Source organism: Ureibacillus thermophilus, assembly GCF_004331915.1.
Lineage (GTDB): Bacteria > Bacillota > Bacilli > Bacillales_A > Planococcaceae > Ureibacillus > Ureibacillus thermophilus.
Genome location: NZ_CP036528.1, coordinates 754238 through 811535 on the forward strand (window position 1 = coordinate 754238; position 57298 = coordinate 811535).

Sequence of the window (57298 nt, forward strand, 5' to 3'; positions counted from 1 at the left end):
AAACCGTATTCAAAAAAGGATACAAGCTTGAGGTGAATGAATGAAAAGGGATCATCCAAAGAGAAAAATCTATTTACGTATCTTTAGTTTGTTACTAGCTATCTATCTAATATTAATGTTGGCGTTTAGCACATTTTTTTTATCCAAGCAAAAGAAAATCGCCATGATGGACCTTCAAACGGACGGTTTATATTTAAGCACCAGTATAGAAAGAATCATTAAAGACTATGTTAGTAACAATCAAATTATAGATATAACCAAAGTAAGAAAAGAATTGGTTAATACATTATATTTGGAACCAGATACAGAATTGGCTTTTTTTACGGGAGATTACGAACTAGTATATAATACCAACCCTTATTGGACTGCCAGCTATACTTCACAAGTGGTTGGAAATAATTATTACACCGATTACGCTTATATTAATCCTGAAGACTGGTTTAGTGATGAAGAAAGTCAAGAGATTGAAGATTATTTATATGCTGCACCAAAGGCTGAAAAAGTTGGGGACTTATCAGGATATGCGGTTTATGTAGAGGGTTTTTGGTTGGATAATGAAATGATGATTCCTAAAACAATCTACGTACATAGAATGTATGCAGATGAGTTTAACAAAAATGGAGAGTTAAGTAGAAGTAGTGGTGTTCCTGGCGACGTAATTGTGTATGAAACGAATTATGAAAATAAAAAAGGTTTACCCTATTATGACCAAACTGCAGAGATCATTCCAAATAATTTAGGTAATCCGAATAACGAGGAACAGAATGCATTGCGGAAAGCAGTCATAAATCCAGCCAATTTAAATCAATTGATTCCCCCATTATTCATGAAACTGGAGAAATCAGAAGTATACTCGGAAAAAGTCAACCTTTTCAATTATCGCTTTTATTGGATTGAGCCTTATCAAAGGACCCTAGAAGATGGTAGCTACAGCCCTTTTTGGACTGTCGTAGGCCGCAATGTGAACTTATGGGAACAAACTGTGCCGACATTAAAGTTTATCTGGGCTACCGGTTTCATCATCATAATCTTTGCGTTCATTCTTTCTAGTCAAACATATAAAACGATTCAAAAACGAAAAATACTTGAAAAACAGCGCAGGGAAATGGTCAATGCTTTGGCTCACGACTTAAAAACGCCTTTAAGTATCATTTCTGGTTATGCTCAAAACTTACAGGAAAATGTGCTGGCGGAAAAAAGGGAACATTATATTGCTCAAATTCAGGAAAATGTAGGAAGAATGGATAATATCATAAGAGAAATGCTGGAATTATCGAAGGTAGAATCGGATACTTTTCAAATGAATGTGGAGGAAGTATCCCTTCGCGGCTTATGCCAAGAAGTGCTTCAACGGTATAAACCGATTTGCGATGAAAAAGGAATTAATTTGCAGCTGGAAGGGGAGGCCGTTGTAAAAGCGGACGCTTCTTTATTGGCAAGGGTAATGGATAATTTTGTGATTAATGCCATTGAGAATACCCCTGAAGATGGCAACATACGAATCAGCATTCATGACCATCTGCTTGAAGTGTATAACAGTGGAAGCCGAATACCGGAAGATCAAATAGAGGATGTTTGGCTTCCTTTTAAGAAGGGGGAAGCGTCCCGCGGAAAAACAAAAGGGACAGGGTTAGGACTAGCCATTGCCCGCTCCATTTTAGAATTGCATCATTTTTCTTACGGAGCAAAAAATCTTGATGATGGTGTTGTCTTTTGGTTTAAGTTTCAGTAAGTTTGTTGCTTTTTGCAAATAATCCGTTGAAAATGCCGATGCTCCAGAAGCTTTTTAAATAATAATTTAAATCTCATATTCGGGAAGGGGAATTCTTAATAATCATTGGATATTTCTTACAGAAAGATGGAAAAACTTTTTGAAGGCTGCTAGGAGATAAAATGGAACCAAATGGCATAATAATGGAAAGGCTATCCGAACAGTCAATGAAGATTGAATATCGGATAAGCCTTTCAATAATGATTGTTGCTTGCGTTCTTTATTCTGCTCTGCAATTTGTTTGAGTAAAGCGATGATTTCTTTATTTTGTTTGACTTGAATTTCACTATTGATGCGAATGATTCGGATTCCTCTAAACACTAAAGCAATTAATAATATAGGTATAAGCCAAAATATTAATAAAATGATTTGAGCCCAATTCTATTCCTACACCTTTTTTATACTTAAATTTACTATAATGGTATAAAAATTTTAAATGAATAGGGAATGGGCTTGTCTAAAAAGTCCATAAAAACAGAGCGAATGGAGAAAACAATGAGTTTTTCCATTCGCTCTGTTTCCTTATTTTTGAAATTGGTTTGGGAATGAAGGCAATATCATTTTCTTGTAATTTTATTTCTAAATCTAGAGGCAAAACTAATTGATTCATGTTATAATATTTGAACATAAGGACCCTTCTTTCTGTTAGGTTTTGTGTGCTAACTTAATTTTAACAGAAGAGGTCCTTATTTTTTATTGAAAAAATGAAAAACAGCCCATGAAATTTCATTCCAAAATTTCATGGGCTGTTTCCATTTTAGAGGGGGTTTTGTCCCAGCCTCTTTTTTAGATTTGTCCCAACCTCTATTTAGGTTTCTTTATTTACCCGATCTTTAGGCAAGAAAAAGGCTACTAAAAGAATACTTGGCAAAAGGGATATGATTTTCATCGTTAAATCGATTCCAATGGTATCAAGAAGCCAGCCAATCGCTACCGAACCAATTGCGCCCATCCCAAAGGCAAATCCTGTTGTCAGTCCTGCCATAGTTCCAATTTTCGAAGGGACCAATTCTTGCGCATAAACGACTGTAACGGAGAAGCTAATCATAATTAGTGTTCCGATCATGATAAGAAACACGGGTACAAGCCAAAGGGGCAAGTATGGCAGCAATAGGCATAAAGGAATCGGCACTACAACCGAAAGAAGAATTACGTTTTTGCGCCCGATGCGGTCAGATAATGAACCTCCAAAAAATGTTCCAATAACGCCAAATGCCATAAAAATAAAAATGAAAATTTGGCCGATGCGGGTTGTTAAGTCATAATGGTCAATTAAATAGAATACATAGTAATTTTGAATGTTTGTCGTATAAAATGAACGGGCAAAGATGATGGTAAACAGCAATAGCAGGGCAATCCCCACTTGTTTTTTTGTTAATGGCGGGAGAGAAGAGATTAGTATCTTTTTTTTGTTTTGATCCAACTTTTCTAAGCGCAACTGGCGGGCATACCACTTAGAGATATATGACAACAATATAATGCCGATTGCAACAAGTAAAAGAAGAACGGCTGCTCCCCGCTGTCCTAGAGCATCTAAAATAAAAGCGCCGATTAATGGAGCGATGGCTTGTCCAGAATTTCCGCCAACTTGATAGATGGATTGGGAAAGTCCACGTTTATTTCCTGCAGACATAAAAGAAACGCGGGAACCTTCGGGATGGAAAATGGCAGAACCAAACCCGAGGAAAATGGCTGCAATTAAAATCATGTAATATTGGTTGGCAAAAGCGAACATGCTTAACCCAATGAAGACGCTTGTCATCCCAATGGGCAATGCATAAGGGAACGGTTTTTTATCACTGATGAATCCAATAATTGGCTGAAGGGTGGATGAAACCATATTTAGAATAAAGGTAATAAGCCCCAGCTGTGTGAAAGTAAAGCCTAAATCCCTCGAAAGATAAGGGAACATGGCAGGCGCAATATTTTGAACTGTATCATTAATTAAATGTCCTGCTGCAATGGCTATCATGATTGGATAAATAGGTACTTGATTATTTTTCTCTACCAATGTAGCGTCACACCTTCTGCATAAATTAGAAAAATCCGTTATTTTCCATTTTAAACAATTCATCATAGAAATGAAAAGAAGGATTTTGCTATTTCGCGATTTTGTGCTGTTTTGAAGAAAATTATACAATCATCATATAGAAAAAATTTTTTATTTAAACAAAGGGGTTTTTACTTGTGATGGCAGACCAGCATTTCAATTGGAAACTTAATATTAGCATTTTTCTTGCAAGCCAAACCATATCGCTTTTCGGTTCTTCCATTGTCCAATATGCCATCATGTGGTACATCACTCTAACAACTCAATCGGGCATTATGATGACAATCGGGATTCTTTGCGGGTTTGTTCCTACCTTTTTATTATCTCCTTTTGGAGGGGTATGGGCGGACCGGTATAACAGGAAAATGTTAATCATGTTATCAGATTCAGCTATTGCTTTTGCTACACTGATTTTAGCCATTGTTTTCTTAAGCGGTTATAAGTCCCTTTGGATGCTCTTTCTAATCTATATCATTCGTTCGATTGGGGCAGGTATTCAAATGCCGGCAGTAAGTGCAATCTTGCCGCAAATGGTGCCTGAAGAAAAGTTAACAAAAGTGAATGGTATCAATGGAAGCATTCAAGCCTTTGTCATGTTGATATCACCGATAATTAGTGCGGCATTGCTTTCTATCATCACATTGGAAATGATGTTTTTTATTGATGTAGTGACAGCTGCTATTGCAGTTTCTACATTATTGTTCTTTTTGAAAATTCCACCTCATCAAAAGGCTTCTGAGAAACAACAAACCAGCTATTTGGAAGATTTTAAAGAAGGCGTTTCTTATATTCACAATCATGTTTTCTTAAAAATGCTGTTTACTTTTTTTGCGATTTTTTTCGTACTGGCAGCACCTGTGTCCTTCCTGACGCCATTGCAAGTTACCCGAGCATTTGGAGGGGATGTATGGAAGCTTTCAGCCATTGAAATGGCCTTTTCCATTGGCATGATTTTTGGAGGTGCTGTTATCGCTGTATGGGGCGGATTTAGGAATCGAATGTATACCATGGCATTATCCGGCTGTCTTTTTGCTGTATGTACATTGCTTTTAGGAATTGTGCCAGATTTCTGGGTGTATTGCGGGATTATGGCGGCAGCGGGCGTAACGATGCCTTTATTTAATACGCCGACTACAGTATTGTTGCAGGAAAAAGTGGAGGGAGATTATTTAGGAAGGGTCTTTGGCGTGTTTAATATGATTTCCACCTCCATGATGCCATTGGGAATGCTCATCTTTGGCCCAATCAGCGATTTTGTGAAAATAGAGTGGCTGTTAATTGGCACAGGTATTGCTATGATTTTGCTCAATTTTATATTATTAGCAAGCAAAGTGATGGTGGAGGCAGGAAAGCCGGTGGAGAAAACATAAAAAAAGCGCGGCATTTTCGCCGCGCTTTTTTTATGTGCGCCCGGCATGTACATCAACGATAGGGTGTAAGTCCCGAACCCCGAAGACAGAAGTAGAGGTTAGCTCAACGCAAGGGTGTCCGTGGTGACGCGGAATGTGAAGGAAGCTGGAGGCAAACTTCCTGTCCGAGGAACACGAACCTCATATAAGGCTAGGGATGATTGAGTGAGTTTGCAAAACAAAACAAAGCTCTTTCTGTCGAAGGTCATATCGAGTAAATGAGGCGGATAGATGGTGTGAAAGTGCATGTACTTACCCGGGGAGGTCTGGCGGATAGGTGAAGTACGCTTCATAACCTACTTAGTGATAAGTAGCTGAACCGTCAGAAGTCAGCAGAGGCATAGTATTAGTTGGTCTAGAACAACTAAGAAGGACCGAACAATGAAGAGAGAATAGCCCTTGGCATTCAGTGAGTCATGATGAACACAGAAAACGCAGTACCTCACTTGAGGAAGGAAGCGGTGAATCCCGTGGGAGACCTCTTGGTGGGTGGAGTGACCACTGGCATAAGAAGACAAGCTAATCACGGAAGGAGAATAACGATGCGTTCGATATGCGGATGAGTGTAACATTTACGTGAAAAGTAAACGAGCAGGACTTCGCACAATGGCAAGCGTATGAATGGGGAAATACTCGGAAGAGTTATTGGCGTATTTCAAATAGTCCAATATTACACAGAACCCTTGGTAACTCCTATTGGAGAAACCAAGGGCTGAAAAGTCTTGAAGCTCGTTATGAAAACTTGCGTCAATGATCTTAATTGAACCGCCATATACGGAACCGTATGTACGGTGGTGTGAGAGGACGGGAGTTAATCGCTCCCTCCTACTCGATTAATATGCTAAACCATATAATGCTTTGATATGTGATAAATAGCGCACATGACTGGCTTCTTTCATTAAAGAAGCAGGCAAGCCTTTTAGAAGGATATTGTTTTGGCCGACTGTTGCGACGCCATCTTTGCGTCCAAGGCTTGCAAGGGTACCAGAGTTCACTGGGCTGAATTCTTTTAGTTTTTGACCTCTAATTGTTGCATATAGGTTATAACCTGCGCATTCGCCCATTTGCCATGCGTTTTGAGCAGTTGGTGCATATAATGGACGGCCTCCGCCTTCAGGAAGGGCAACAGAGGCATCCCCAACAACAAATACATCCGGATGGGATTTAGAACGTAAATATTCATCAATGATGGCTTTGCCGCGGTCGCATTCAAGGCCGGATTCTTGTACGATTGGCAGAGCTGCAACGCCGCCTGTCCATACAAACGTATTAGCTGTAATTGTTGATCCGTCTTTTAATGAAATCACATTGCCTTCAACGCCTGTTACAGGTAGGCCAGTCAAGAATTCAACACCACGAGCTTCTAAAGATTTTGTTGCACGTTCAATTAATTCATCAGGCAATACTGGTAAAATTTTCGGACCAGCTTCAATTAATTTGATTTTTAATTCTTTAGGGTCTACAGCATATTTCGCGCAAATATTTGGTGCGTTATCCACGATTTCGCCGACAAGTTCCACACCTGTTAAACCGCCGCCGCCGATAACGATTGTTGCATCCGCTTCGTCTTTTGTTTTTGCATAAGAGGCAATTTTGCTTTCAATATGATTGTAAATTCTTTTTGCGTCATCCACAGATTTCAATACCATTGAATTTTCTTCCAAGCCTGGAATGCCGAAGAAACCAGTTTGGCTGCCAAGGGCCACAACTAAGTAATCATAAGAGATGACTGAGCCGTTTGCTAAAAATACTTCTTTATTTTTCACGTTGAATGATTTTACTTCTTGGATTACTGTTTCAATATCTTTCCCTTTAAATAATTTTTTTAATGGGAAGGAGATTGCTTTTTCAGAAATTGTTCCACCGGCAAGGCGATGCAATTCTGTGATTAATTGGTGGTCGGGATATTTATTTACAACTGTAATTTTGGCTTCATCTTTATTTGCATATTTCCGCAATGTTAAGGCAGTTAAGACACCACCATAGCCAGCACCTAAGATGACGATGTGTTTTGACATAGTATTCCTCCGTCCTTACATTATTAAATAACAAACCATTCAATTATTGATTTTTGCGTTCAGCTGATACTTCTAAAAAGGCGTTTGCAAAGCGTAAAAGTTTTTGTACTTCAGGATTTTTTAACAATTTCAATACGCCGAATAAACCGATTGCTTCCGTAGATTCTTCAGCGCGATCTTTCGCTTCAATAGCAGTTTGCGCCAAGCCTTTTACAGTGCTAATTACAGGTTCGGAAACTTCTTTAATTGCGTTCACTGTATCGCTTTTTAATACCTCATCTGTTGCTACCTGCTGTGCTAAATCGTATGCTTTTGTAAGAAGTCCAACAACTTCAGCAAGTTTTGGGAGTTGTTCAACTAAATATGTCAAGGACTCTTGCACTTCAGGTTTTAATAATTGATCCAGCAAATCTTGCTGCTCTTTGCTAACAGAGGACTGAACTTGATTCACTAATTCTTCTGACATACCCATTCTCCTTTACTTATCTTTGTTCCCACAACATGGGAAGAAAAAAACTCAACAACTATGTGAAACATTTAACAAAGTTAACTATAGTTTAAATATAATACAAATATCCTTTAAATCAAAGTACTGTTTTTATTGTCAAACATATGATTATAAATCCATCAAATTGAAAGCGTTTTCCATTTTTTATCATTTATTTATTAAATGGGGAAATTACCGCTTTTTGAATTGCTCTAAAATTTTGACAAAACTATTACGAAATTGTTGAGTTTTTTTGAATTCTTTTTCCAATAATTGAATTATACGCTTTCTCTAATTTATTTTCTAATATTATTTTGCTTTTTGTTATTATAAATTGATAAAAAAATAATATTTTTTATTATTATGTTGTTGAAAATGGAAAAGGGGCTGTCCAGAAAGTCGAACACTTTCGGAAACAGCCTTACTTCTTATAGTAATATGCTCTTAAAAACTTTCCCTGCGGTGGTTACAAAACGCGCCTCCTCGTCGCAATTTATCTGCGGCAAAAACTCTAGCTACAGCCGCAAAGGGGGTGTCTCAAAATGACTTTTCAGACGCCCTCTTTTTATGAAATGTATATTCTCCATTGGTCGCTTCTGTTAATGCTTTTTCTTCAAGTGGAATACGTATGGACAATATGATAAAATTTAAAGCTGTGAAAAAAAGGGCTGTGATATAAGCTTGAAACATCATAGGCAGTAGAACAATTTCGCAGCATACGACAATATAATTTGGATGTTTAAAGAAAGCATAGGGACCTGTCTTTACGATTTTTGCTCCTGGGAGGACGATAATTTTTGTATTCCAAAACATTCCTAATGAAATTAGACACCAAATTCTTAAAGCTTGGACTAATAAAAAAATGAAAAATAAATAGATGAAATATGGAGATAGGGAACGCTGAAATAACATGAATTCAGCAATAAGACTAATGAAAAAACTAACATGGAGCAAAATCATGAATGGGTAATGAAAAGCCCCCACCTCATAAGCGCCAAGTTGTTTCATATGTCTTTCGTTGCGTTTGGCAATGATTAATTCGATGATTCTTTGCATGATGACAAAAGATATAATGAAAATAAAAATTTTCAATTTACTCCCTCCATTGCAGCAATACCGATTCCCCGCTAAATCCTGGCCCAAGGGCTACCAATAAACCGTAAGAACCCCCTTTCTTGATTCTTTTCATATATTCATCCAACACATACAGTACCGTCGGCGAAGACATATTGCCGTTTTCTTGAAGAACTTTTCGGGAAAGCTTGATATGTTGGTCGCTTAGATTCAACGCTTCTTTGTAGGCTAACAACACTTTTTTGCCGCCGGGATGGGCAATAAAATGTTCCAAATCCTTTATTGATAGCCCAACTTCCTCGAAAAATGATTCAATAAATGGGCCTAGCCATTTGGAAATAATGGTAGGGATGCTTTTTGAAAAAATGACATGAAGACCATCATTTTTGATATCCCAGCCCATGACGTCCTCAGAGTCGGGCATCCATTTAGAAGCCGTTCTTATAATAGAAGGAACCATTTTTTGATTTTCCACATTGGCTTCATCGCCGCATACAAGGGCGCAAGCAACGCCATCTGCAAATAGGGAAGCCCCCACTAAATTGCTTTTGGAAAAATCGTTCCGTTGAAAAGTCAGACTGCATAATTCAACGCACACAACGAGCACTTTTTCTTTCGGATGGGCAAGGCAATAATCATAGGCTCTGCTAATGCCTGATGCTCCACCGACGCATCCAAGCCCCCAGATGGGCAACCGTTTGATTCGGTCGGAAAATGTAAGTTGATTCATAATTCGTGCATCAATGCTTGGTGTGGAGATGCCGGTGCTGGATACAAAGAAAATGGCATCAATTTCTTCTGTAGAAATCGGCCTTTTTAAATACATTTCATTTTGGAGGCATTTTTGGATAGCTTTTACGCTATAATCCACAGCTAATTGAATGTATAATTGATTGCGTTCTTCAAAGGTATGCTCTTCTTTATGCCATTCAAGGGGCACACAAAAATGCCGCTTCTCAATCTCCCCATTCTCAAACACTTTTAATAGCCGATTTAATTGAGGAATATTGTTTTGAAATATTGTTTTAGTAAATTGCTCAATTTCTTGTTGATGCAGTGTATAAGGTGGTTGATACTTGCTAACAGAAACAATTTTAGGCATTGCTGCTCTTCCTTTTTTCTATTAGCATCCCCCACAGATTTTTAAGTATGCATAAAATGTCACTTCCAATTTCCGCTCTGTTTATCATTTAAAGAGAAAGTTTTTTGCAATAATTCCAAATAAAGGATAAAGTATTCAATGCAATCTTTTACCAGTTCGGTGAAAGTAGAGAATTCCGGCCCCTTTTGATAATGCAAATAGTCGTTCTTTAATACTTCCAACAATTTTTTGGAGAATAAATGAATGTTAGTAGAATGGAATTTTTCTAAACATTGAATGAGACTGCTGAATAGCACGGTATCCTCTGAATCAGGATGTTCGATAATGGCTATATCTTTTACAAGCACTTCAAGGGATTTAATATAACCGAAAAAGGCAAGATCATCATGGCCATGCAAATCGGCTTGAACCGATTGAGTATATAGATTTTGAAATTTTTTTGATGTGTTTTGAATTAACGTTTCGTTGCGGAAAGTATATTCTGGAATCGTTAATATATATTGATTTTGGGCATTGCTTAATTTTTCAGAATGGTTGATGACAAAATAGTCCTTTCTGCAAGATGGGCAAACAAAAGATAATGCATGAATGTGAAAATTTTTATTTTCAAAGTGATGAGTATTTTCAAGGGTTGGGTGTATATCTAGATTGCAATGAGGACATTTATTCAAAATTATGTATTCACGGTTGTCATACAGATATTTAATTTTTGTCAGTTTTTTCTCCTTTTTTTTTATCATTCGACAAATCTCCTTTATGCGATTAATAGGCATAAATTTCTTTAGATATAATTTCCATTTTAATAAGAAATTATTCAAAATTTGTATAAAGTGGAAAAGCCACCCGAATTGTTCGAGCGGCTTTTCGAATGTTTAATTATTGTTTAAATAATGGACGACGGCATCTCTTAAAAATTCTGCTGCCCCTTCGCCTTTTTTGTCGTAATATGCTCTAAAGCGTTCATCTGCTACATACATTTCCACAAGTCCTTGATGAGCCTCTTTTGAATAAGAAGACCAAGTGTAAGTGAGCCATTGTTTATGTTTTGCGGCCAGTTCCCGGGCAAGAGGGGAAGCAGGGTCACCCGTTCTCTTAGCCTTATCCAACAGATTAAGAATTTCTTCTGCCAGTTGTTTGAATGCCTCAAAATCTTCTTTTGACATATTGCGGAATTTATTATTGGACCCGTTGACTGCATCGTCGCCGTACTTTTGACGGATTTCTCCGCCGTATTTTTGTTCATTTTCTTCTATTAACCGCTCTTTGAAAGCTTCAAATTTTTCTTCATTATTCATTGTCATCTCTCCTTTTTCATGGGCGATTGTTTTTTTCACAGAATCAATCAATTTGTCCAGTCGGAATCTCTTTTTCATCAGCTGTGCCAAATGGCTTTCCAAAGCTTTGATTGAATCAAAGTTTGGGTCATTCATAATGGAAAGAATTGTTTCAATGCTGACGCCCAATTCCCGGAAGAATAAAATTTGTTGCAACCGGTCGACTTCTTCTTGGCCATAAATCCGGTAGCCGGAGCTGTTGATTCTTTTTGGTTTCAATAAATTGATTTCATCGTAGTATCGCAACGTTCTTGTGCTGATTCCTGCTAATTTCGCTAATTGGCTGATTGTGTATTCCATTGAAAGCCCTCCTGATAATCTCATCATAAAGGTTAACGTAACGTGAAGGTCAATAGAAAAATCAAAATAATGAAGAAAAAGTGGCTACAAAATTCAGCATGGATTATATTTAAATTTGAAGTGAAGGAATGAAAGGTTGTCGAAAATGGAAAATAAAGATTTAAAAATTGTGAAGCAGCCAAAATATCAAAAGATTGCCGCCGATATCGCCTCCAAAATTGTAGAAGGCAAATATACCATTGGTGAAAAAATTTACGCCAGATCTTCCCTTGCAAGCCAGTACGGGGTTTCAGCGGAGACGGCAAGAAGAGCAATCGCTGTTCTTCAGGATTTGGAGATTGTGGAAGCGACAAAGGGCAGCGGTGTTGTCATCAAGTCTTACGAAAAAGCGGCAAATTTTATTAAACAATTTTTGGATGTCGAATCCATTCATCAAATTCAGTTGGAGATGTTTGAAAGCATTGATCGGCAAAAAGAAGAGCTGGAAAAGTTGAAAGAGATTACCGAAAGATTGGTCAGCCGTACGGAACGATTTCGTTCAATCAATCCTTTTGTTCCTTTCCATATTGAAATAAAAGGGGATTCTCCGTACTTGTCCAAGACCATTGGGGAAATCAATTTTTGGCACCACACAATGGCAACCATTGTCGGTATTCGAAGAGGAGAAGAATTGATCATTTCACCGGGACCCTATGCAACCATTGAAATGGATGATGTAATCTACTTTATTGGTAATGACGAATCCTTGGAAAGGGTTCAAAAATTTCTATTTCCTAATTAATCAGGGCTTACAAAAGCAAATTTGAGCTTTTGTGAGCCTTTTCTATTAATTTTTAGCAGATTTTGAGAGTGGTAATTTGACTAAAGTAACAACTTATTGTTATTATAGAGTTGTTACTTTTTCCCGTAGCTGGTTTGCTGAGAGGTGATGAACATGGAAAAAATTAAAGTGGAACATGTGACGAAAATATTTGGGAAACATGTGAATGCTGCCTTAAAACTTGTAAAACAAAAAAAGCGCAAGACGGAAATATTGAACGAAACCGGTGCGACAATCGGGGTATACGATGCAAATTTCACGGTGAATGAAGGTGAAATTTTTGTCATTATGGGACTATCCGGAAGCGGTAAGTCGACATTGATCCGTATGTTAAACCGGTTGATTGAACCTACAAGTGGAAACATCTACATCGATGGTCAAAATATATCGAAGTTGAATAAAAGGGAATTAAGAAACATCCGGAGAGACAAAATGAGCATGGTATTCCAGAACTTTGGTTTATTTCCTCATCGAACGATTTTGCAAAATACGGAATATGGCCTCGAAGTGAAGGGAGTACCAAAAGAGGAAAGACGATTGAAAGCAGAAAAGGCTTTAGACAATGCCGGTTTATTGGCTTATAAGGACCAGTATCCAAGTCAATTGTCAGGCGGTATGCAACAGAGAGTCGGTCTTGCAAGAGCCCTTGCAAATGATCCAGACATATTATTGATGGATGAAGCTTTTTCTGCTCTCGATCCACTCATTCGGAAAGAAATGCAGGATGAATTGTTAGAACTGCAACAAAAAATGAAAAAGACGATTGTCTTTATTACCCACGACTTAAATGAAGCTCTTAGAATAGGGGATCGCATTGCATTGATGAAGGATGGACAAATCATCCAAATTGGAACAGGAGAAGAAATATTGACAAATCCGGCAAACGATTATGTTCGAAGCTTCACGGAAGATGTGGATCGTTCAAAAGTGTTGACGGTGGAAAACGCCATGATACGGCCTGTGTCCATCAATATTGAAGCGGACGGTCCAAAAGTCGCTTTACAGCTGATGAGGGAGGAAAAAGTGAGCGTCATTTTGGCTGTTGATAAGCAAAGAAATTTCAAAGGTTATATTACAGCCAGTGATGCTCACGAAGCTTCAAAACGGGGTGAAAAGCATCTTCATGGAATATTGAGGCAAGATATGTTGACCGTTTCACCAGATACGTTGATCCAAGATGTATTAAGCCCGATTTCCGATTCGTCGACACCGATTGCTGTTGTAAAGGACGAGAAACTTATGGGCGTATTGATAAGAGGAGTCGTTATTGAAGCGTTATCTGCATCGAACAGAAGTGGAGGTGTTGACGATGAATAAAATGTTGGATTCGATTCCTTCACTCCCGATTGCCGATTGGATTGAAACGTTGATGGATTGGCTGACGGAAAATTTTGCATCCATGTTCAGTTTCATTCAAAAAACGGGCAAGAATTCAATGGAATCCTTTACTGATTTATTGTTATATATTCCACCCATTGTATTTATCTTGATTGTTGCAATCATCGCATTTTTTGCGACGAAAAAAAAATTTGGTTTAGCTGTATTTTCGGTTGTAGGGTTGTTGTTTATTTATAATCAGGGACTTTGGAAAGAATTGATGAACACCGTCACTTTGGTGGTATTTTCAAGTATTTTCGCCATCCTGATAGGCATTCCCATTGGTATTTTAATGTCAAAAAGCAGAGTGGCGGAAAACATCATTAAGCCAATTTTGGATTTCATGCAAACCATGCCGGGGTTTGTATATTTAATCCCGGCTGTCGCCTTTTTCGGCATTGGTGTTGTTCCAGGGGTATTTGCATCGGTTATATTCGCATTGCCGCCTACCGTAAGATTTACGAATTTAGGAATTCGCCAAGTACCGAAAGAACTGGAAGAAGCGGCGGATTCCTATGGAAGTACGGGATGGCAGAAGCTATTTAAATTAGAGCTTCCATTAGCAAAATCGACCATTATGGCAGGAATCAATCAAACGGTGCTCTTATCATTATCAATGGTTGTGATTGCATCAATGATTGGCGCACCTGGATTGGGACGCGATGTGCTGTCCGCATTGCAAAGGGCACAAGTTGGAAACGGATTTGTTGCGGGAATTAGTCTGGTGATTTTTGCTATTATCATTGACCGTTTAACGCAAAGCTTGAATAAAAAGAAATATTAACTAGGGAGGAAGATTTTCATGAAAATAAGGAAGTTTATGATATTTGTTTTCGCAATAGGCTTAAGTGCCCTATTGGCCGCATGTGGGGGAAATGAGGAAGAAGGGACTGCCAAGAAGGGAGAGAAAGCAATCAATTTAGCCTATGTTGAGTGGGATTCGGAAATCGCATCCACCCATGTCATCGGGAAAGTATTGGAGGATTTAGGTTATGAAGTTACACTGACACCATTAGACAACGCCATTATGTGGGAAGCGGTTGCCAATGGAGAAGCCGATGCATCAGTAGCAGCTTGGCTTCCGGTAACCCATGGTGCTCAATACGAAGAATATAAAGAAGATATTGTCGACTTGGGTGAAAATTTGGAGGGTGCCAAAATCGGATTGGTGGTTCCAGCATATATGGAAGATGTCAATTCGATTGAAGATTTATCAAATCATGCGAATATGCAAATCACAGGAATCGAATCGGGTGCCGGTGTGATGCAGGCAACGGAAAGAGCCATTCAAGAATATGCTAATTTAAAGGACTGGGAATTGGTTCCATCTTCATCAGGAGCGATGGCGGTCGCTTTGGGAGAAGCGATTAAAAAGAATGAAGAGATTGTTGTGACTGGATGGACGCCTCACTGGAAATTTGCAAAATACGAATTGAAATATTTAGATGATCCAAAAGGAGTATTTGGAGGTGAGGAATCTATTCATACCTTTGTGAGAAAAGGGTTAGAGGAAGAAATGCCGGAAGTCTATCAAGTATTGGATAATTTCCACTGGACAACCGAAGACATGGAGGAGGTCATGCTTGATATATTTGATGGCATGAGTCCGAAAGAAGCGGCTGAAAAATGGGTGAAAGAAAACGCAGATAAAGTGGCTGAATGGACTGCAGAAAAGGAATAAAGGTAAGAATTCCAAAAAGGAAGGCTACCTGGAAAGTGAACCTTTCCAGGCAGCCTGTTTTCATTTTCCGTTTTCATCATATCCAACTACGGTCCAAACGCCTGATTCATCTTTCCGAATGAGCCGTTTTAAATAAACGGTATGAATGTTTGTATCTGAATCATTTACTTCTACAATTGCCAATTCATTATCGCTATGAAGAAATTTTAAATTCTCCAGTTCGATTGGATCATTTCCTTCAATGCCGCTTGGCGAAAGCTGCAGGCTGACGAACACTTGCGTTGTTGCAACAGGATCGAGCCTCCAAGGGGAATGGCCTTGATCGACGCTTTTTTGAGTGTTTTTTTCCACTTCTAAATTATATTGAACTTCCACTTGAGGTGAAATTTCCTTAGCTGAAACCGGAAACATGATGTTTTCATATATTCCAACACTTTCCAATTCAAAGGTCAGCTCCGTTGATTCTAGGTAGGCCGGAATTGCATTGTAATCCATGATTTCCACAGTGAAAACCTCCGTCCTTATCTTGGATGATTTCAAATTTCAGAGAAAATTGAAACATTGAAAAAACATTTTTACATTGATTCTTAATGTTAGTTTTATTATTTACAAATTTAGAAAAAAAATTAATTAAATTTGTCAAGTATTGTATGAATTTCTTTGTTCAGTTTTTCAATGTTTGCATATTCAACTGATGAATGAGTTAGCTGATATTTTTCCTTCAATCGGAGAATGCTCGGAAATTTCGCCGCGTTTGACGGCTGAAATGAGTTGGTTAAGAACTGAAGAAATTTTTTCTTCATGATGGGCAATCAAAACAATATCACTGCCGGCTTTGAGTGAGAATATAGCGGCTTTTTCCAGTGAGTATTGGTTCGTAATTGCTTTCATTGTCAGATCGTCCGTGATGACAACCCCATTATAGCCGAGTTTTTTTCTCAATAGATTGGTGATAACCGTTTTTGACATGGATGCAGGATAATGCTGATCGATTTGAGGCAGTAAAATATGGACAATCATTACCGCATCTGTGCCATTTTCAATATCTTGCAAATGAATAGCGGATAATCGTTCATCATAGGATCGAATATCAAAAACTAGTGGTCCATCAAATCCAAGAGACAAATGATGGGCAGGATAGTCGGCATATTCTCCAACAGGCGATTTTTCGATTTTTTCAGGAGAACCCAACATTTTTTCAGCCTCTTCTCGTGTCGTATTTCCTGCAATGACCGGGATATGAAATACTTTCCCTTCTTCAGCATTTTTCATTATTTGCCGAATGAGTTCTTCCGCCGTCAGTTCCTCGTTTTGTGATGGCGGGTTTTTAGGAAAATCTCCATCATTTGAGGGTTTATGACTTCGATTTAAAAGTCAATATAATGCCTAAAGCAGCAGTCATTATGAGAATTAGAATTGCAATAATCAATTTCTTCATTTACAATTTTCTCCTTTTATCTTTTTGTTAAAATAGTTGTATGGACAAAAGAAAAGTAACAATAGACATGGAAAGAGTATAAAGAGATTCAATCGACAATATTTCCAAGGAAATATCAATTATTTTCGACAAGTATTAAATGTTTCAGGCATAACATATCTAATATATGGGGTATTTGGTAGAATAATGATTAAAATAAAGAAGGGAGGAATATGGCAATTTTGTTTCTTACTATTTTCATCGTGATAGGAATCTTATTCGCCTTTCGTGTTTATACATATGAAAATAGCGAATTTAGGAAAATCACTGGGTATTCTTTATTTACTGTTTTGACAAATCTACACATAAAAAATACATATTTATTAGTGCAATCATTAAAATATTTACAAGGAGAATATAAATTATTATTAAACTTAGCCTTTCCAACAATGGATGGAAAAAGAATACTGGATGCAATGGTCATCCATGAATCGGGCATTTATGTCTTCAATATTCAACATAAAAACGGTTGGATTTATGGCCGGGAACAGGATGACCAATGGGTACAGGCGACTGATAAAAAAATAAACTGCTGCCATTTACTAATCCGATTATTAAGACGAAAAAATTAATCTTTGATTTAAAAGATAAAATTGCCAATGAGAAAAGTGATTTGTTCCATTTTTTAATTCTTTTTTCAGACAATTGTTCCTTTAAGAAAATCGTTGTAAAATCAAACAATGTCTCAGTCATAAAGGCAAATGAAATGAAGTGTTTTTGGAAAGCCGGAACGGAACAAAAGATTTCTACAGTAGAAATCAATTCGATCTATAATACTTTCAAACAATCAATATGCCGAGGACCCAACCGCTTTATTTCAGAAAAATATGAATCATGCTACAAACCAATAGAATCAACACCTTTGAAAGGAAATGGCAATGGAGAAACGCTCAAAACGGCAAAACAGCATTAATTATATGAAAGAAAATAATAGGCTTTTTTGTTGTCCGATTTGCAAGGGGGGAATGGACGTACTGGCTGAAGGGGAGGTTGTTTGCGGCAATCGCCATAGCTTTACCATTGCAAAACAAGGATATGTTAATTTTTTGACGAGGGCGGTTCGTTCCATGTATACGAAAAATTTGTTTGAATCGAGAAAAATGGTGATCGATGCCGGTTTGTACAATACTTTGCATAATGAAATAGCCAAAATAATTGGGAATTCTGCCACAGCGATTTTAGATACTGGCTGTGGCGAAGGTTCTCATTTAGTGAATGTCTGCGAGCTATTAAATGATGAAGTAGTTGGAGTAGGAATGGACATTGCAAAAGAAGGAATTCTTACGGCAGCGAAGTATTATGAAAAGAAAATTTGGTGTGTTGGGGATTTAGCCTGCAGCCCATTTAGAGAACAGTCCTTTGATTACATCTTAAATATTTTGTCACCAGCTAATTATGGTGAGTTTAATCGTTTGTTAAAAAATGGAGGAAAAGTAATAAAAGTCGTTCCCCAATCAGGATATTTGCAGGAATTGCGTAACAAGTTTTTGCTCATTCCGAGAAAGAGGATTATTCTAATGAACAGACCGTCAAAAGATTTTATGAGCAATTTCTGGATGCAAAAAGACATCGGATTACGTACAAAATGCCAATTGAGAAAGAACTTGTTCCAAAATTGATGGAAATGACGCCATTGGGATGGCATGCGGAAACAGGAGCGATTGATTTAAATGAAGTGACCATCGATTTGGAATTGTTGGTGGGGAGCTGTAAACGGTAATTCCATTGAAAGAAGAAGACGTTTTTTTTAAAATAGATTAATAAAAATAGATTAAGGGTAGGAATCTGCTGTGTTATATGATATTGGAGCAAAAGTAGTCGGACTGTTTTTATCATTAAACGGCTCAAGGGCAAAGGAATATGGCAAAGAAAATTTGCCAAAGGATGAAGGGTATGTTTTAGCCTGCACCCACAATGGGTATGTGGATATTTTAAATTTAGGTCTTTCCATTTATCCTAGACAAATACACTTTATGGCAAAAAAACAATTGTTTGATATAAAAGGTCTAGGGTGGCTGATTACGAAGTTGAATGCTTTTCCTGTTGACCGTGAAAATCCTGGACCAAGTGTGATAAAAATTCCGCTTCAATTATTAAAAAAGGGCGAAATTGTTGGGATTTTTCCAAGCGGTACGAGAACAACGAATAATTCGGAGCTAAAGCAAGGCGCTATCACCATTGCGCAACTGGCAAAAGTCAAAGTTGTTCCGGCCGCTTATATTGGTCCAAAAAATTTGAAGGAAGTGTTTCAGCGGAAAAAAGCGTATTTGATTTTTGGCGAACCTTTTACAGTCCCTGCAGGAAAAGAAGCAAGGGAAGAATATACAGCTTTTTTAGAAAAAGAGTTTAAAAGGTTAACAGATGAATTAAAGCAAAAAATGGAGAAGAAGTAGCACTTTCCGTCATCGGAAGGTGCTTTTTCAAAAGGGAGGATTTGCAATGAAACGCGTATTATTTGTCTGTTTAGGGAATATTTGCCGCTCGCCAATGGCTGAAGCGGTATTTAGAGATATGCTGAAAAAAAGAGGATTGGAAGACAAAATTGAAGTGGATTCAGCTGGTACAAGCTCCTGGCATGTCGGTGAACCGCCGCATTATGGGACTGTTAATAAATTGAAAGAATATAATATTTCCACTGAGGGGATCATTGCACGGCAATTAATAAAGGAAGATTTTGATAAATTCGATTATATTGTTGGAATGGATGAAAGCAATGTCAAAAACATCCGCAATCTATTGCAGCAGCCGGACCATCCAAAAATCTTCCGCTTTTTGGATTTAACAGAATATAAAAAGGATGTTCCGGATCCGTATTATACAAAAGACTTCCAAGAAACTTATGATTTAGTGAAGGCTGGATGCGAGGCGTTGTTAAACAAAATTTTAGAAGATATGGAAGAAGAGGGGCAAATATTATAAGGGTATCTCTAAAGAAAATCAAGAGGCGATTATTTTCATTCAACAAATCATGTTGTATAATGTTACAGTCATATAAATTTGAATGAAATTTTAACTGATATTTTAAACTTAGGAAAGAGAGTGAATCCAATGGGTCGTAAATGGAACAATATTAAAGATAAAAAGGCGGAAAAAGATAAAAATACCAGTCGAATTTATGCGAAATTTGGTAAAGAAATCTATGTAGCGGCGAAAAAAGGAGATCCGGACCCAGAGTTAAACCAAGCGTTGAAAGCCGTATTAGAAAGAGCGAAAACTTATAATGTTCCTAAACATATTATTGACCGCGCTATTGAAAAAGCAAAAGGTGCGGGCGGAGAAGATTACGATGAAATGCGCTACGAAGGATTTGGCGTTGGCGGTACAATGGTCATTGTAGATGCGTTAACAAATAATGTAAATCGTACGGTTTCAGAAGTTCGTGCTGCTTTCGGGAAAAATGGCGGAAACATGGGTGTAGCGGGCTCCGTTTCTTATATGTTCGACCCTACTGCCGTATTTGGAATTGAAGGAAAGTCAGCGGATGAATTGTTGGAAATCTTATTAGAAGCAGATATTGATGCACGGGATGTATTTGAGGAAGATGGAATGACTATCGTTTACGCAGAACCAAATCAATTCCATGCAGCGCAAGAAGCGTTCAAATCTGCAGGAATTGAAGAATTTGCAATAGCTGAACTGACAATGATTCCTCAAACAGAAGTGAAATTAACTGGCGAAGATAAAGCAAAGTTTGAAAAAATGATTGACGCATTAGAAGATTTAGAAGACGTGCAACGGGTATATCACAATGCAGATTTAGGCGATGAATAATTAACAGGGATTGCTAAGAAGACCTTTAATAAAAGAGCGAATGGAGAAAACGCAATGTTTTCCTGTTCGCTCTTTTCATTTCTCAAGCGTTTCATGGAAGAGGAAATCTTTTGGAACTTTTTTGTCATTTAAATCGTAAGTAAATAGAAAAATGGTGATGCGGTATGAGAAAATGGATTATAACAATCATAGCAGCAATCATGGCAATCGGTGTGGCATTTATTGTTTGGTCCAATTACATGATTAATCAAGGAGCAAATCCTATTGCGGACGGTTCGAATGAATATGCAATTCTACTTGGCGCAAAAGTAGAGAAAAATGGAGAACCAAGTTTGACTTTGCTGTATCGTTTACAAGAAGCGGAAAGGTATTTAAAAGAAAATCCTCATGTCACCATCGTTGTTTCCGGGGGACGGGGAGGAAGTGAACCAATTAGCGAAGCAGAAGCCATGTACAACTATTTAGTAGAGGCAGGGATAGAAGAAGATCGGATTATTCAAGAGGACAAGGCAACATCTACTTATGAAAATCTTCTTTATTCCATAAAATTATTGCCTGATGATACAAAGAGTGTGACGATCATTACCAGCGATTTTCATTGTGCAAGGGCAAAGATGCTTGCCAAAAAACTAGATTTAGAAGCGGATTTTGTGGAAGCGAAAACGCCAAAAATAGTAGAACAAAAGCTGCGTTTTCGTGAAAGATTGGCATTGGTTAAATCTGTAGTTTTTGACAATTAATATTTGTTGTTTATATACAAATTTTGTATGATGGTTTTAAAAAGCGATACGGAGGGTGTATAGGAATTGTGAATAAGTGGTAGACTTGAGTTGGGAGTGAGAATGGATGACAAAGAAACTATGGTTTCAAGTGGGAATTGGTTTATTAATTGGACTATTAATCATCAAATATGTCATAGAGATTCATTGGATTTTTAAGCCGGTTGTGATCATTATTAAAACAATTTTTATCCCGGTCTTAATAAGCGGAGTTCTTTTTTACATATCTGAACCTCTTCAACGTTGGCTGGAAAAAAAGGGGCTGCCGAGATGGGGAAGCATTTCTACGATTGTGCTTGTATTAGCCGGGGTAGTTACTGGACTGTTGTTCATTATCGGAAATCCGATTACAGAGCAGGTAAACCGATTAGTGCAAAACGCTCCAAGCATTGGGGATAAAATTATGGATGCAACGGATTTTGTTTTAGAAAACAAAGATAATTTGCCGCCGCAAGTTGAGAATTTCATAGATTCAGTGACCAATTCCATTCAGGATATTGTTGTTGTCGGAAGCAAAAGCATTGTCAACTTTGTAAGCGGTACGGTTTCAACAATCTTCACTTTAATTTTAGTACCGTTCTTTTATATTTTTATGTTAAAGGACCATGAGAAATTTGCTCCGAATATTTATAAAGTCTTTACAGGCGAACGCCGTACATGGGTGAAAAAGACGCTGGAAGAAATCAATGAAGTGTTGAAAAACTACGTGCAAGGCCAAGTGCTTGTGAGCTTAATACTTGCTACGATGATGTTGATAGGGTATTTAATTATTAGACTTGATTATGCACTGTTACTGGCTATCGTTTCTTTCTTTATGAATATGATTCCTTTTATCGGACCATGGATTTCTCTTGCTCCAGCCATCCTTGTTGCCATCATACAAGATCCAATTTTAGTGGTTTGGGTGTGTGTAATTACTTTAGTGGCCCAGCAGTTGGAAAGCAATTTGATAACGCCAAATATCATGGGAAAATCTTTGGATATTCATCCCTTAACGGTCATTACCGTGGTATTGGCGGCGGGGAATATCGGCGGATTTGTTGCAATCATGATTGGTATTCCTACTTATGCAGTGTTAAAAGTTATTGTGAAAAATATTTATGAAGAGAGAAAGAAAATTAAGGAAACAGCGACGAAAACGCTATAAAAAATTTTCCTCTATTGTATACTGGGAGGGGAATTTGAACGATAAAATAGAAAAAGGGGATTTCTATGAGCGGAAAAAAAGCGGCATTAATTCTTATTGGGATTATTATTTTAGTAAGTATATTGGTTATTATTGTGTTATCGATATTTTTTGCCGTTTATGAGCCATCTATCAACCAAACAATTCAGACATTCGATTGGATTTCATCTGAGAAAATAATATAAACACGAGCAATGGTACTCGTGTTTTTTTGGCTCTATAATATTTGGTGTTGGTGGATACAACCAGCACCAATTTTTTTTGAACAAAAAATGAGACAGTGACAAAACTCTGGTAAAATGTAATCGACCAAAACCACATTTACAAGGAGTGATGTCACATGTCTTACCATCATTCTATACGAAACCTACTCAATATAAAAGACAAAAATATCACATTTGATGAAAATTTTTGTTCTATCGAAACGATTAAAAAAGCTATTATCAACCAAATGTTCACTACCTTCCAAAGCATTTGTGTTTTGATGAATTTAAATCAGTGAAATCTGCAGCTGGAGCGATGTCCTTTATTTTCTGCGACTCTGAAACGGGGGAGATGGTGGATATCGTGGAGGACCGAAGATTACCTATCCTCAAAGAGTATTTCTTACGGGATTCCAAGAAGGCGAGAGATGCGGTAAAAACGATTGTCATCGATATGTACAGCCCTTATATTTCCAAGAAGTTTTCCCTAAAGCGGAAATCATACTCGACAAATTCCATATCCTCCAACTATTTAGCAGAACTTTAAACAAAACGCGCATCAACGTCATGAATCGGGATAAAAAGAATTACAATAAATTGAAAAAATACTGGAAGCTCCTTCTGAAAGATCAAACAAAACTTGATTATAAGAACTATACATATCATCGTTGCTTTAAAAAGCATATGTGTGAGGTGGAGATTCTCCACTATCTCATTGATTTAGATTCTGAATTAAAAGCGTCCTATGAGTTATATCAATACGTGCAACATTGCATCAAAACCAAAGACTTTGAGCTCTTGAAGAAAACCTTGGCAAATAAACAGAACAGCGTTTCCAGCTATATGAAAACCGCCATCAAGACAATCAACAAATACATCCATTACGTCGAGAATACGCTAAAGTACGATTATAATAACGGCATTTTAGAGGGGATTAATAACAAAATCAAGGTGATGAAACGCATTTCTTTCGGTTATCGATCCTTCTATCACTTTAGAAACCGAATATTCATTACCCAAAACTTAGCGAAAATAAAAACAGCTTAGGGGAACCTCGAATTTCCCCTAAGCCATCTGATTACATATTATCAAATAATGTCACTGAAATTTATTCACCAACACCATTTGACAAAGAACCGTTTTTTTTAGAAGAATAAATTTAATATATAGTAAATGCAGCCAGCAATCACTGCTGAAATTGGCATTGTGATAATCCAAGTCAATACAATTTTGCGGGCAACTCCCCAATTTACTCCCTTTGCACGTTGGGCAGAACCAACGCCCATAATGGATGAAGAAATTACATGGGTAGTCGATACAGGCAAGTGTATCAATGTTGCACCAAAGATGACCGTTGCAGATGCCAAGTCTGCAGCAGCACCGTTGACTGGACGAATTTTCATAATCTTTGTCCCAACGGTTTTAATGATTTTGTAACCTCCGACGGAAGTACCTAATCCCATCGCAAGGGCGCAGGCAATTCGCACCCAATCTTGTACAGTATTATCATGTTGCATACCTGCTGCAATTAAAGCCATTGTAATAATCCCCATGGCTTTTTGGGCATCGTTTGTACCGTGCGTAAATGCCTGTAATGAGGCAGTGAAAATTTGCATTGTACGGAAACCTTTATTGGTGCGATAAAGATTCAAATTCTTAAACATCAGTTTAAACAAAGTCATAAATAAAAAGCCGACAGCAAAAGCGATGAAAGGCGAAAAGATTAAAGCTTTTAAAATTCCAAGAAATCCGGAGTAGTTTAGAATATCAAATCCTGCTGCAGCAATGGCGGCTCCTGCAATGGAACCGATTAACGTATGGGATGAGCTTGATGGAATCCCAAAATACCAAGTAATTAAATTCCATAATATTGCAGAAAGCAATGCTGCTAAAATTACGACTGAACCGGTTGTATCATCCGGTGTTTGATTCAACGAAAATGGGTCTACGATGTCGCTGGCAATGGCTTTAGCCACACCTACGAATGAAATCGCACCAAGGAAGTTCATAATAGCAGCAAGCATTACAGCTGTGCGCGGTGGTAGTGCACGAGTTGAAACAGACGTAGCAATGGAGTTTGCTGTATCATGAAATCCGTTAATAAAGTCGAATGCTAATGCACAAATCACGATTAATATTGTTATGATAAAAATGGTATCCATATCCTATTTCTCCACTCCGTTTTTACGCATTACGCATGATGATTGTTTCTAGGGTGTTTGCTACGTCTTGACAATAATCTGCAATGTCTTCTAATTGATTGTAAATATCTTTGTATTTAATTAAACGGATTGGATCTTTTTCATTTAAAAATAATTGTTTGATGGAAGAACGGGATATTTCATCACACTCACGTTCATAGTCCTTAATTAAAATAATATGGTTTCTCATGGAAGGTAAATCTTTCTTATTTAATAAGTCGATTGCGGCTACAATTTCATCTGCACTTCTTGTTATGTATTTTAGAAATGCGCGCATGTTGTCATCCAATTCAGGAATTGAGAACATTTCCAAGTGTGCAAAACATTGTTCTATACCATCTAATACATCGTCCATCTTGATTGCTAATGCTAATATATCTTCCCTTTCGATAGGCGTCATGAATGATTTGTTTAACATCACAATCAGTTCATGAATCAAATTGTCCCCATCTGTTTCAAACTGTTTTACTTTGATACTTAATTCCTTTAAATCAGCCATAGAGTCAACATTAAAGTCATTGGCAAAATGAACTGCATCTCGCATGTTTTCTGCAATCTTGTGTAATGACGAAAAAAATGGATCTGATTTTCTTGGATTAAACATGAATGTAATGCCCCCTGATATGAGTTAGTTTATTCAAACATTTTTATGATAGCAAAAAATAATTCAAAACCATAGAATAGAGGTGCCGAAAATTACAAAATTTACATTCCTGTAATATTAGTTGTAACAATTTTTTCAGACAAAAAAGCCACTATTAAATTGGAATAGCCACATCAATATTATGGATTTCCTTTATGATAAGTATTCTTTCAGTTCCTTTTCTAAAAAAGGTTTTGCTGATAAGAATTCAACAAAGGCTCTGTAACGTTCCAATTCTTTTTTGTTCGCTTTTCTTCCCGTTTTATAGGCGCGGATTAAGATATTTTTTGGCGTATGTTCCAAATCAATAAATTCCATTAATTGCACTTCATAGCCGACTAATTTTAATAATTCAGCGCGAATGGAATCTGTTGCAAGGGCAGCGAAACGTTCTTTAATTAACCCATGCTGCGTCATAATTTCTAATTGAGGGGCATTTAATTGACGATTCAATTCATGCTGGCAGCACGGCACGCTTAAAATGACTTTTGCTCCCCATTTCACTGCGCGGGCCAAAGCCATATCCGTTGCCACGTCACAGGCATGCAATGTAACGACCATATCCACAGAAGTTTCATCATGATAGTCATTAATGTCTCCTACAAGAAATTCCAAATGATCATAATGCAAATCTTCCGCAATCTTGTTGCATTCCTCAATGACTTCTTTTTTCAAGTCTAAGCCTGTCACTTTAATATCCAAGCCCTTTTCAATTTTTAGATAGTGGTATAGAGCAAAGGTTAAATACGATTTTCCTGAACCAAAATCGAGTATCCGGATTTGCCGATCTTTCGGCAAGTAATCCAACGAATCATCAATAAATTCAAGAAAACGGTTAATTTGACGGAATTTATCGTACTTCTGTTTTTTAACTTTTCCTTCAGGCGTTTGCACACCTAGACGCACTAAGAAAGGGTAAGGAGTAGATTCTTCCAATAAATAATTTTTTTTGCGGTTATGGGCTAAAGAGACTTCTTTTATGGATTCCATTTTTTCTTCTTTCCAGAAGACTTTATTTTTTTTGGATAATTGGATTTGAATGGTGGAGTCTGTAAATTGCCCGTGGAATTGTCTGAATTTTTGGAATAAAACTTCTAGGAAAGCATGAAAATTTTCTAACAAAACATTTTCGTGTTTTAAAATTCTTTCATACTGATATTCCAATTGAATGTGGTATTGACCTTTTATTTCCACCGGTTTTAATTTAACTCTTTTCAGTGTGTCGGATTTTTTTCTAGGTTGGCTAATTGTAGCTGAAACTAATTTTTTTTGTTGGATTCGTTCAAACAATTGTTGCTTCATTTCTACAAATTCCATTTGTTATCAACCTTCTTTTGAATAAGATAATCGACATTAGTTTAACATATAATTAATTAAATAGCTGAAAAAGGAGGATTTTATCAAATCATGATATATTGTTTCCGAAATTTTATTAGAAAATCGAATTTTTTGAAATAATATTATATTCAATAAAATAATCCTATGGTAAAGTAATAATAGAATACAAAAAATCTTCTAAGATTTGATTGATTTCTGCTGTCCTATGCCTAAATAAACGGAAAAGGAGGAGAATGATATGCAAGATTATCAATTTCAGATGTTAGCGATTGTATTGTATATGGTTGCCATGTTATTCATTGGTTGGTACGCATTTAAGAGAACGAGCAACTTAAAAGAATACATGCTAGGCGGCCGTGGATTAGGTCCAATCCAATGTCATCAACTTAACGTTACATTTAATGGAAAATAATATTTAATTTAACTTTTATAAAATTAGGTAATAAGCCTCTTGTAATTTTAAAAAGTCCAAAACTTGCGTCAATGATCTTAATTGAACCGCCGTATACGGAACCGTACGTACGGTGGTGTGAGAGGACGGGAGTTAATCGCTCCCTCCTACTCGATTTAGTAAAGAATTCTAGCCGAGGAACAAACTTCCCGTGGATCAGCCAAATAAATGAGCTAATCTTTCGTCAACGACTCGATCTCCCTTAGAGAAAGCCCTGTGATTTTGGCAACATACTCGATTTCCATTCCGTCAGCGAGCATTTTTTTCGCAATGTTTATTTGCAGCTGTTTAACCCCTTTTTCATATGCTGCCTTTTCCCGCTGTTTAGCTTCATGCAGTTCTTTTTCTTCATCTAAAGTTTGCTGAAGCCGTTTTTCATAAGCAGTCCATTCCTTCTTTTGCTGGCTCAATTCATGCCATTTGTGAAAGGCGAGTCGTATTTCTTCATCCCGCAAAGATAATAAATTCATTTCCTTATAAAGGTCTTCATAGAAAATGCCGAATCGTTGGTCCACGATGCCAAGCAAAAGCAGCCATCTCGCCTTTGCATCATTCCACAGATTCACTTTCTTTGCTTCAAAAGCCTTTATTAAAGTTGGATATTCAATAAAGTGCAACTCAAACACATCCAAAAGGGGAGCTTCTGCCTGTCGTTCCTTTAGTAAGTAGGTTGTATGAAAGCTTTCTGTTTGATTGAGCAATTCATAGTTTAAGAGGTTTATAAAAAAGACGGGGCAGATGTCTTTATAGTTTTGGTTTGAATAAGCTTTGGCAGCGTAGTAGAGGGAATGTTTCACAATATCAAAGCTATTGCGAACATTGATGAATATGTGCAATTTTTTCCCGGTGTTTGTCATGCATAAAAAGGAAAGAGGGGCAAGGTCCTCATCTTTATTAGCGGGACTTTGAAGAATTCGATGGATTTTATCCTTTGGAGGGCGTTCCAACAAGGCATTTAAAAAAGGAATAATAAGCTCATTGCCAAAAACTTTTTGAAAGCTAAAATCAATTTTTAAATCCATTAATTTTTGAAGTTTATAGGTGTTCAGGGAAATCACCTCTTTCCAACGGTATAGCCCTACAATTTGCAGGAGTTGGGTCTTGTCGTAATCAAAGAACAGCTTTTCATAAATTGTATTGGAAGTTTTCTTGAATACTTCAACTTATGAGCAATTAGTGGAAGAAATACAGATGCTTATAGAAGAACGCGTCTCAGCGGAATGAAAAGTTAGCGCGGAGGAGATGACATTAAGTGCGGATAGGAACAGGTTTGGGTAACGTTTGGTGCAGAAAGGAACAGGTTTAGTGCGGATAAGACAACCTTTAGTGCGGATAGGAACAGGTTTAGCGTGGATAAGACAACGTTTAGTGCGGATGAATAGGAAATTGTGCATATAATGTTAAGACTTGTTTAAAAAACTTTAATTTTTTATATATGCAAAAGTTACTTTTCTAACTAGACATCAATGGGTAAAAATGCTAATTTTATAAATAATTTTTTAAGGGGTGTATGTGATGATAGTGAAACAAGATATTCGCAAATTGCATCATTTTATTAACGGAACATTTGTACCTGGCACCAGCGGCCGTTTTTCAAATGTGTATAATCCATGCACGGGAGAAGTGATTGCCCACGTACCACTGGCAACTCGGGAAGAAGTTCGCCAAGCCATTGAAACGGCAAAAAGTGCATTGCCACAATGGACGGCGTTATCGGGAGGAAAACGGAGTGAAATTGTGCAAAGATTCCGTCAACTAATTAAAGAACATGAAGAAAAATTAATTGAAACCATTTGTGAAGAAAGCGGGAAGACGAAGGAAGACGCAAGAGGAGAAATACAGCGCGGCTTGGAATCGGTAGACCTTGCCATCAACGCACCGCACATGGTCAAAGGGGAGTATTCGGTAAACGTAGGGGGCGATATCAACATGTTCTCCCGAAAAGAGCCGCTTGGGGTTGTGGCAGCAATTTCTCCTTTTAACTTCCCAGTAATGGTGCCGTTAGCGCAAACAAGCATGGCAGTGGCAGTGGGAAATGCAATTATTTTAAAACCATCAGAAAAAGTGCCACAATCAGCCCTTTATCTTTCAAAGCTATGGAAAGAAGCAGGATTGCCAGATGGGATATGGACGGTTATTAATGGAGATCAAGAAGCAGTCAGAGAAATCCTTGAAAATGAAACAGTAAAAGCTATTCATTTTGTAGGCTCCACTCCAGTAGCTGAATATATCTATCAAACGGGTACAAAATATAATAAACGTGTTGCGGCTCTTGGCGGCGGAAAAAACTTTATGATTGTGATGCCGGATGCAGATTTAGAAAAAGCGGCAAATGCCTTTATTGGCGCAGCTTATGGTGCAGCTTCACAGCGTTGTATGGCGCTATCAGGAGTGATTCCTGTCGGCAAAGAAACAGCAGACCAATTTGTGGCCATTTTAAAAGAAAAAATTGCGAAGATAAAAGTTGGCCCATATACTGACGAAGAAGTAGATTTTGGTCCGGTCATTTCAAAAGAATCCAAGGAAATAATTCTTGGCTATATTGATCGAAGTTTAAAAGAAGGGGCAAAATTGGTGACAGATGGACGCCATCCGGAGATTGCGAAAAACTCCAATGGCTTTTATCTAGGTCCAACTTTATTAGATGAAGTGACACAAGAGATGGGAATTTTTAAAGATGAGGTATTTGGTCCTGTGCGCATCGTTGTGAGGGCGGATTCTTTACAAGAAGCAATGAATCTTATTAATTCTCATGAGCTTGGTAATGGGGTAACCATCTTTACAAATAATGGGGCAGCAGCCCGTAAATTTCAAGATGAGATTGAAGTAGGAATGGTGGGTGTCAATGTACCAATTCCTATTCCAGTAGGCTACCATAACTTTGCTGGCTGGAAGCGATCAAATTTTGGCACAGGCGTCATGTTCGGTCCGGAGCAGGCGAACTTCTTCACAAAAAGAAAAACAATTTCAGAAAAATGGATGGATATGGAAGAAACGTCGCAAACAACATTTTCTTTCCCAAGTAAATAAGATGGTGATTAAGGCTGGCGGGAAGGAATATCCTTTCTGTCAGCCTTTTATTGAAGATTTAGAGCATATATGGGAAAATCTAAAGGTAATGTTCAAATGTTACATTAAAATAATCTTTAACACTAAGGGGATGTACAATGAAAATAAGAGAATTTACGTTGACCACCGTCTTTTTAGCGATTATTTTATTATTTGCACTTACACCAATTGGATTCATCCATTTAGGTGTTATTAAAGCAACGATAATCCATGTCCCGATTATTATTGCGTCCATTCTATTAGGGCCGAAAATTGGAGCATTTCTAGGACTCGCATTTGGCATTTCGAGCGTTGTTACGAATACGATGGCGCCAACTCTATTATCTTTTGCCTTTTCACCGGCCATTCCGGTATTAGGGACAAGCCACGGAAGCATGTGGGCGTTGTTTGTCGCTATTGTTCCAAGGGTGATGGTGGGGGTTCTTCCACATTATCTTTATCAGTGGCTTCAAAAAGTGCTGCGAAAAGAAAAAATGTCTTTGTTTTTAACAGGTTTGTTCACCACTGTTTTCCATACGTTTTTCGTCATGGGATCAATCGCGCTCATTTTCTATGATGCCTATTCGAAGGCTGTAGGTGCAGATAATATGAGCGGCGTTATCCTTGCAATTTTGGCGGTGTTTTTCTCAAACGGCATTGCCGAAGCGATTCTGGCTGCTTTTGCTGCATCGCTCGTTGTGCCGCCGCTATGGAAAGTGGCAAAAAAATATAAATGAAATGGGAAAGGGATTTATGTTCCTTTCCTTTTTATTTGATACACATAAAAACCTTTCCTTTTCCAATGATTTTCCCAATCCGGCTTTCCTCGACTTTTTCTTCTAACAGTACCTCATAAAATTTGCCGTCCCAAATGACAAAGGGTAGGACCAATTAAGAGCGTGGACAGAAGAAGCAATGAAAAAGATTATTAAACATTAAATAGTAATTTTTTTCATATACTTATCTCTCCATTTTGTTTATAAAAATTACTAAAGATTTCAGAAAAGAAATTACAAACAAGCTTACTAATATAAATTTTTTTGATGAATTGCGTTAATTCCTTTCAAAGTGACATCAAATCTATTAAAATATGTAAGTGCGTGTGGTTATGAATGAAGGAATAGATGGAAGAGGTCAGTCGACAACGTTCGGCTGGCCTCTTCTTATTGTAGAAAAAAGAATGAATATTGAATTATTTCCCGAGAAATGTCTATTTGAATTGTCGAAGATTTGAGGTTTATGCATATACCTTTTAAAATAATTTTGTATAAACGGAAGAATTAGGAAAAATATACTTTTTTTCCTTTACATTTTTAATTTACAGAATAAAATGAAAATTGTGTAGTTCTAAGTTGTGAAATTGCAACGTTTAAAAAACACATTTACAAAATGCATTAACTTCGTCTAAATATGATAAAATCTATAGGATTAATAGATTTTGGTATCGATGTATAGTAGAACAAAATTACCATAATTCGCTTTAGACAAAAGGGGGAACAAACATGGCAAGGCAGAAAGAGATTTTTATTGCTTTTTTTCGTTCCGGCATTTTAGGATTTGGGGGCGGCCCATCTTCTATTCCTCTCGTAAAAAAAGAAGTGGTGGATATATATAAGATGATGACTGACGAAGAATTTGCAGATGTGTTAGCCATCGGAAATACCTTGCCAGGTCCCATCATAACGAAAATGGCCGGATATATTGGCTACCGTGTAGGGGGATGGATTGGATTAATCAATGCGTTATTTGCCACTATTCTTCCAACGGTCATATTAATGATTCTTTTCCTTACGACCCTTAATCAATTCAAAGGGTTTGATTTTGTGAAAGGCATGACTAATGGAGTAGTTCCTGTTGTAGCTGTCATGCTTGGGGTGCTTACTTGGGATTTCTTGAAAAAATCAAAGAACGCTCTTGGTTGGAAAATAGGCAGTATTCTTTTGTTTGCTTCTATTATAGGAATTTTGATCCTTCAACTGCATCCGGGCATAATCATTGGGTCATTGCTCGCTGTTGCATTGCTTCTTCCAGTGAAGAAGGAGGGCAATGAATGATTTACATACAAATTTTTTTAGCCTTTTTCTATCCAGGAATTTTAGGTTACGGTGGAGGGCCGGCTTCCATCCCATTAATTGAACATGAAGTGGTAGATAAATATGGATGGATGACGACGACTGAGTTCAGTGAAGTGTTGGCTTTAGGAAATGCCTTGCCTGGACCCATTGCGACAAAAATGGCCGGTTATATCGGCTATGAAGTGGGAGGCATTTTCGGAGCGATTGTGGCCTTGTTGGCAACAGTGGGTCCCTCTCTATTGGCAATGCTCATTTTACTCAATATTTTGTATCGTTTTCGCCAATCTCCTCGGGTGGAGAGATTGTCTAGTTTCGTATTGCCAGCGATTGCAGTATTGCTTGCAGAAATGACCTTTGACTTTGTGAAAACTTCTTATGACATGATAGGATTCATTGCTTCAATCTTGCTCATTATAGGAGCATATGTAGCTCTTGAAAAATTAAAAATTCATCCTGCTTATGTAGTGATGATAGGTCTTATAATCGGCGGCCTTTTTTTATAAAAATATGGAAAATGATGATGAGATTAGAAGCATCCAAATTAGAAAACTTCTATCTTTATCTTTTTTACAGATGAAAATAGTATCATAATTAATAATATGTTGATAAGTTATGTTTGTTTTGAGTAGTAAAAAAGTTTATAAAAAAATCACCGTAACATTTAAAATAAGTTAAAGGTTGTATATAATAAATATAATAGTTTGGAAAAATATTGGATACTATCGAAGCGAACGTGTATTTTATAGAATGTGGTGAGATTGGTGAGATACATGAATCATTTACGATTTAAATTTCTGGTAGGCATGGTCGTTTTATTTATATTAACTTCCGCACTAATAGCAATCATTAACTATATACATCTAAAGGAGCAAACAAAAGAGGAAAATGCGTTAATCTTAAATCGCATTGAACAAACGATAATAGATTCTATCGAAACCTATGAAAAAGCCATTCAACTCCTAGATACCAACACCGCTACGACCATGCAGAAAAATACGGAAAAAATAATAGCTTTATATAAGGAAAATCCAAATTTTGATGAATGGGATTTCCAAAAACTATTTCATGAGCTGGGTATGCATATTTATATCATCAACGAAGAAAACGTGATTACCCATAGCAGTTACCAAAAGGATATCGGACTTGATTTTCGACAATGTTGTCAGAAACTCGCGTCTATATTAGATGAACGAAGAAAGTCTGGAGAGTTTTACCATGATGCGATGGATATTGAACAGCAAACGGGGGATGTAAAAAAATTTAGCTACATGGCAACCCCTGATAAAAAATACATTATCGAATTAAGCTACAACTTAAATGATAATAAAGTTTTCAATGCCTTTAACTTCTTTCATACCATTGAAGAATTAAAAAGTTTATACCCCTATATTCACGATATAAATGTTTTAAATTTCGGCGGATTAGCTTTAGGAACGCCGATTTCAGAAAGACGTTTAACGGATAAAGAACGAGAAGCCTTTGAGAAAACCCTTAAATCCAAAAAAACAGAAGAAATAACAGGGGATTGGAAAGGCAAACAAGCTACTTTCCGCTACATCTATTACGATTCAATTTTTAATGAAGATCAAACGCAAAATAAAATTGTTGAAATCATCTATGATAAAAAACTTTGGAGCGCCAATTTGGACGAGTATCGAAAAATGTTTGTCATTCAAATTCTCATCATAATAAGCTTTATTTTAGTGCTTTCGTTTGCTGTTGCACGACCTATGTATTTGGCTTATCATGACCGGCTAACAGGCCTTGCTAATCGTTCCGCTTATGAGGATTTATTATCATCAGTGAAAGCGAAAAATGGCATGAAAACAGCCTTTCTGATGATTGATTTGGATTATTTTAAAGAAGTCAATGATGAACTGGGACATCAAGAAGGGGATATAGTGCTGAAACAAGTGGCTGAAATTATCCGCTCGGCAATCCCGAAAAATGCATTAGCCTACCGTTATGGAGGAGACGAATTTGTAGTTATTCTAAATTCAATAACGATTGAAGAAACAGAAAAAGTGGCTTGCAACATTATTGCCAAAATAAATGATTTTGTTGAACAAAATGAAGATGTGAAAAACCTAGGAGTATCTGCAAGTATCGGCATTTCATTCTGTCCGGATAATGGAAATAATAAAAATTTGCTCTACGAAAAAGCGGATGTTGCATTGTATGAGGCAAAGAAAAAAGGGAAAGGCCAATATGCCATCTTCCAAAATAATCAATCATCATAAAGCTTGGCGTCTAAATTTGTTGGGCGTCTTTTTTTTATCTACAACATAATTTGAAGTGTATAATTAAATAGATTATTAATTAGAAAGAGGAGCAACGATCATGGATTTACGCCATCAAATCGAGCAGTATATTCCTTATAATGCCCAGGAAGAAAAGGACAAAGAACTAATTCTCCGCTATATGGATACATTCGACAATTTATTAACCCGCGATAATGAATTTGCACACTTCACAGCTTCTTCCTGGGTAGTGAATAAAGACCGCACAAAAGTATTGATGGTTTACCATAATATTTATCAATCTTGGTCTTGGGTTGGAGGACATGCGGATGGAGATGCCGACTTATTAAGAGTAGCCATCAAAGAAGCAAAAGAGGAGACAGGCTTAAAGCAAGTGACGCCCGTTTTAGACGATATATTTTCCATTGAAATCTTAGGAGTGGCCGCTCATGAAAAAAGAGGAAAACACGTGGCGACCCATGTGCATTTAAATGCAACTTTTTTGCTGGAAGCGGATGAAGGAGAAATATTGCACATTAAGCCTGATGAAAATAGCGATGTAAAGTGGTTTTTGCTAGATGAAGCAGTGGAAGCAAGCACGGAGAGGGATTTGCAAGTGGTATATCGCAAATTGAACGAAAAATTGCGTTTATTGCAGAAGAAATAGTTCGTTTTATAGAAAATGTTATGCTATAAAAAATAAAAAGAACCGCACAATGAAATGCAGTTCTTTTTTATGGAGCATACCGGGCTCGAACCGGTGACCTCTACACTGCCAGCGTAGCGCTCTCCCAGCTGAGCTAATGCCCCATCTACATAGTATTATAAGGATTTTTTTGAATTTTTCAATAGGATCTAAATGCTAAAATCAATTATTTCTGTATAATGATAATTTTTTTCTATTATATTCATAAAAATCTTTTATTAGACGAATGTACCATTCCTCCTTACAATTAAAATTAAGGGATTTGTTCATAAAATGTTCAAAATCCAGAAAAAAATGATTTTTCTGTTTACGAATTTATAAAGGAAATACTAAAAAATTACTATATATACGAGGTGACTTGTTGATGGAAAAAGACTTAAGCCAATTTATAAGAAACAAAGCATTTTTAGACAAAATCGTTTCTGCTGAGGAAGCAGCATCTTGGATCAAAGATGGCATGAACCTTGGTATGAGCGGATTTACTTTATTTGGTGAACCCAAAGTGTTCCCGAAAGCACTTTCAGAGCGCGGCAAAAAAGAAAAATTCAAAGTGAATGTGTATACAGGTGCTTCTTTAGGTCCAGCTGCTGACCAAGCAATGGCTGAGGCTGATATTGTGAACTTGCGTGTTCCATATCAAGCAAACCCTGTAATGCGTAAGAAAATCAATTCCGGCGAAATGTATTATATTGACCAGCATTTATCTCATACAGCGGAAGAAGTAAGAAAAGGCACTTTAGGAAAAATCGACTATGCAATTATTGAAGCAGCAGCGATTACAGAAGATGGGCTTATTATTCCAACAGGTTCTGTAGGTAACTCGCCAATTTTCGTTGAAAAAGCTGAAAACGTTATCATTGAAGTAAACATTTCTGCTCCTAGAGCATATGAAGGTTTACATGACATTTTTATCCAGAAAGAACAAGGTGAACGCAAAGACATTCCACTTTACAAAGTTGATGACCGAATCGGCGAAATTGGAATTCGCGTAAATCCAGAAAAAGTAAGAGGCGTTATTATTTCTGAAGAGCCGGACATTCCTTCGCCTCTATTGGAACCAAATGAAGAAACACAAGCAATTGCAGACCACTTGATTGACTTCTTAAATAAAGAAGTGGAAGAAGGAAGATTGCCAATTTCATTAGCTCCACTACAATCAGGTGTAGGTTCTGTAGCTAACGCAGTTCTTAAAAATATGAAAGACGCACAATTTAGAGATGTAGTTGTGCACTCTGAGGTATTGCAAGATGGTATCTTCGACTTAATCGATGCAGGTATCGTGAAATTCGCTTCAGGTACTGCGTTCTCATTATCTAAAAAACGTGTTGATTCCTTAGCAGAAGACTTAGAAAAATATAAAGGTAAAATTATGTTCAGACCACAAGAAATTTCGAACAATCCAGAAGTAATCCGTCGATTAGGTGTTATCTCATTCAACACTGCTTTGGAAGTGGACATTTATGGTAACGTAAACTCTACTCATGTGAGCGGTACACATATTATGAACGGTATCGGCGGTTCTGGAGACTTTGCGCGTAATGCAAGAATTACAATTTTCGTAACGCCTTCTTTAGCAAAAGGCGGAGCAATTTCAGCAATTGTTCCATTCGTTTCTCATGTTGACCATACAGAACATGATGTAGACGTAATTATCACTGAACAAGGTTATGCAGATCTTCGCGGACTTCCTCCAGTGAAGAGAGCAGAAAAAATCATTGAAATTGCTCACCCAACATACAGACCTCAATTGCGTGCATACTTTGAAGAAGCGAAAGAAAAAGTGGGTGGTCAAACACCTCATATCTTAGAAAAAGCCTTCTCCTTCCATCAACATTACAAAGAAAAAGGTACAATGTTGTTTGAACAACCAGAAGAAGTAAAATAATGTAATAAATTGGGGTTACGTGTCGCAACACGTAACCCCTCTTTTTATATTTTTATTAAAGTTTTGTGCTGAATTTGAAGTGAATGATTCAAATTTTTAGTTTTTAACGATTACATACTGGTTGGAAAGTTTAAAGCATATGTTTTAATATTGAAACTCAAAATTGTTATAATTATAATATGTTACTAATCATACCAAAAAACTTGAATATGAAATTTATAAATTTCACTATTCAGCCATAAAAATATGAACAAAGAGCAAACGATATGTAAATGTTGGAAGTCCTTATTGACGATGATATATTTTTTTTATTAATGTTTTAGTGAATATGAATATTGAGGCGAAATTTTATGAACCAAGAATTATACTTTTCCTTTTGCAAACTGATGGATGAGTTAGGTAGAAAAGACCATATTACATTTAATCACTCTAGCAGAGTAGCAAAAATCGCCATGTTTTTTGCTAAAGAATTAGGTTTGTCAAAAAAAGAAAGACAAATGTTAGAAGTCGGAGCATTGCTTCATGATATTGGAAAAATTAAAATTGATGGGGCTATTTTGAAAAAAAGCGGAAAATTAACAAAAGAAGAATTTGATGAGGTTAAAAAACATCCTTTATATGGATTTGAGATTCTAGAAAATTGGGGTATATCCAAAGTAATCTCCCAGCTTGCTTTATATCATCATGAACGTTGGGATGGAAATGGTTATCCATACGGTTTAGCAGGGGAAGAAATTCCTTTCCTTTCAAGGCTATTAAGTTTAGCTGATACTTTAGAAGCTATGACAGGAATACGCCCATATCGCAAACCTTTCACCTGGAAGGAAGCGTATATCGAAATTGATAATAACGCTGGAACCCAATTCGACCCGCAATTAGTGAAAGAGTTTTTAAAGTGTATGGAAAAGAAAGAGTTGTTGTCGATTATACCGAGCCTCTAAATTAATAAAAACGGAATTCCCGTTTCACTAAAACCTGCTATTTCAATAAGATAAATATAAAACAACCACTTTTGCTTTGGAACTTTGTGAAGTGATGAGTATTCCACAATGAGGTGTACAAAGTGCAAAAGTGGTTTTAATTTTTTGGAGGAGAATGAAAAGATTTTGGATCTATGGATTATAAATTCGGTTAGTATTGAAAAATATATCGGCGAATGATATATTTATATCAACAGACGATATATCGGAAGGCGATAGGTGGTAATAAATGAATGAAAAAACGCCGTTGACTGAAGGAGTTTATTATATTTTGCTCGCATTGTACGAACCAAGGCATGGATATGGAATTATGCAATATGTATCTGAATTGAGCAAGGGGAGAGTGGAACTGGGTCCTGGCACAGTTTACGGAGCTATTAAGTCGCTTTTGAAACGAAAATGGATAGTTCCTATTGATGAGGAAGGAAGGAAAAAGGAGTACGTAATAACAGATGAAGGAAAACGAGTTGTGGAGGCGGAAATCAAGCGGCTGGAAGAATTGTATCATAATGGGCAACTGATCACCAAAGGGGGAAAATCAGTATGAGAAAAGTAAAATATCGCATATTTCTGGACTATGACAAAGAAGAAAAATGGGTGAATGACATGGCGAAGGAAGGATGGCATCTAGAGAAGTTTTCAGTGGGTCGTTTTGTATTTGTGAAAGGGGAGCCTGGTGCATTCATATACCGTAATGAGTATTTGGGAAACTTATCGGAAGAGGAAAAAGTAGAATATTTCGCGCTACTCCAAGACAGCGGTGCTACAATTGTACATGAATCCTTTAACTGGATATATGTAAAAAAACCTGTGAATGAAGGTCCGTTTGAACTGTACACAGATGCAAGCTCAAAGATTGACTATTATAATCGTCTCTTAAATAGTTTACTCATTGTGTTGATCGTGAACATTGCGGGTGCAACCATTAATTTTTCGATAATGGGCTTGTCAAACAAGGGAGTTTTTAATTTAGGTGCAGGAATTTTGCATCTATTGGTGGCAGCACTGATATGCATCCCGATGGTGAAAATAGATAAGAATAAAAAGAAATTAAAAGAACAGTTATTTGAGTGATTGCTTGTGCGTGCCTCTTCCACAGTAGGAAGGGTTCTTTTTTTATGCTGAGAGGATAGGCTGAAGCAGATAAAATACTTTCTTTGCTTTAATCGATATAAAATAGGAAAAATCTTTTTCGATTAAGAGTGACTTATTCATGTAGCTTGTGTGAAAAGCGTGATTGGATGTTTGAGAAGTTTCAGTGGAAATTAAGATAATAAAGATAGTGAAACAAGGTAACCACGTCAGAACAGGAGCAAGAAAATGGAGTACTATAAATTTTTAAGACAATACGTTGGAACAAAACCTTTAATTTTGCCGGGCTCGGTGGTCATCATCGGCAATGGCAAGGGAGAAGTGCTGTTGCAAAAACGCCCGGAAGGCAGATGGGGGCTACCAGGAGGCTTGATGGAGCTCGGGGAAAGCTTTGAAGAAGTAGCGGAACGGGAAGTGCGGGAAGAAATTGGCCTCGAGATCCGAAATTTGCAACTCCTGCAAGTCTTTTCAGGAAAAGAATTTTACACTAAAACCCCAAACGGCGACGAATTTTACAGCGTCACTGCTGTCTTTTACACCGAGGAATATGAAGGAACCCTTCAATTCCAACCATCCGAAACCCTCGAAGTCCGCTTTTTCCCTATGGATCATCTGCCGGAGAATATGGTGGGGAGTCATGGGAGGTTTGTGGGAGTGTTGAAATGTTTAAAGTAATGTGTGTTATGAAATAAAATTGAATATTTGTTAAAGGAACGTCAAAATAGGCGTTCTTTTTTGTTATGCAGTATTTCTATCAAGGCTACTTAAAATAATTTAGAAAATAATAGAAAGTCAAAAAGGTAGGATTATCGTCAATTTCAATTGACCTTTACTCACTCTAGCATCCAATAGTATAATTTATTGATATTGGGTTAGTATTTCGGTATTTAGATACTAACTTTGAGGAGCTGAAATTGATGGACAATGTACAACCCTTTTTAAAATGGGCTGGTGGAAAACGACAATTACTACCTGAAATCAGAAAATACTACCCAGAAAAATATAATACCTATTATGAGCCTTTTGTTGGTGCTGGTGCTGTATTGTTTGATTTGAAACCGACAAATGCAGTTATTAATGATACGAATGAAGAATTGATAAATGTATATAAAGTAATTAAGGATAGAGAAAAGCTAGAATTATTAATAAATGACTTGAATGCACATAAAAATGATCCTGATTACTACTATTACATTAGGAATTTAGATAGAGAAGAAGCTTATAAGAATCTTCAAGATTATAAAAAAGCAAGCCGGTTTATTTATTTGAATAAAACTTGTTTTAATGGATTATATCGAGTGAACAGTAAAGGACAATTCAATGTTCCTTTTGGAAAATATAAAAATCCAGACTATGTAAATGAAGCTGTTTTGAGATCTGTTCATGATTTTTTAAATAACAATACCATAGAAATTTTAAATCAAGATTTTGAAGCGGCTGTAGAAAACGCATCATATGGTGACTTTGTTTACTTTGATCCACCATATCATCCGATTTCTAAAACTTCTTCGTTTACCTCTTATACTGATAACGGTTTTAGTGAAAGTGACCAAAAAAGATTAAGAGATACTTTTAATAGACTTTATGATAAAGGTTGTTATGTTTTACTAAGTAATTCTAATACAGAATTTATTCATGATATTTACTCTGAAATTAAAGGAATTCAAATAATAAAAGTTGGTGCAAATAGAAGTATAAATTCAAAAGCAGATAAAAGAGGGAAAATAGAGGAGGTTCTGATTATAGGAGATGGGAGAAAAAAAGACAAAGAACGACAAAGCTTGGGAGGAGTTATTCCAAAAATACAATATACTTAATGAAATAGAGAAAAATGGATTTTATGAGATCCTTGCAGATCAAATCCGTGAATATAGAGAACCGCGATTGATGTGTAAATTTGATCATAAAAATAATTTACCTGATATATTTGAGAAAAATAATTTAAACATCCTTCCTTTATCTACGAAATCCTATATCATTGGGGATTTTAAATTATTTGAAGATATAAAATATGATGAAAAACAGAAACCGCAGCAAATGAGTATCCCTGCATATATCGAAAGTGTTAAACCAACAGATTTATATAGTGAAGCTTCTGCATTGCATTGTGCATATATAACGGGAATGATCGATGATTTTATAAATGAGGAATCTATATTTGCGGTCAGTGGAAGAATGGGATCAGGAGATTTTCATTATAATGTTTTAAGCAGTGTAGGTACTTCTAAACAAATTAATGTGAGTGGAGCTCAAATTGAAATTGATGGCGGTTATGAAAGTCACTCAAACTTTGTTTTAATTGAAGCCAAAAAGCAGAAAGTTAAAAATTTTAATATCCGTCAATTATATTATCCATATCGGGTATGGAAAGGAAGAATCAATAAAACGATTAAACCGGTTTTCTTTACGATTTCTAATGATGTATTTTATTTTTTTGAATTTAAATTTGAAGATGATAATATATTCAATTCTATTTCTTTAGTTAAACAGAAAAGCTACACCGTGAATTATGAAAAAATCACACAACAAGATGTAGATTATGTAGTAAATAGAGCAACAACATTTGTTTCAGAACCTAAAGTACCATTCCCACAAGCAGATGATTTTACAAAGGTTATCGATTTACTTTCTTATCTTTATGAACGGGATATGACTAAAGATGATATTGCAGAACAACTAGACTTTGATAAAAGACAATCTGATTACTATTACAATAGTTGCCTTTATTTGGGATTAGCTAATAAGTATACGAATGAAGAAGGAACATTTGCTACATTAAACGATAAAGGAAGAGAAATAGTGCGTCTTCCTTTTAGACAAAAGCGATTAGCTCTTGCAGAATTAATTTTGCAACATGAGATATTTAAAGAAATATATGATAAGACTGTCACAGAAGGAGAAGTAAGTACAGACTACATTGTCAGTCGAATGAAACATCATAAATTATATAATATTAATTCGGAATCAACATTTAAGAGACGCGCTTCAACAATACGAGGTTGGGTTAAGTGGATAATGGAGTTGCCAAATGATTAGTTTTTCCATTTATATTTTGTGGGGCTAGTTAAAATAACTAGTTCTTTTTTTATTTATATATAGAACGTATGTTCTTTTTATATTATAATTGAAAAAAATGTAGGGGGTGGCAGATTTGTTAATGACGGTTCCTTCAAAAAATGGAAATATTTTAATTAGAGAACAAAGTGCTATTTACATAAGCAATATAATTGAACATAAAAAGGTAGAAGGAGGACCTTTCGTTAAATGGGCAGGTGGAAAATCAAAGCTAGTAGAAATTATTTTGAATATTGTAGCAAGACATATTAATTTAGATGAAATTGAACATTATATTGAGCCTTTTGTGGGTGGAGGAGCTATGTTTTTTTATTTGGCATCCCGTTATCAATTTAAGTCGTATACTATCATAGACATTAATTTGGATCTTATAAATGCTTATAGAGCAATTAAAGAAAATCCAATTTTGTTAGTAAAAGAAATGGATAAAATCCAAAATAAATATAATGATTTCTCATGTTTTAATGATAAAGAGATGTTTTATTATGAAATTCGAGATAAATATAATAACTATGCTAATAAAGAAAATTTATTTGAATTTATAGACTTTAACCGGGCGGCTCAATTTATTTTTTTAAATAAGTCCGGTTTTAATGGATTATATAGAGTAAATAAATCTGGTGATTATAATGTTCCATTTGGCAAAAAAGAAAAAATAAAAATTTACTGTATTTTGCAATAGAAAAGTGCAGAGAAATGCAATTAAAAATGCAGAGGTTTGCCACCCATTTAATTCCTTTTCGACAATGCGTGGGACAGTCTATAGTGAGAAACTAATAAACTAGCTAGAGCTTCTAATCGTTTTCGTCGAATAATTAAATTATCTACCAACAAAAATTCTTTAATTCTTCCCGGTAAATACTTATGATAGCGCGAATATTCTACAACCCTTGGTTTATGAATCCATGTTTTAATTATTGAAAGCCATGGTAATGCTTTTCGCTTTTTCATATATGGCCGATAGTCATCCAATAATATCTCCCCATTAGGTGAAACAATCTTTAATTGATCCCATGTTAATATCATTTGTAATTGACTATAGTTGCCACCCTTAGGGACATGAACCAACGTCTGATCCACTTTCACTTCATTATATTTGTTTACTTTAACAAGATGCTCTTTAAATACAGGATAGGGCTTTTCCGGTAATGCTAGAAGATAATCCCGTTCTTCCTGCCATAAGTCCTCAATACGTACGTTTTTGGCATAATGAATTCTATTTCTGTCCGCCTCTAATTTATGAAATAATTGATTAGTTAAACCCTCATAGCTGTCCATTATTGGAGCTGAAGTAAAAAAGTTATAGCGTATATATCCAACTTTATTCTCAACATTTCCTTTTTCATGGCCACTTCTTGGATTGCATACCTGCACATCAAAGCCATAATAATGCTGAAATTGAACAAATTCATCAGTTAATTGTGCTTCTTCATTTTTTGTCCTTTTTTTCTTCACAGCGGGGGTCAAATTATCGATTCTTATCCTTTTAGGTACTCCCCCAACCTGTTTAAAAAGAATATTGAGACCATGTAAGAAGCATTCTTGATTTTCAGCTGGTAACGGTACTGCAAATCCAGCATTACTATGAGGAAACGTCATAACTAAAGCATGAATATCCACAATTTCTCCATCTTGTACAGCTTCCATTACTCCAAAGTCTACTTGAGCTTCACCCGGAGGATGTTCTAATCTTTCATACCCTTTATCCTTTTCTTCTTGGTGAGTATTCATCCATTCAGAGATAAAGTAACAAACAGTACGATAAGAACCTTGGAAACCCATTTCCTTTAGTTCTTCAAATATTTGTTTCTTTGTTCTTCTTAATTTTTTCCTTAACTTTAAATCCTCAAAAAGCCAATCTGAAACAATTACTCCCCACTTTTCCTCATACATCATCCCTTTCTTTTTAAATGATTTCTGTTTAGGGAGTTGATCTTCATCCGCATACTTCTTAGCTGTTCGCCAATTAATTCCCATTGTTCTTTGTATTTCTGAAATAGATAAACCTTTGTTATTTCTTAAATGTTTGATACAATTAATATCAGACATTGCTAGCATCCTTTCTTACCTCCACTACCAATTGCTTGACACAATTACTGTAGTGGGACTTGGGGTGACTGGCAAGTCTTTTTTTGTTTATGCACAGAAATTTAGTGCAGGACTCTGCATTTTTCCTTTGCAAAGCTCTGCACTTTTATTTTGCCATACACAAATTTACGACGATAAAAATCTTTTAAAAGTTTACGAAGTGTTACAGAAAACAACTATTGTCCATGGGGATTATAGACAAATTGCAGATTATTTAAAAAGGAATACATTTGTATATTTTGATCCGCCATATAGACCGATATCGAATACCTCTTCCTTTACTGCTTATAATCATAATGGTTTTAATGATGAAGACCAAATAGCTTTGGCTCAATTTTGCATGCAACTATACATTCAAGGAATTCGTTTTGCATTAAGTAACTCCGACCCGCATAATACAGATCCATCTGACGATTTTTTTGACGATTTATATAAAGGATTTAATATTTATCGCATAAGTGCACCAAGACAAATTGCTGCCGAATCTAAAAGTAGGAATAGAGTGACAGAGCTCTTAATTGTGGGATAAATCTATCTAAATAAAAATGTTGGGTATACTTTTTGTTAAGAGAATATTCAACGTTTTTTTATATACCTCAGATAAATCTCTTATAATTAATAGATATCAAAAAGAGAAATTTGTTTTGCAATAATCATAGGGCACATTCACCTTGTTTTTGTTTGTTTAGTCACTTACCATTATAACGAAATTTGTGAAGGTGCCTATTTTTTATAAACTATAATTCTTTGAAAATCAAGGGTTAGGAATTTGAATTAACATAATAATATATATTAAAAAAATAACAAAAATATATTTAAGAATATTTTAAATATTAAAATAATAACAATTGAATAAAGGTGATGATGATTTTATTCATCCCAAAAGGCGGTTGTAAAACCACGAAATCAAATTAGCTACTTTCACATGATTTCAGCTAATCCATCTATTTTTCAGCAATGGTCAGTTGCAAGAGGTGGCTCAGACAATCTATAAGTCCTAAAATTTTATTATGCAATTAGTCATAACAAATTTACAAATTTATGAAATTAAATTAAAATATGATAATTCTACACCGATAAATAATGAAAAGATTTCCGTTTTTAACGTGCAAGAAACGTAAATAGTTAAGTATACTTTTAGGTAGAAACAATGCCGAAACCCGGAACTGCGATTTTTTCATTAATGGAAATAGTGTTTCTTTATATCATGGGGAACATTTATGGATATTTCAATCATATAAAAAAAAAGAGTATTATCTTTTTAGCCGATTGGCAGGATTTCATCAGGCTACCCTAGGTAATATCTTTTTCCTGAAAAGACCTCAATAACCCTCTCATCGTTCAAAGCAGCTTTCGAAAGTCGATTTCTTTTATCCATTGAAGGGGAGAAGTGAATGGAGTATAAACAATCTATAGATCCCGATGTATTGGAATTGGTATGGAATAATTCAACCGTTGCCTTGTTTACTGTTGATTATGAGGGGAAAATCTTAGTGGCGAATCCTGCCTTTACAAAGCTGCTTGGATGGAAACCGGAAGATTTTCAAACCCACGCTCATTTTCAAGATCAAAAGGAATATGCCCAATTAATAAGCACCTTAAAGAGCGGAAAAAATGTCCCGTTTTACATTACAAAACGAAAATGTAAAGATGGCAGAGTATTGGATATCTTGGCTTCCTATGGGATTGTAAATGATGGCGAAATACTGGCGGTGGGTGTATACAAAGACTTTATGGAGCAGATGGAAATTCAGCGGAAATTGGTGTTAAGCCAAGAATGTTACCGCAATTTATTGGATCATTTTCCTTATGCCATTTTTTTATTGGAGGACGATGCAATTATCTATACCAACCAGGCTGGCCTCCATCTTGTCGGTGCAAGCATTCAAGATGAGGTAATCGGATTGTCCATCGAGGAATTGCTGCCCCTGGAAGAATACCTCTCTTTAAAAGAAGGAAGTCAAACAACTGCTCTTTTAAAAAGGATGGATGGAGAATTCCTGTGGGTAGAAATGACGAAGAGGAAAGTTTTGTTTGAACAGGAATATGTAAGCCAACTTGTCATGAGGGATATTACCGAACAGAAAAATTATGAGGAACAATTAAAATATTTTGCCTATCACGATCCATTAACAGGTGTGTTCAATCGACTGTATTTTACGAATGAAATCAAAAAAAAAATCGAAGAAGCTAGCCGGAATAATTTTATGTTTGGCATCATGTTTATTGATTTGGATGATTTTAAAAAGGTGAACGATTCTTTTGGGCATGATGCAGGCGACCAATTATTAGTCAAATTTGCGAATCGTATAAAAAAGAATATACGGGAAGGAGATATTCTTTGCCGTATAGGCGGGGATGAGTTTCTAGTTTTGATAAAAAATATTCGAGGAAAGCAAACGCTAGAGAAAATTGCACAGAGGCTGCAAAATACATTTCAAGTGCCGTATCAGGTAGGGAATCATTCTATCGTTGTGACATCCAGCATTGGCATCGCCATATTCCCTCAAGATGGCATAGATGAAAAAACATTGATTAAACGTTCCGATCAAGCTTTGTATCAAGCCAAGAAACTAAGAAATGGATTTCAGTTTTATCAGGAATCGCAATAAGCGGAAGAGCATATTTCATTTTTGATAAAGGGAAATTCAGTCTTTTGAATACGGCCTTTTAGGCATATTTATCAGCATAGGATTCCATTCATCCCTCAAATCGTATATGATAAAGAAAACTTTGAAAGAAGCGGGGAAATCGTATGCACATTAAAATGGATGAAGAAGTAAAAAAGAGGATACGTTCAAAGGGCAATCAGTTAACCGTTCAATTGCTGGAAGTGCAAGGCTGCTGCGCTCCAACGGTTCAAGAACTTGTCGTATCATCATTTAAGCCGAAAAAAATGCAGCAATACCAGGAATTCATTGTAGAGGATATATCCGTCTATGTGCAAAAACCCCTTCTCATGAATGAAAAATTAACCCTTCAAATGAAGGGATTTGGCCTATTCAAGACAATATCAGCCAAAGTGGAGTAAAACGCCAGGGAAACATTCAAAAAGTTTCCCTTATTTCTTTTTGAAATTGCTTGAATGAATGGAATCTACTTCTTCGCCATTTAAACAAGTGGTGTAAATTTTGTTGTTTCCTTTCTTAGAAATTTTACTTGGCTTGAGCCTTCCGCAAATTTCGACCTTCCGCATTTCAGGCATTTTTTTGTTTCCATTTCCTCGACCGCCTTATTTTAAGTACGAAAAAACAGCCTGATGGTTTCAAATCATTTAGTAAAATCATGTATAAAAGAAGAAAATTGACGAACCCTAAAATAAAAAAATAGGGTGATTGGATGAAAAAACAGTGGGCAATTAAAATAATGTTCTTAAGCTTCTTCCTTTTTGTTACAGCTTGTGGAGATACAGCGGAACAAATGGATCAAAATGATGAGCAAAAAGAAATTGCAACAGAAGAAGAAACAGAAACGAAAGCTGCTGACGCCATCAAAGATGATACTGGCTCTGTACCGCTCCACTTAAAAATTGCAGAGAATCCAGCGTTCCCAGTGGGCAGCAAAGTGAAAATTTTTGCAAATCATATGGAAGGCATGAAAGGTGCGGAAGGTGTAGTAGTTGCGGTTTATGATACAACGGCCTATTCCATCTCCTATCGACCAACAACGGGTGGGGAGGAAGTGAAAAATTACAAATGGGTGATTCATGAGGAATTGGAAGGTGCAAGTGGAGCGCCGATGGAACCGGGAAGAGAATTGGTCATCAAGGCAAATCATGTGGAAGGAATGGAAGGTGCAAAGGCAACCGTTGAGTCGGCAGATGAAGGTCCAGTGTATATTATAGATTTCACAACAACTACCGGAGAAAAAGTGGAAAATTATAAATGGCTTGTGGAAGAAGAGCTGGCTTCTGTTGAAGAGTAAATCCGATTCCAAGCAGCAAAAAGGGGCGTCTGAAAATGACTTTTCAGACGCCCCCTTTCATTGGAATTCATTATAATGAATCAATAAATCGTTTAATGCGGATCATTGCTTCTTTTAGTTCTTCCATTGAAGTGGCATAGGAGCAGCGGATATGTCCTTCGCCGCTTTCGCCGAAGACATCGCCAGGCACGACAGCCACGCTTTGTTCTTTCAATAACCGCTCTGCAAATTCTTGGGAGCTTAAGCCTGTTGATTCAATGGAAGGAAAGGCGTAGAAGGCACCGCCCGGCATATGGCAAGTGAGCCCCATTTCATTAAAGGAATTCACAATAAAATTGCGGCGGAGCTTGTAGCTTTTCACCATTTTTTCCACATCTTCCTGACCGTTTCTTAACGCTTCAATTCCCGCATATTGCGAATTAGTGGATGCGCACATCAATGCATATTGATGTACTTTCAACATCTGTTTTGAAATTTCTTCTGGTGCGCAGACAAAGCCAAGTCGCCATCCCGTCATGGCAAATGCTTTCGAGAATCCATTGATTAGAATCGTTCTTTCACGCATACCTGGGAGGGAGGCCATGCTAGTGAATGTTTCATCATATGTAAGTTCTGCATAAATTTCATCAGAAATGACAAGTAAATCATATTTCTTCACAACATCAGCAAGGGCTTCCAATTCCTGTTTATTGAGAAGTGTGCCAGTAGGATTGTTAGGGAAGCAAATTAACAATGCTTTCGTTTTGTCCGTAATGGTTGTTTCAATTTGGCTTGGCAGGATTTTAAAATCATTTTCTTTTAATGCCTGCACTGGAACAGGTACTCCGCCAGCAAGGGTTACCATTGGACTGTAAGAAACGAAGCAAGGTTCTACAACAATCACTTCATCTCCCGGATCTAAAATCGTTCTCATCGCTGTATCGATGGCTGAACTTGCGCCAACTGTTACGATGACTTCAGAAGGGGAATATTCAACATGAAAACGATTTTTCACATAGTTCGCAATTTCTTCACGCAATTCTAAAAGCCCTGCATTGGGTGTATAGGAAGTATAGCCATCTTCAATCGATTGAATGGCTGCTTCTCGGACGTGCCAAGGAGTAACGAAATCAGGTTCACCGACGCCGAGGGAAATGACGCCTTCCATCCCTGCTGCTAAATCAAAAAAACGGCGAATCCCTGAGGGTTTTAAATCTCTTACGGTTTTTGATACATAGGATTTTCTTGTAGCCTTCATGTTATGACACCACAATTCTCTTATCTTTTTTCTCTTGTTCTAAAATGATTCCATCATGTTTGTATTTTTTCAAAATGAAATGTGTTGTTGTTGATACAACAGATTCCAAAGTGGATAATTTTTGGGATACGAAGTTGGCCACTTCATTTAATGTTTTTCCTTCCACAATGACAGATAAATCATAAGTGCCGGACATTAGATATACAGATTGCACTTCATCGTAGCGATAAATTTTTTCTGCAATTTCATCGAATCCAACGCCTTGTTTAGGGGTTACTTTCACATCGATCATCGCTCGTACGCCTTGATGATGGTCTACTTTCGTCCAATCAATCATTGTCAAATATTTTACAATGACTTGATCGTTTTCAAGTTTTTTTAGAATGGATTCTGTTTCTTCTACACTTAAACCCACCATTTTGGCAAGGTCTGCTGTTTCGATTCGTGCGTCCTTCTCCAATACAGCAAGAATTTCTAATTCCTTTTCATTTAATTCCATGGAAAAACCTCCAACTATAGCAGAGTTTAATTAGATTGTAGCACTATGAATTTAGAGTTCAAGATAAAACTAGAGGAACAAATAATTTTTTATAAAAATTTAGAAATATTTGCATAAAGTAATAAAAAGGTCTGTCAGTGATGAAAAAACTTCATTGATGTTTACTTATTATGTTGATTTTAGCTGTGTGCAATACAACTATATTAGCTAGGAAAAATTTCAAAGATAGTAGAGGAATGATGTGGAGATTTCTAATATTGTTTAGTCCTTGGAAGATGGGAGCGAAGAAGGGGAGGAAGTGAAAGAAGCATGTATTTCAGCTAACAAAAACAAAGAATGCAGGGGTGGAGATCTGGTTCCCTTTGATGTGGGAGGAGAATGACGAGGGTGGGCTCTTATTTTCTTCATTTATTAAAAATTTGATATTTTCTATTTTTAAGTAAAAAAATAATAGAAGTGTATTAGGAACGTTTTAAAAACGATCGAAAGGGAGTGAAAATGAATGGAGATGGCAGGATCAATCATAGGAATTGCCTCTGCCGTTGCAACTCTTGTATTTTGGGGAATTTTCTCCTTCGATAATCCTTACCAGGCGCCAAATTCAGAAGTGGTTGGCAACTTATTTGTTGCTGCTGTTATTCCTGCCGCCTTTGTGGTCATCGGTCAATTTTTGAAGCCCAAATGGTTTGTATTTGTCGCTTTCTTATCATCTCTTCCCATCGGAGTTTACTTTTTGCTGTCTTCTGGAATAATTCGCTGCTTTAGCCTTGTATCAGTAGGATATTTCATCAGTTTTTTATTCATAATCATTAATGAAAACAGAGAGAAAAGTTTTCATCCTATTAAATCCAACATTAAATAAACCGCAGTTCCCCAAATGAAAATGGCTGAGCATTTGTTGAAAAGCATTAAAAGACTTCCTGATTGATCTAATTTTTTAAAAAACGCACCAGCAAGGGTTAAACCGAAAAACCAAATCCAAGAAACTAAAATACAGGCAAAGGTAAATAAAAATTGTTCCGTTCCGACATATTTAAGTGCGCTTGTACCGATGACTCCCACCGTATCTAAATAGCATGGGGATTTAAGATGGAAACGGATAGAGCAAAAAGAATTTGCTTTTTTGCCGGCAAAGAAGTGTGGGTGTCATTGGTTTGGGGTTGGCTTTTCCAAATAGAGTATCCCATGTACAGTAAAAACATCACGCCCGCCGTTAGAAGTCCTGTCCGCAGCCATTCAAATTGCCATACGATGACGGAAAGCCCGAAAACGGCAAGTAAAATGAGCATTGTATCGCATATGGCAGCGGTGACGGCAGCGGGGAGAGCCCGAAACAGATTGGGCTGCATGGCGCCTTGAGAGAAAACAAAGACATTTTGGACACCCAACGGCAAGATTAGTCCAAAGGCTAAAAGAAATCCGTGTATAAGTGGCAGCATGGAAAGCATCTCCTATTTCAATCTATCATACTGTATTGCAGCGAAAAGAAAACAGCCAATTCAATGGATTTTTTTTGGATTCGCTGCCACTCCTAATTAAATGCAGATGGGAAACGGAGAATTTATTAATGAGGGAGCTGTCGCCTTCGTTGCTTCCCAAAGAATGAAAGGAAATGTCCAGAACGTGAAAACTTTCCAGACATCCCCATTTCTAATAGTAAAATTCTTTGGAAAATCTTTGCTCCTTCGGTGGTCACATTAAACGCGCCTCCTCGTTGCAATAGGGGCGTCTTAAAATGTCTTTTCAACCCCCCTTTATTACGTATTGCGAGGCTTTCTTACTTCAGCAGGCGGATTGTTGTGAATGGCTTGATTGAACTCTTTAGAATATTCTTCTCGTTGGATGGTTTTATTCTTCTCTTGTTTCTTTTTCTTGAAGCTTGTTTTGTTTTTCTTTGCCATATAGGTCACCTCCAAAAGTGTTGAATTTAATGTGCGTCAATTTGAACAATCTATTCCAGCAGCATATAAAAATTTTTAACATAGAGGTGCAACAAAAGGCGGTTTTTTTCGCTCATTTTTTTAAGTTCATGCCAATTGAAGGAAGAATGGAGATTTGTCGGGGAAACATAAATTGGCGGGTTGTTTATGAAATGGAGAAGCGAGAGCAAGCATCGAAACTCACTATCGAATATATCAGGGTAAAGCTCATACCAAAAGAAATCGGATATCGCGTTAACGAATCTACTGAAATAGGTACATTGGATGAACACGGGGTGCTCACAGTGAAAGATGATGGTTGCGAAGGCTGCCATAAACTAAATGAAATTCCTGCAGCCATCGAGTGGGGAAGGCAAATTAATCTCTTTACATTGCATTTGGAGGAATAAAAAAAGAGGGCTTGTCTAAAAAGTCCATAAAAACAGAGCGAATGGAGAAAACAATGAGTTTTTCCATTCGCTCTGTTTCCTTATTTTTGAAATTGGTTTGGGAATTCAATTCGTGCGGATGCCACTTCAATTCGTGCGGATGCCACTTCAATTCGTGCGGATGCTACCTCAATTCGTGCGGATACCACCTCATTTATACCTTATCTTCTTCAACTGGTGCGAATAAATACCATTTGTGCGGATACACTCTATGCATTGTGTATTAGTCGTAAAACAAAAAAATAGCAGCACAAACCTTAATCTAGGTTTGCACTGCTAGCAGTTTAATTAATCTTGTTTCATCATAGCAGCCATTTCTACATCTTTTGAACGCTTTAATGAAACTGATAAAAATGCAATCGTTAGTACGATAAAGGCAATCATATAGCCAATAAGAATGAAATTATTGTGCCATAAGAAGGAGATGTCTCCACTTGAAATAGTTGCTTTAAATGCTTGGATTGTGTAAGTCATTGGCAAGAAGGCATTAATTGGCTGCAATGCATATGGCAGCAATTCCATTGGGAACGTACCAGCACTTGTTGTTAATTGTAAAATCAAGATGATAATCGCAATGAAGCGTCCACTGTCTCCTAACAATGTCACAAGCATTTGAATCAATGACATAAAGACAAAGCTTACGATGATGGATGTTAGGATAAACAATGGAAGGTTTTCCACTTCAAGATTTAATACAAGTAACAAAATTAAGTCAACAAGCAATGCTTGAATCAAACCAACGATTGCTACAATGCCAAATTTGCTTGCAAACCATGTGACTGCATTTTTAGGACGAATTACTGGTCGTTTGAATTCAAACACAATGGAAAGCATTAGTGCTCCGACGAATAGTCCCAGTGACATAAAGTAAGGAGTGAAACCAGTTCCGTAGTTTGGTACTTCGTTGACTGCATCTTTATCAACAACAACTGGTTCCCCCATCATGTCATAAGTGTCTTCATTTGCCTTCACAGATCCTGCTTCTTCAGCACCTTCTGCAAGTTTGTCAGCAAGTTCGGTTGAACCATCCAATAATTTTTCTGTACCGGATGTTAATTGGACGGCGCCGTCAGAAAGTTTGCCAGCACCTTCTTGTAATTGGCCAGCACCAGATCGTAATTGTTGCATGCCTGCACTTAACTGGTTCGCACCGTTGTTTAAGTCAATAGAACCGTTATAAAGTTTGCTTACTCCGCTTTGTAATGTTTGTTGACCAGCATTGATTTGGTCAAGACCTGCAATCATTTGATTAAAGGCTGGTGCAGTTTGAGTTTTTAATTGTTCTTCAATGCCATTTGCTGAAGCAAGCAACTGGCTTGTTAAAGAATTTTCAAACTGCGTCAAACCTTGATTAAGTCCTTGGCTGACTCCTGCAGTAATTTGAGGCTCTAATTGAGCTTGTAATTGAGTTTTATATTGCTGTTCAACTTGTTCTTTTGTTGGTGAATTGCTTGCAAGTTGTGCCATAAAGTCAGCTGCTTGTTCTTCTGTCATAAAGCCATTTGCCACAAGGGCTGATTGAATTTGAGTAAGGGTTTGTGTTTGAGTCGCAACGGTTTGTTCAGCTAATTGACTGGATAAACCATTTACAATTCCAGCTGTAAGTTGTGAAGACATTTCGCTAGATAATTGAGTTTCTAATTGGTTAATGCCAGCGCTGATGTTTTGGACACTGCCTTTTAGTTTTTCAGAAATTCCCGAAGCAACTTGTGCTGGGAGTTGGTCTTTCATTTGTTTCAAACCATTTTCCACTTGAGATGTGCCATTTACAAGTGCTGGAAGATTATCATTCAACTGTTTTAGGCCTTCTTTTAATTGGCTTGAACCAGAGGCGATTGATTCAGAACCGTTAGCGGCAGAATTCATGCCTTCATTGAATTCAATCATTTTAGAGGCCAATGTAGCAAGGTTTTCACTTAATGTCTTGGAACCGTCATTTAGTTTCGCAATTCCTTCTTTTAATTGACCTGAACCATCGCTTGCTTGATTTAATCCATCCGCAAGTTCCGTGATGGAATCAAACATGGTTTCAGCATATGTTTCAATGATATTTTTTGAGATTTCTGCTTTTACTTCTTTCATTGCAGTTTCCCCAATTTGGGAAGAAAGAAAGTTGGTGCTTTCATTTGGAACATATTTGAGTTCTAATTTTTTTGGCTCATCATCGAGAATCGTTGTCGCATTTTCAGAGAAGTTTTCTGGAATTTCTATGAGCAAATAATAATCTCGATTTTCTAATCCTTTATAACCTTCTTCTTTTGAAACGACATGGAACGCAAATTTCTCACTATCTTCGAGTTTCTTGGCAAGTTCATCCCCTATATGTAAGGTTTTGCCTTCAAATTCAGCACCCTTATCGTTATTGACGATGGCAACAGGCAATTCATCTAAATTCGCATAAGGATCCCAGAATGCCCAGATGAACATTCCGGCATACATTAAAGGAACAAGCGCAACTGCGATAATCGAAATGAGAATTTTTCGATTGGAAAGTAGAAATTTTAATTCCTCCAAAAAAGACGAATTTTTCACATTGTTACCCCCTAAGAAGTGATGACTATTTTGTTCATTTGGTCATCTTCGAGTAAATGAATAAGGACATCCTATTGTATGTCCCATGAAATAAAAATTATGTTGATAAACCTTCAAAGAAGTACAGTCTAAATAGATTAGACAATTCTTCTTTACCGAGAGGAGGGTGTTGCTGTTCCCAATCAAAAATCAAAGCGACATATGTTTTTAGCATGATAAACGCGGTGATTTCAGGATTACATTCTTTAATTTCACCACGGTCAATGGCTTCTTGGATAATCCCTTTCATATAATCCACGATGGCTTGTTCAACTCGTTGAATCACATCCACCACCGCTTTTGTTCCAATCTCTTTTTCTTCCTGGAAAAGCTTGATGGTGAGTTGATGCGATTTTCGAAACTCTAAGAGCCTTAAAAGTACTCGATGAATATTTTCATCAAAGCGTTTTGTCGGATCAACAACTCGTTCTGCTTCATCCTTCATATGACGGATGAGAGAAGATACGATTTCATCTAAAATTTCTTCTTTGCTGTTGAAAAATGTATAGATGGTTCCTTTACCTACATTGGCAAGTTTCGCAATTTGATCCATTGTCGTTGCTTTATAGCCAAACAAAGAAAAGGATTTTTGAGCAGCTTCAAGTATTAGTTGCTTTCGATCGACTGCCAAGCCATTCACCTCCTATTTGCCCGAGATTGACCAAATGACAAAATTGGTCATTTGTTTCACGTACAGTAATATATCACTGTTTATCTTTTTTTGCAAGAGAAATAAAGTTTTTTATCATTTCTATAGTAAAAAAAGAGGAATAAAGGGAATGTTCATTTCATGAAAAAAATAAATTACGCCATCTCATCACACGGGAAAATAATCTTGCATCTTTCGCCATTTTTCCGTAGTACGGATGTTGATAAGGAGCTAAACATTGCTGGAATAAATCATCGCAATACCAGGAAGGTCCATATATGGAATAGCAAATATCATGCTGCATGCAACAGAAATCGACAGGATTTGTTGGGGCACCTGGACCTGAACAGCCTGGTCCACAATAGCGATAACCAGGGTAGCAGATGCCGAAAATGGATTTTCGCGGTCGGAACATCTCGAAGCTCCTTTCTGTTTTGTGTAGTTACTTTATTATATGAGAAAAATATAAGAAGCAACGGGCGCTCTATTTTTTGGGGAAAAGAGAAAGGATTGATTTCTTAATGGAGAAAGTGAACAATGGATTATTTTGCAAAAAAAGGTGGATGGGGCAAAGGATTTCGGTTTTTTAAAGAGGAGAATCACTGTTTCTTTATCGAAAAATTTCAAGTTTGTGCAATTCTTGTTGTATAGGTTTTAATGCTTCCTGAAGCGTTTGTTGCAACAATTCTTTCAGTTCATTATACATGAGATGCCCCCCGTGCTATTTTGTTTGAACAAAATTTCTATCTATATTTTATATTGGAACCTATCTTTATCACAATAATAGAACTAAAATTATTAAAGGGGAATCCTTCCTTTTGTCGAATTATGTATGAAAAAGGAAGGTGTTTTCCAGTGGGAAGAAAAACGAAAATTAAAAAAATCAAAAAAGAAGAAAAGGTAGCCCTTGCTGAATTGGAACTTCTTTATGAAGAATTCAACGAAATTAAAGAAGCCATAAAACATTTGAAAAAGCATGATAAACATTTCGATTGCTTTCAATCCTTGCCGGAAAAGAAGCAAGAAGAATTGTACTCACGAAGAAAAGACAGGAAGTTTGCATCAATCATTGTTGAATTGTACGCAATCGTTGAGGAATTTTATCAAAAGGTTTATTTCATTGTATATGATGAGGAGAGGTATAAGAAACAAACTGAACAGGATGCTATCACGGATATTTGCGAACAATTAGAACATAAAATTTCATTGCACAATAATACGGAATCTTTAACGCATCTAAGAAATTTCATGATTCAGAAAGAGTTTTCATTTAAATCCGCCAGAACAGCATATGAAGAAGAGTTGGAGGCATTTCGTAAGAACAAGGATGCCATCAAATACTTATTTGAGCAGGCAAGGGAAGCTATTAAAATAAAATAAGCAACGTGA

The 57298-nt window shown here is 36.7% G+C and carries 58 protein-coding genes, 1 tRNA gene and 3 pseudogenes (1 of these 62 only partly in view); 40 read left to right on the forward strand and 22 right to left on the reverse strand.

The features are described from left to right. Together DKZ56_RS03700 and DKZ56_RS03705 are read left to right on the forward strand one after the other, a co-directional pair. A protein-coding gene (locus DKZ56_RS03700) for a response regulator transcription factor (RefSeq protein WP_208651368.1) crosses the window boundary here: on the forward strand, positions 1-44 show its 3' end. The gene continues 640 nt to the left of window position 1, outside the view; only the last 44 of its 684 coding nucleotides appear in the window; the start codon falls outside the window, past its left edge; its stop codon occupies positions 42-44. Further along, positions 41-1732: a sensor histidine kinase gene (locus DKZ56_RS03705; protein ID WP_208651369.1), complete on the forward strand. Its 1692-nt coding sequence runs from the start codon at positions 41-43 to the stop codon at positions 1730-1732. Before DKZ56_RS03700 ends, DKZ56_RS03705 begins: the two co-directional genes overlap by 4 nt. 847 nt (positions 1733-2579) lie before the next feature. On the opposite strand, the gene DKZ56_RS03710 is transcribed toward DKZ56_RS03705, so the two are convergent. Then, complete coding sequence (locus DKZ56_RS03710) at positions 2580-3743, reverse strand: MFS transporter (protein WP_208652152.1); 1164 nt, start codon at positions 3741-3743, stop codon at positions 2580-2582. Positions 3744-3961: 218 nt separating this feature from the next. On the opposite strand from DKZ56_RS03710, the gene DKZ56_RS03715 reads away from it, so the two are divergent. Together DKZ56_RS03715 and DKZ56_RS15485 are read left to right on the forward strand one after the other, a co-directional pair. After that, entirely contained in the window at positions 3962-5191 is a 1230-nt protein-coding gene (locus DKZ56_RS03715) for an MFS transporter (RefSeq protein ID WP_208651370.1), read from the forward strand. 649 nt (positions 5192-5840) lie between these two features. Next, positions 5841-5984, forward strand: a pseudogene (locus DKZ56_RS15485) (group II intron reverse transcriptase/maturase); the annotation flags it as partial. Positions 5985-6063: 79 nt separating this feature from the next. Here DKZ56_RS15485 and DKZ56_RS03720 read toward each other — a convergent pair. The 6 genes from DKZ56_RS03720 to DKZ56_RS03745 form a co-directional block, all read right to left on the reverse strand. Next, positions 6064-7248: an NAD(P)/FAD-dependent oxidoreductase gene (locus DKZ56_RS03720; protein WP_208651372.1), complete on the reverse strand. Its 1185-nt coding sequence runs from the start codon at positions 7246-7248 to the stop codon at positions 6064-6066. A 43-nt stretch (positions 7249-7291) separates the two neighbouring features. Further along, a complete protein-coding gene (locus DKZ56_RS03725; RefSeq protein WP_208651373.1) occupies positions 7292-7714 on the reverse strand; it encodes a DUF1641 domain-containing protein in 423 nt (140 codons plus the stop codon). Between the two features lie 558 nt (positions 7715-8272). Further along, positions 8273-8791, reverse strand: coding sequence for an isoprenylcysteine carboxyl methyltransferase family protein (locus tag DKZ56_RS03730; protein WP_245989628.1), 519 nt, complete (start codon positions 8789-8791; stop codon positions 8273-8275). Between the two features lie 37 nt (positions 8792-8828). Further along, positions 8829-9911, reverse strand: coding sequence for a type III polyketide synthase (locus tag DKZ56_RS03735; RefSeq protein WP_208651375.1), 1083 nt, complete (start codon positions 9909-9911; stop codon positions 8829-8831). Positions 9912-9970: 59 nt separating this feature from the next. Continuing rightward, the gene (locus DKZ56_RS03740; protein WP_208651377.1) at positions 9971-10651 is read right to left on the reverse strand and encodes a hypothetical protein; all 681 of its coding nucleotides are present in this window, start codon (positions 10649-10651) and stop codon (positions 9971-9973) included. A gap of 132 nt (positions 10652-10783) precedes the next feature. Then, positions 10784-11545: a MerR family transcriptional regulator gene (locus DKZ56_RS03745; protein ID WP_208651378.1), complete on the reverse strand. Its 762-nt coding sequence runs from the start codon at positions 11543-11545 to the stop codon at positions 10784-10786. Between the two features lie 145 nt (positions 11546-11690). Here DKZ56_RS03745 and DKZ56_RS03750 point away from each other — a divergent pair, with 145 nt between their 5' ends. The 4 genes from DKZ56_RS03750 to DKZ56_RS03765 all read left to right on the forward strand — a co-directional run bounded on the left by DKZ56_RS03750 (position 11691) and on the right by DKZ56_RS03765 (position 15423). After that, positions 11691-12326, forward strand: coding sequence for a GntR family transcriptional regulator (locus DKZ56_RS03750; RefSeq protein WP_208651380.1), 636 nt, complete (start codon positions 11691-11693; stop codon positions 12324-12326). Between the two features lie 153 nt (positions 12327-12479). Next, positions 12480-13682, forward strand: coding sequence for a quaternary amine ABC transporter ATP-binding protein (locus DKZ56_RS03755; protein ID WP_222837138.1), 1203 nt, complete (start codon positions 12480-12482; stop codon positions 13680-13682). Further along, positions 13675-14526 (forward strand): ABC transporter permease, encoded by an 852-nt coding sequence (locus DKZ56_RS03760; RefSeq protein WP_208651383.1) that lies wholly within the window; start codon positions 13675-13677, stop codon positions 14524-14526. The genes DKZ56_RS03755 and DKZ56_RS03760 overlap by 8 nt, the downstream gene beginning before the upstream one ends. An 18-nt stretch (positions 14527-14544) precedes the next feature. Beyond that, positions 14545-15423: a glycine betaine ABC transporter substrate-binding protein gene (locus tag DKZ56_RS03765; protein ID WP_208651385.1), complete on the forward strand. Its 879-nt coding sequence runs from the start codon at positions 14545-14547 to the stop codon at positions 15421-15423. 60 nt (positions 15424-15483) lie between these two features. Here the strand turns inward: DKZ56_RS03765 and DKZ56_RS03770 are convergent, their stop codons facing one another. Both DKZ56_RS03770 and DKZ56_RS03775 read right to left on the reverse strand, forming a co-directional pair. Continuing rightward, the gene (locus DKZ56_RS03770) at positions 15484-15927 is read right to left on the reverse strand and encodes a hypothetical protein (protein WP_208651387.1); all 444 of its coding nucleotides are present in this window, start codon (positions 15925-15927) and stop codon (positions 15484-15486) included. Between the two features lie 183 nt (positions 15928-16110). Beyond that, positions 16111-16695 (reverse strand): glycoside hydrolase family 3 N-terminal domain-containing protein, encoded by a 585-nt coding sequence (locus DKZ56_RS03775; protein WP_208651388.1) that lies wholly within the window; start codon positions 16693-16695, stop codon positions 16111-16113. 378 nt (positions 16696-17073) lie between these two features. On the opposite strand from DKZ56_RS03775, the gene DKZ56_RS03780 reads away from it, so the two are divergent. The 10 genes and pseudogenes from DKZ56_RS03780 to DKZ56_RS15345 all read left to right on the forward strand — a co-directional run bounded on the left by DKZ56_RS03780 (position 17074) and on the right by DKZ56_RS15345 (position 23886). Then, a complete protein-coding gene (locus DKZ56_RS03780) occupies positions 17074-17472 on the forward strand; it encodes a nuclease-related domain-containing protein (protein WP_208651389.1) in 399 nt (132 codons plus the stop codon). 393 nt (positions 17473-17865) lie between these two features. After that, entirely contained in the window at positions 17866-18519 is a 654-nt protein-coding gene (locus DKZ56_RS03785) for a methyltransferase domain-containing protein (protein WP_342775794.1), read from the forward strand. Continuing rightward, entirely contained in the window at positions 18486-18620 is a 135-nt protein-coding gene (locus tag DKZ56_RS15795; RefSeq protein ID WP_342775795.1) for a hypothetical protein, read from the forward strand. Before DKZ56_RS03785 ends, DKZ56_RS15795 begins: the two co-directional genes overlap by 34 nt. Positions 18621-18690: 70 nt before the next feature. Continuing rightward, a complete protein-coding gene (locus tag DKZ56_RS03790; protein WP_245989592.1) occupies positions 18691-19293 on the forward strand; it encodes a lysophospholipid acyltransferase family protein in 603 nt (200 codons plus the stop codon). A 46-nt stretch (positions 19294-19339) separates the two neighbouring features. Further along, positions 19340-19819, forward strand: coding sequence for a low molecular weight protein-tyrosine-phosphatase (locus DKZ56_RS03795; protein WP_208651390.1), 480 nt, complete (start codon positions 19340-19342; stop codon positions 19817-19819). 129 nt (positions 19820-19948) lie between these two features. After that, the gene (locus DKZ56_RS03800; protein WP_208651391.1) at positions 19949-20671 is read left to right on the forward strand and encodes a YebC/PmpR family DNA-binding transcriptional regulator; all 723 of its coding nucleotides are present in this window, start codon (positions 19949-19951) and stop codon (positions 20669-20671) included. A 164-nt stretch (positions 20672-20835) separates the two neighbouring features. Then, complete coding sequence (locus tag DKZ56_RS03805) at positions 20836-21411, forward strand: YdcF family protein (protein WP_208651392.1); 576 nt, start codon at positions 20836-20838, stop codon at positions 21409-21411. A gap of 106 nt (positions 21412-21517) precedes the next feature. Beyond that, complete coding sequence (locus DKZ56_RS03810; RefSeq protein ID WP_208651393.1) at positions 21518-22597, forward strand: AI-2E family transporter; 1080 nt, start codon at positions 21518-21520, stop codon at positions 22595-22597. A 65-nt stretch (positions 22598-22662) separates the two neighbouring features. Then, positions 22663-22821, forward strand: coding sequence for a hypothetical protein (locus DKZ56_RS03815; protein WP_208651400.1), 159 nt, complete (start codon positions 22663-22665; stop codon positions 22819-22821). A gap of 334 nt (positions 22822-23155) precedes the next feature. Continuing rightward, positions 23156-23886, forward strand: a pseudogene (locus DKZ56_RS15345) (ISL3 family transposase). Positions 23887-23984: 98 nt separating this feature from the next. Here the strand turns inward: DKZ56_RS15345 and DKZ56_RS03825 are convergent. The 3 genes from DKZ56_RS03825 to DKZ56_RS03835 all read right to left on the reverse strand — a co-directional run bounded on the left by DKZ56_RS03825 (position 23985) and on the right by DKZ56_RS03835 (position 27000). Next, positions 23985-25001, reverse strand: a complete 1017-nt coding sequence (locus DKZ56_RS03825) for an inorganic phosphate transporter (RefSeq protein ID WP_208651402.1) — start codon at positions 24999-25001, stop codon at positions 23985-23987. A 22-nt stretch (positions 25002-25023) separates the two neighbouring features. Continuing rightward, positions 25024-25644: a DUF47 domain-containing protein gene (locus tag DKZ56_RS03830; RefSeq protein ID WP_208651404.1), complete on the reverse strand. Its 621-nt coding sequence runs from the start codon at positions 25642-25644 to the stop codon at positions 25024-25026. A gap of 192 nt (positions 25645-25836) precedes the next feature. Then, positions 25837-27000, reverse strand: coding sequence for a methyltransferase (locus DKZ56_RS03835; protein ID WP_208651406.1), 1164 nt, complete (start codon positions 26998-27000; stop codon positions 25837-25839). A 259-nt stretch (positions 27001-27259) separates the two neighbouring features. Between DKZ56_RS03835 and DKZ56_RS03840 the strand changes: the two genes are divergently transcribed. Beyond that, the gene (locus tag DKZ56_RS03840) at positions 27260-27433 is read left to right on the forward strand and encodes a hypothetical protein (protein ID WP_208652296.1); all 174 of its coding nucleotides are present in this window, start codon (positions 27260-27262) and stop codon (positions 27431-27433) included. 212 nt (positions 27434-27645) lie between these two features. Here the strand turns inward: DKZ56_RS03840 and DKZ56_RS03845 are convergent, their stop codons facing one another. Further along, complete coding sequence (locus tag DKZ56_RS03845; protein WP_208651408.1) at positions 27646-28530, reverse strand: Rpn family recombination-promoting nuclease/putative transposase; 885 nt, start codon at positions 28528-28530, stop codon at positions 27646-27648. 457 nt (positions 28531-28987) lie between these two features. Between DKZ56_RS03845 and DKZ56_RS03850 the strand changes: the two genes are divergently transcribed. The 6 genes from DKZ56_RS03850 (at position 28988) to DKZ56_RS03875 (ending at position 35502) form a co-directional block, all read left to right on the forward strand. Next, positions 28988-30502, forward strand: coding sequence for a CoA-acylating methylmalonate-semialdehyde dehydrogenase (locus DKZ56_RS03850; RefSeq protein ID WP_208651410.1), 1515 nt, complete (start codon positions 28988-28990; stop codon positions 30500-30502). Positions 30503-30639: 137 nt separating this feature from the next. Further along, positions 30640-31257, forward strand: coding sequence for an ECF transporter S component (locus tag DKZ56_RS03855; RefSeq protein ID WP_208651411.1), 618 nt, complete (start codon positions 30640-30642; stop codon positions 31255-31257). Positions 31258-32022: 765 nt separating this feature from the next. Next, entirely contained in the window at positions 32023-32574 is a 552-nt protein-coding gene (locus tag DKZ56_RS03860; protein ID WP_208651413.1) for a chromate transporter, read from the forward strand. Continuing rightward, positions 32571-33098 carry a chromate transporter gene (locus DKZ56_RS03865; RefSeq protein WP_208651415.1) on the forward strand — a complete coding sequence of 176 codons (528 nt, stop codon included), beginning with the start codon at positions 32571-32573 and terminating at the stop codon, positions 33096-33098. Before DKZ56_RS03860 ends, DKZ56_RS03865 begins: the two co-directional genes overlap by 4 nt. A gap of 267 nt (positions 33099-33365) precedes the next feature. Continuing rightward, positions 33366-34835 carry a GGDEF domain-containing protein gene (locus DKZ56_RS03870; RefSeq protein WP_208651417.1) on the forward strand — a complete coding sequence of 490 codons (1470 nt, stop codon included), beginning with the start codon at positions 33366-33368 and terminating at the stop codon, positions 34833-34835. Between the two features lie 100 nt (positions 34836-34935). Further along, entirely contained in the window at positions 34936-35502 is a 567-nt protein-coding gene (locus DKZ56_RS03875; protein ID WP_208651418.1) for an NUDIX hydrolase, read from the forward strand. Between the two features lie 70 nt (positions 35503-35572). Here DKZ56_RS03875 and DKZ56_RS03880 read toward each other — a convergent pair. After that, positions 35573-35645, reverse strand: a tRNA-Ala gene (locus tag DKZ56_RS03880). 260 nt (positions 35646-35905) lie between these two features. Between DKZ56_RS03880 and scpC the strand changes: the two genes are divergently transcribed. The 8 genes from scpC to DKZ56_RS03920 all read left to right on the forward strand — a co-directional run bounded on the left by scpC (position 35906) and on the right by DKZ56_RS03920 (position 43255). Further along, positions 35906-37426 (forward strand): succinyl-CoA:acetate CoA-transferase ScpC, encoded by a 1521-nt coding sequence (gene scpC / locus DKZ56_RS03885; RefSeq protein ID WP_208651420.1) that lies wholly within the window; start codon positions 35906-35908, stop codon positions 37424-37426. 350 nt (positions 37427-37776) lie between these two features. Then, complete coding sequence (locus tag DKZ56_RS03890) at positions 37777-38367, forward strand: HD-GYP domain-containing protein (RefSeq protein ID WP_245989593.1); 591 nt, start codon at positions 37777-37779, stop codon at positions 38365-38367. Positions 38368-38635: 268 nt separating this feature from the next. Then, a complete protein-coding gene (locus DKZ56_RS03895) occupies positions 38636-38953 on the forward strand; it encodes a PadR family transcriptional regulator (protein ID WP_208651422.1) in 318 nt (105 codons plus the stop codon). Next, positions 38950-39480 carry a DUF2812 domain-containing protein gene (locus DKZ56_RS03900; RefSeq protein ID WP_208651424.1) on the forward strand — a complete coding sequence of 177 codons (531 nt, stop codon included), beginning with the start codon at positions 38950-38952 and terminating at the stop codon, positions 39478-39480. The genes DKZ56_RS03895 and DKZ56_RS03900 overlap by 4 nt, the downstream gene beginning before the upstream one ends. 246 nt (positions 39481-39726) lie before the next feature. Then, entirely contained in the window at positions 39727-40173 is a 447-nt protein-coding gene (locus tag DKZ56_RS03905) for an NUDIX hydrolase (protein WP_208651425.1), read from the forward strand. Positions 40174-40415: 242 nt separating this feature from the next. Further along, entirely contained in the window at positions 40416-41315 is a 900-nt protein-coding gene (locus tag DKZ56_RS03910) for a DNA adenine methylase (RefSeq protein WP_208651427.1), read from the forward strand. Next, positions 41248-42534, forward strand: coding sequence for a type II restriction enzyme (locus tag DKZ56_RS03915; protein WP_208651429.1), 1287 nt, complete (start codon positions 41248-41250; stop codon positions 42532-42534). Before DKZ56_RS03910 ends, DKZ56_RS03915 begins: the two co-directional genes overlap by 68 nt. 121 nt (positions 42535-42655) lie before the next feature. Further along, entirely contained in the window at positions 42656-43255 is a 600-nt protein-coding gene (locus DKZ56_RS03920; protein WP_245989629.1) for a DNA adenine methylase, read from the forward strand. Between the two features lie 47 nt (positions 43256-43302). Here DKZ56_RS03920 and istA read toward each other — a convergent pair whose 3' ends face one another. Continuing rightward, on the reverse strand, positions 43303-44631 hold the full coding sequence (istA, locus tag DKZ56_RS03925) for an IS21 family transposase (RefSeq protein WP_245989594.1): 1329 nt from the start codon (positions 44629-44631) through the stop codon (positions 43303-43305). 55 nt (positions 44632-44686) lie between these two features. On the opposite strand from istA, the gene DKZ56_RS03930 reads away from it, so the two are divergent. The 4 genes from DKZ56_RS03930 to DKZ56_RS03945 all read left to right on the forward strand — a co-directional run bounded on the left by DKZ56_RS03930 (position 44687) and on the right by DKZ56_RS03945 (position 48585). Next, positions 44687-45190: a DNA adenine methylase gene (locus tag DKZ56_RS03930; protein ID WP_208651433.1), complete on the forward strand. Its 504-nt coding sequence runs from the start codon at positions 44687-44689 to the stop codon at positions 45188-45190. Positions 45191-46055: 865 nt separating this feature from the next. Next, positions 46056-47273, forward strand: coding sequence for a sensor domain-containing diguanylate cyclase (locus tag DKZ56_RS03935; protein WP_208651435.1), 1218 nt, complete (start codon positions 46056-46058; stop codon positions 47271-47273). A gap of 143 nt (positions 47274-47416) precedes the next feature. Further along, positions 47417-47692 (forward strand): CC/Se motif family (seleno)protein, encoded by a 276-nt coding sequence (locus DKZ56_RS03940; RefSeq protein WP_208651437.1) that lies wholly within the window; start codon positions 47417-47419, stop codon positions 47690-47692. Between the two features lie 308 nt (positions 47693-48000). Then, the gene (locus tag DKZ56_RS03945; RefSeq protein ID WP_208651439.1) at positions 48001-48585 is read left to right on the forward strand and encodes a YdhK family protein; all 585 of its coding nucleotides are present in this window, start codon (positions 48001-48003) and stop codon (positions 48583-48585) included. 70 nt (positions 48586-48655) lie between these two features. On the opposite strand, the gene DKZ56_RS03950 is transcribed toward DKZ56_RS03945, so the two are convergent. Together DKZ56_RS03950 and DKZ56_RS03955 are read right to left on the reverse strand one after the other, a co-directional pair. Next, complete coding sequence (locus DKZ56_RS03950) at positions 48656-49822, reverse strand: aminotransferase (protein WP_208651441.1); 1167 nt, start codon at positions 49820-49822, stop codon at positions 48656-48658. 1 nt (position 49823) lies between these two features. Continuing rightward, entirely contained in the window at positions 49824-50321 is a 498-nt protein-coding gene (locus tag DKZ56_RS03955) for an Lrp/AsnC family transcriptional regulator (RefSeq protein ID WP_208651443.1), read from the reverse strand. Between the two features lie 502 nt (positions 50322-50823). Between DKZ56_RS03955 and DKZ56_RS03960 the strand changes: the two genes are divergently transcribed. Then, positions 50824-51183 carry a hypothetical protein gene (locus DKZ56_RS03960; RefSeq protein WP_208651445.1) on the forward strand — a complete coding sequence of 120 codons (360 nt, stop codon included), beginning with the start codon at positions 50824-50826 and terminating at the stop codon, positions 51181-51183. Here the strand turns inward: DKZ56_RS03960 and DKZ56_RS03965 are convergent. Beyond that, positions 51156-51760: pseudogene (locus tag DKZ56_RS03965) on the reverse strand (LysE/ArgO family amino acid transporter). The gene DKZ56_RS03960 and the pseudogene DKZ56_RS03965 sit on opposite strands and share 28 nt — an antisense overlap. A gap of 318 nt (positions 51761-52078) precedes the next feature. After that, entirely contained in the window at positions 52079-52222 is a 144-nt protein-coding gene (locus DKZ56_RS03970) for a hypothetical protein (RefSeq protein ID WP_208651447.1), read from the reverse strand. A gap of 191 nt (positions 52223-52413) precedes the next feature. On the opposite strand from DKZ56_RS03970, the gene DKZ56_RS03975 reads away from it, so the two are divergent. Beyond that, a complete protein-coding gene (locus DKZ56_RS03975; protein ID WP_208651449.1) occupies positions 52414-52650 on the forward strand; it encodes a hypothetical protein in 237 nt (78 codons plus the stop codon). 327 nt (positions 52651-52977) lie between these two features. On the opposite strand, the gene DKZ56_RS03980 is transcribed toward DKZ56_RS03975, so the two are convergent. The 3 genes from DKZ56_RS03980 to DKZ56_RS03990 form a co-directional block, all read right to left on the reverse strand. Then, positions 52978-55221: a YhgE/Pip domain-containing protein gene (locus DKZ56_RS03980; protein ID WP_208651451.1), complete on the reverse strand. Its 2244-nt coding sequence runs from the start codon at positions 55219-55221 to the stop codon at positions 52978-52980. Positions 55222-55318: 97 nt separating this feature from the next. Continuing rightward, positions 55319-55891: a TetR/AcrR family transcriptional regulator gene (locus DKZ56_RS03985; RefSeq protein WP_208651453.1), complete on the reverse strand. Its 573-nt coding sequence runs from the start codon at positions 55889-55891 to the stop codon at positions 55319-55321. 157 nt (positions 55892-56048) lie between these two features. Then, positions 56049-56324, reverse strand: coding sequence for a Parvovirus coat protein VP1-like protein (locus DKZ56_RS03990; protein WP_208651454.1), 276 nt, complete (start codon positions 56322-56324; stop codon positions 56049-56051). A 440-nt stretch (positions 56325-56764) separates the two neighbouring features. Here DKZ56_RS03990 and DKZ56_RS03995 point away from each other — a divergent pair, with 440 nt between their 5' ends. Continuing rightward, positions 56765-57289 carry a hypothetical protein gene (locus DKZ56_RS03995; protein ID WP_208651456.1) on the forward strand — a complete coding sequence of 175 codons (525 nt, stop codon included), beginning with the start codon at positions 56765-56767 and terminating at the stop codon, positions 57287-57289. The last annotated feature ends 9 nt before the right edge of the window (positions 57290-57298 follow it).

What these genes read in the sequence shown, in the direction of transcription:
- DKZ56_RS03705 (WP_208651369.1), top strand. Translation starts at nt 41, where the DNA reads ATGAAAAGGGATCATCCAAAGAGAAAAATCTATTTACGTATCTTTAGT.
- DKZ56_RS03710 (WP_208652152.1), bottom strand. Translation starts at nt 3,743, where the DNA reads ATGATAGCCATTGCAGCAGGACATTTAATTAATGATACAGTTCAAAAT.
- DKZ56_RS03715 (WP_208651370.1), top strand. Translation starts at nt 3,962, where the DNA reads ATGGCAGACCAGCATTTCAATTGGAAACTTAATATTAGCATTTTTCTT.
- DKZ56_RS03720 (WP_208651372.1), bottom strand. Translation starts at nt 7,248, where the DNA reads ATGTCAAAACACATCGTCATCTTAGGTGCTGGCTATGGTGGTGTCTTA.
- DKZ56_RS03725 (WP_208651373.1), bottom strand. Translation starts at nt 7,714, where the DNA reads ATGTCAGAAGAATTAGTGAATCAAGTTCAGTCCTCTGTTAGCAAAGAG.
- DKZ56_RS03730 (WP_245989628.1), bottom strand. Translation starts at nt 8,791, where the DNA reads ATGCAAAGAATCATCGAATTAATCATTGCCAAACGCAACGAAAGACAT.
- DKZ56_RS03735 (WP_208651375.1), bottom strand. Translation starts at nt 9,911, where the DNA reads ATGCCTAAAATTGTTTCTGTTAGCAAGTATCAACCACCTTATACACTG.
- DKZ56_RS03740 (WP_208651377.1), bottom strand. Translation starts at nt 10,651, where the DNA reads ATGATAAAAAAAAAGGAGAAAAAACTGACAAAAATTAAATATCTGTAT.
- DKZ56_RS03745 (WP_208651378.1), bottom strand. Translation starts at nt 11,545, where the DNA reads ATGGAATACACAATCAGCCAATTAGCGAAATTAGCAGGAATCAGCACA.
- DKZ56_RS03750 (WP_208651380.1), top strand. Translation starts at nt 11,691, where the DNA reads ATGGAAAATAAAGATTTAAAAATTGTGAAGCAGCCAAAATATCAAAAG.
- DKZ56_RS03755 (WP_222837138.1), top strand. Translation starts at nt 12,480, where the DNA reads ATGGAAAAAATTAAAGTGGAACATGTGACGAAAATATTTGGGAAACAT.
- DKZ56_RS03760 (WP_208651383.1), top strand. Translation starts at nt 13,675, where the DNA reads ATGAATAAAATGTTGGATTCGATTCCTTCACTCCCGATTGCCGATTGG.
- DKZ56_RS03765 (WP_208651385.1), top strand. Translation starts at nt 14,545, where the DNA reads ATGAAAATAAGGAAGTTTATGATATTTGTTTTCGCAATAGGCTTAAGT.
- DKZ56_RS03775 (WP_208651388.1), bottom strand. Translation starts at nt 16,695, where the DNA reads ATGAAAAATGCTGAAGAAGGGAAAGTATTTCATATCCCGGTCATTGCA.
- DKZ56_RS03780 (WP_208651389.1), top strand. Translation starts at nt 17,074, where the DNA reads ATGGCAATTTTGTTTCTTACTATTTTCATCGTGATAGGAATCTTATTC.
- DKZ56_RS03785 (WP_342775794.1), top strand. Translation starts at nt 17,866, where the DNA reads ATGGACGTACTGGCTGAAGGGGAGGTTGTTTGCGGCAATCGCCATAGC.
- DKZ56_RS15795 (WP_342775795.1), top strand. Translation starts at nt 18,486, where the DNA reads ATGCCAATTGAGAAAGAACTTGTTCCAAAATTGATGGAAATGACGCCA.
- DKZ56_RS03795 (WP_208651390.1), top strand. Translation starts at nt 19,340, where the DNA reads ATGAAACGCGTATTATTTGTCTGTTTAGGGAATATTTGCCGCTCGCCA.
- DKZ56_RS03800 (WP_208651391.1), top strand. Translation starts at nt 19,949, where the DNA reads ATGGGTCGTAAATGGAACAATATTAAAGATAAAAAGGCGGAAAAAGAT.
- DKZ56_RS03805 (WP_208651392.1), top strand. Translation starts at nt 20,836, where the DNA reads ATGAGAAAATGGATTATAACAATCATAGCAGCAATCATGGCAATCGGT.
- DKZ56_RS03810 (WP_208651393.1), top strand. Translation starts at nt 21,518, where the DNA reads ATGACAAAGAAACTATGGTTTCAAGTGGGAATTGGTTTATTAATTGGA.
- DKZ56_RS03815 (WP_208651400.1), top strand. Translation starts at nt 22,663, where the DNA reads ATGAGCGGAAAAAAAGCGGCATTAATTCTTATTGGGATTATTATTTTA.
- DKZ56_RS03825 (WP_208651402.1), bottom strand. Translation starts at nt 25,001, where the DNA reads ATGGATACCATTTTTATCATAACAATATTAATCGTGATTTGTGCATTA.
- DKZ56_RS03830 (WP_208651404.1), bottom strand. Translation starts at nt 25,644, where the DNA reads ATGTTTAATCCAAGAAAATCAGATCCATTTTTTTCGTCATTACACAAG.
- DKZ56_RS03835 (WP_208651406.1), bottom strand. Translation starts at nt 27,000, where the DNA reads ATGGAATTTGTAGAAATGAAGCAACAATTGTTTGAACGAATCCAACAA.
- DKZ56_RS03840 (WP_208652296.1), top strand. Translation starts at nt 27,260, where the DNA reads ATGCAAGATTATCAATTTCAGATGTTAGCGATTGTATTGTATATGGTT.
- DKZ56_RS03850 (WP_208651410.1), top strand. Translation starts at nt 28,988, where the DNA reads ATGATAGTGAAACAAGATATTCGCAAATTGCATCATTTTATTAACGGA.
- DKZ56_RS03855 (WP_208651411.1), top strand. Translation starts at nt 30,640, where the DNA reads ATGAAAATAAGAGAATTTACGTTGACCACCGTCTTTTTAGCGATTATT.
- DKZ56_RS03860 (WP_208651413.1), top strand. Translation starts at nt 32,023, where the DNA reads ATGGCAAGGCAGAAAGAGATTTTTATTGCTTTTTTTCGTTCCGGCATT.
- DKZ56_RS03865 (WP_208651415.1), top strand. Translation starts at nt 32,571, where the DNA reads ATGATTTACATACAAATTTTTTTAGCCTTTTTCTATCCAGGAATTTTA.
- DKZ56_RS03870 (WP_208651417.1), top strand. Translation starts at nt 33,366, where the DNA reads ATGAATCATTTACGATTTAAATTTCTGGTAGGCATGGTCGTTTTATTT.
- DKZ56_RS03875 (WP_208651418.1), top strand. Translation starts at nt 34,936, where the DNA reads ATGGATTTACGCCATCAAATCGAGCAGTATATTCCTTATAATGCCCAG.
- scpC (WP_208651420.1), top strand. Translation starts at nt 35,906, where the DNA reads ATGGAAAAAGACTTAAGCCAATTTATAAGAAACAAAGCATTTTTAGAC.
- DKZ56_RS03890 (WP_245989593.1), top strand. Translation starts at nt 37,777, where the DNA reads ATGAACCAAGAATTATACTTTTCCTTTTGCAAACTGATGGATGAGTTA.
- DKZ56_RS03895 (WP_208651422.1), top strand. Translation starts at nt 38,636, where the DNA reads ATGAATGAAAAAACGCCGTTGACTGAAGGAGTTTATTATATTTTGCTC.
- DKZ56_RS03900 (WP_208651424.1), top strand. Translation starts at nt 38,950, where the DNA reads ATGAGAAAAGTAAAATATCGCATATTTCTGGACTATGACAAAGAAGAA.
- DKZ56_RS03905 (WP_208651425.1), top strand. Translation starts at nt 39,727, where the DNA reads ATGGAGTACTATAAATTTTTAAGACAATACGTTGGAACAAAACCTTTA.
- DKZ56_RS03910 (WP_208651427.1), top strand. Translation starts at nt 40,416, where the DNA reads ATGGACAATGTACAACCCTTTTTAAAATGGGCTGGTGGAAAACGACAA.
- DKZ56_RS03915 (WP_208651429.1), top strand. Translation starts at nt 41,248, where the DNA reads ATGGGAGAAAAAAAGACAAAGAACGACAAAGCTTGGGAGGAGTTATTC.
- DKZ56_RS03920 (WP_245989629.1), top strand. Translation starts at nt 42,656, where the DNA reads ATGACGGTTCCTTCAAAAAATGGAAATATTTTAATTAGAGAACAAAGT.
- istA (WP_245989594.1), bottom strand. Translation starts at nt 44,631, where the DNA reads ATGCTAGCAATGTCTGATATTAATTGTATCAAACATTTAAGAAATAAC.
- DKZ56_RS03935 (WP_208651435.1), top strand. Translation starts at nt 46,056, where the DNA reads ATGGAGTATAAACAATCTATAGATCCCGATGTATTGGAATTGGTATGG.
- DKZ56_RS03940 (WP_208651437.1), top strand. Translation starts at nt 47,417, where the DNA reads ATGCACATTAAAATGGATGAAGAAGTAAAAAAGAGGATACGTTCAAAG.
- DKZ56_RS03945 (WP_208651439.1), top strand. Translation starts at nt 48,001, where the DNA reads ATGAAAAAACAGTGGGCAATTAAAATAATGTTCTTAAGCTTCTTCCTT.
- DKZ56_RS03950 (WP_208651441.1), bottom strand. Translation starts at nt 49,822, where the DNA reads ATGAAGGCTACAAGAAAATCCTATGTATCAAAAACCGTAAGAGATTTA.
- DKZ56_RS03955 (WP_208651443.1), bottom strand. Translation starts at nt 50,321, where the DNA reads ATGGAATTAAATGAAAAGGAATTAGAAATTCTTGCTGTATTGGAGAAG.
- DKZ56_RS03960 (WP_208651445.1), top strand. Translation starts at nt 50,824, where the DNA reads ATGGAGATGGCAGGATCAATCATAGGAATTGCCTCTGCCGTTGCAACT.
- DKZ56_RS03970 (WP_208651447.1), bottom strand. Translation starts at nt 52,222, where the DNA reads ATGGCAAAGAAAAACAAAACAAGCTTCAAGAAAAAGAAACAAGAGAAG.
- DKZ56_RS03975 (WP_208651449.1), top strand. Translation starts at nt 52,414, where the DNA reads ATGGAGAAGCGAGAGCAAGCATCGAAACTCACTATCGAATATATCAGG.
- DKZ56_RS03990 (WP_208651454.1), bottom strand. Translation starts at nt 56,324, where the DNA reads ATGTTCCGACCGCGAAAATCCATTTTCGGCATCTGCTACCCTGGTTAT.